The 57,671-nt window shown below is 35.5% G+C and carries 59 protein-coding genes, 1 tRNA gene, 1 other RNA gene and 1 pseudogene (2 of these 62 cut by a window edge); 33 read left to right on the top strand and 29 right to left on the bottom strand.

Features of this window, described 5'->3' with window-relative positions; all coding sequences use genetic code 11:
• The 4 genes from NHG98_RS02040 to NHG98_RS02025 form a co-directional block, all read left to right on the top strand.
• Positions 1 to 1,087 carry the 3' portion of an aspartate aminotransferase family protein gene (locus NHG98_RS02040; protein WP_096617385.1) on the top strand. The gene continues 80 nt to the left of window position 1, outside the view, so the window shows 1,087 of its 1,167 coding nt (coding positions 81–1,167); the start codon falls outside the window, past its left edge; it ends in the stop codon at positions 1,085 to 1,087.
• Between the two features lie 6 nt (positions 1,088 to 1,093).
• On the top strand, positions 1,094 to 1,600 hold the full coding sequence (gene rimM, locus NHG98_RS02035) for a ribosome maturation factor RimM (RefSeq protein ID WP_096617383.1): 507 nt from the start codon (positions 1,094 to 1,096) through the stop codon (positions 1,598 to 1,600).
• Between the two features lie 62 nt (positions 1,601 to 1,662).
• Complete coding sequence (gene efp, locus NHG98_RS02030) at positions 1,663 to 2,229, top strand: elongation factor P (RefSeq protein ID WP_096617381.1); 567 nt, start codon at positions 1,663 to 1,665, stop codon at positions 2,227 to 2,229.
• A gap of 8 nt (positions 2,230 to 2,237) precedes the next feature.
• Entirely contained in the window at positions 2,238 to 2,933 is a 696-nt protein-coding gene (locus tag NHG98_RS02025; protein ID WP_096617379.1) for an inositol monophosphatase family protein, read from the top strand.
• Between the two features lie 118 nt (positions 2,934 to 3,051).
• Here the strand turns inward: NHG98_RS02025 and hemA are convergent, their stop codons facing one another.
• From hemA to htpG, 3 genes are all read right to left on the bottom strand, one after another.
• On the bottom strand, positions 3,052 to 4,260 hold the full coding sequence (hemA, locus tag NHG98_RS02020; RefSeq protein ID WP_096617377.1) for a 5-aminolevulinate synthase: 1,209 nt from the start codon (positions 4,258 to 4,260) through the stop codon (positions 3,052 to 3,054).
• Positions 4,261 to 4,328: 68 nt separating this feature from the next.
• Positions 4,329 to 7,868, bottom strand: a complete 3,540-nt coding sequence (locus NHG98_RS02015; protein WP_096617375.1) for a lipase family protein — start codon at positions 7,866 to 7,868, stop codon at positions 4,329 to 4,331.
• Between the two features lie 35 nt (positions 7,869 to 7,903).
• Entirely contained in the window at positions 7,904 to 9,799 is a 1,896-nt protein-coding gene (htpG, locus tag NHG98_RS02010) for a molecular chaperone HtpG (protein WP_096617401.1), read from the bottom strand.
• Positions 9,800 to 10,297: 498 nt separating this feature from the next.
• Between htpG and NHG98_RS02005 the strand changes: the two genes are divergently transcribed.
• Positions 10,298 to 10,426 (top strand): hypothetical protein, encoded by a 129-nt coding sequence (locus NHG98_RS02005; RefSeq protein WP_259245497.1) that lies wholly within the window; start codon positions 10,298 to 10,300, stop codon positions 10,424 to 10,426.
• Positions 10,427 to 10,481: 55 nt separating this feature from the next.
• Here the strand turns inward: NHG98_RS02005 and putA are convergent, their stop codons facing one another.
• Positions 10,482 to 13,622 carry a bifunctional proline dehydrogenase/L-glutamate gamma-semialdehyde dehydrogenase PutA gene (gene putA, locus NHG98_RS02000; RefSeq protein WP_096617280.1) on the bottom strand — a complete coding sequence of 1,047 codons (3,141 nt, stop codon included), beginning with the start codon at positions 13,620 to 13,622 and terminating at the stop codon, positions 10,482 to 10,484.
• A 124-nt stretch (positions 13,623 to 13,746) separates the two neighbouring features.
• On the bottom strand, positions 13,747 to 16,329 hold the full coding sequence (acnA, locus tag NHG98_RS01995; RefSeq protein ID WP_096617282.1) for an aconitate hydratase AcnA: 2,583 nt from the start codon (positions 16,327 to 16,329) through the stop codon (positions 13,747 to 13,749).
• Positions 16,330 to 16,609: 280 nt separating this feature from the next.
• On the opposite strand from acnA, the pseudogene NHG98_RS06510 reads away from it, so the two are divergent.
• A pseudogene (locus tag NHG98_RS06510) lies at positions 16,610 to 16,738 on the top strand (WPE palindromic element domain-containing protein); the annotation flags it as partial.
• 174 nt (positions 16,739 to 16,912) lie between these two features.
• On the opposite strand, the gene secB reads toward NHG98_RS06510, so the two are convergent.
• Positions 16,913 to 17,416: a protein-export chaperone SecB gene (secB, locus tag NHG98_RS01985; RefSeq protein ID WP_096617288.1), complete on the bottom strand. Its 504-nt coding sequence runs from the start codon at positions 17,414 to 17,416 to the stop codon at positions 16,913 to 16,915.
• 164 nt (positions 17,417 to 17,580) lie between these two features.
• Between secB and NHG98_RS01980 the strand changes: the two genes are divergently transcribed.
• The 4 genes from NHG98_RS01980 to gyrB all read left to right on the top strand — a co-directional run bounded on the left by NHG98_RS01980 (position 17,581) and on the right by gyrB (position 22,208).
• A complete protein-coding gene (locus tag NHG98_RS01980; protein WP_096617290.1) occupies positions 17,581 to 18,231 on the top strand; it encodes a Tim44/TimA family putative adaptor protein in 651 nt (216 codons plus the stop codon).
• Positions 18,232 to 18,255: 24 nt separating this feature from the next.
• Positions 18,256 to 18,951: a DNA polymerase III subunit epsilon gene (dnaQ, locus tag NHG98_RS01975; protein WP_096617292.1), complete on the top strand. Its 696-nt coding sequence runs from the start codon at positions 18,256 to 18,258 to the stop codon at positions 18,949 to 18,951.
• A 44-nt stretch (positions 18,952 to 18,995) separates the two neighbouring features.
• Positions 18,996 to 19,604, top strand: coding sequence for an SCO family protein (locus NHG98_RS01970; protein WP_096617294.1), 609 nt, complete (start codon positions 18,996 to 18,998; stop codon positions 19,602 to 19,604).
• Positions 19,605 to 19,820: 216 nt separating this feature from the next.
• Positions 19,821 to 22,208: a DNA topoisomerase (ATP-hydrolyzing) subunit B gene (gyrB, locus tag NHG98_RS01965; RefSeq protein WP_096617296.1), complete on the top strand. Its 2,388-nt coding sequence runs from the start codon at positions 19,821 to 19,823 to the stop codon at positions 22,206 to 22,208.
• Positions 22,209 to 22,239: 31 nt separating this feature from the next.
• Here gyrB and NHG98_RS01960 read toward each other — a convergent pair whose 3' ends face one another.
• Positions 22,240 to 22,365 (bottom strand): hypothetical protein, encoded by a 126-nt coding sequence (locus NHG98_RS01960; protein ID WP_259245495.1) that lies wholly within the window; start codon positions 22,363 to 22,365, stop codon positions 22,240 to 22,242.
• 291 nt (positions 22,366 to 22,656) lie between these two features.
• Here NHG98_RS01960 and NHG98_RS01955 point away from each other — a divergent pair, with 291 nt between their 5' ends.
• On the top strand, positions 22,657 to 24,240 hold the full coding sequence (locus NHG98_RS01955) for a WD_0033/WD_0034 family tandem repeat-containing protein (protein ID WP_096617298.1): 1,584 nt from the start codon (positions 22,657 to 22,659) through the stop codon (positions 24,238 to 24,240).
• Positions 24,241 to 24,326: 86 nt separating this feature from the next.
• Here the strand turns inward: NHG98_RS01955 and NHG98_RS01950 are convergent, their stop codons facing one another.
• Positions 24,327 to 24,533 carry a hypothetical protein gene (locus tag NHG98_RS01950; RefSeq protein WP_259245493.1) on the bottom strand — a complete coding sequence of 69 codons (207 nt, stop codon included), beginning with the start codon at positions 24,531 to 24,533 and terminating at the stop codon, positions 24,327 to 24,329.
• A gap of 734 nt (positions 24,534 to 25,267) precedes the next feature.
• On the opposite strand from NHG98_RS01950, the gene NHG98_RS01945 reads away from it, so the two are divergent.
• A tRNA-Arg gene (locus NHG98_RS01945) sits at positions 25,268 to 25,341 on the top strand.
• A gap of 8 nt (positions 25,342 to 25,349) precedes the next feature.
• Here the strand turns inward: NHG98_RS01945 and NHG98_RS01940 are convergent.
• Positions 25,350 to 26,300 carry a complex I NDUFA9 subunit family protein gene (locus NHG98_RS01940; protein ID WP_096617332.1) on the bottom strand — a complete coding sequence of 317 codons (951 nt, stop codon included), beginning with the start codon at positions 26,298 to 26,300 and terminating at the stop codon, positions 25,350 to 25,352.
• Between the two features lie 50 nt (positions 26,301 to 26,350).
• Positions 26,351 to 27,727, bottom strand: a complete 1,377-nt coding sequence (locus NHG98_RS01935) for a UDP-N-acetylmuramoyl-tripeptide--D-alanyl-D-alanine ligase (RefSeq protein ID WP_096617330.1) — start codon at positions 27,725 to 27,727, stop codon at positions 26,351 to 26,353.
• A 181-nt stretch (positions 27,728 to 27,908) separates the two neighbouring features.
• Between NHG98_RS01935 and NHG98_RS01930 the strand changes: the two genes are divergently transcribed.
• Genes NHG98_RS01930 through mdh form a run of 6 tightly spaced genes read left to right on the top strand, consistent with a single transcriptional unit; the run spans position 27,909 to position 31,646 of the window.
• Entirely contained in the window at positions 27,909 to 28,859 is a 951-nt protein-coding gene (locus tag NHG98_RS01930) for a hypothetical protein (RefSeq protein WP_259245492.1), read from the top strand.
• On the top strand, positions 28,856 to 29,224 hold the full coding sequence (locus tag NHG98_RS01925; RefSeq protein WP_096617328.1) for an HIT domain-containing protein: 369 nt from the start codon (positions 28,856 to 28,858) through the stop codon (positions 29,222 to 29,224). Before NHG98_RS01930 ends, NHG98_RS01925 begins: the two co-directional genes overlap by 4 nt.
• A gap of 18 nt (positions 29,225 to 29,242) precedes the next feature.
• Positions 29,243 to 29,596: an NADH-quinone oxidoreductase subunit A gene (locus NHG98_RS01920; protein WP_096617326.1), complete on the top strand. Its 354-nt coding sequence runs from the start codon at positions 29,243 to 29,245 to the stop codon at positions 29,594 to 29,596.
• 3 nt (positions 29,597 to 29,599) lie between these two features.
• On the top strand, positions 29,600 to 30,115 hold the full coding sequence (locus NHG98_RS01915; RefSeq protein ID WP_096617324.1) for a NuoB/complex I 20 kDa subunit family protein: 516 nt from the start codon (positions 29,600 to 29,602) through the stop codon (positions 30,113 to 30,115).
• Positions 30,108 to 30,680 (top strand): NADH-quinone oxidoreductase subunit C, encoded by a 573-nt coding sequence (locus NHG98_RS01910; RefSeq protein ID WP_096617322.1) that lies wholly within the window; start codon positions 30,108 to 30,110, stop codon positions 30,678 to 30,680. Before NHG98_RS01915 ends, NHG98_RS01910 begins: the two co-directional genes overlap by 8 nt.
• Before the next feature lie 3 nt (positions 30,681 to 30,683).
• Entirely contained in the window at positions 30,684 to 31,646 is a 963-nt protein-coding gene (gene mdh / locus NHG98_RS01905) for a malate dehydrogenase (protein WP_096617320.1), read from the top strand.
• On the opposite strand, the gene NHG98_RS01900 is transcribed toward mdh, so the two are convergent.
• Genes NHG98_RS01900 through NHG98_RS01890 form a run of 3 tightly spaced genes read right to left on the bottom strand, consistent with a single transcriptional unit; the run spans position 31,621 to position 33,525 of the window.
• Complete coding sequence (locus NHG98_RS01900; protein WP_096617318.1) at positions 31,621 to 32,430, bottom strand: TatD family hydrolase; 810 nt, start codon at positions 32,428 to 32,430, stop codon at positions 31,621 to 31,623. The genes mdh and NHG98_RS01900 overlap by 26 nt on opposite strands.
• Positions 32,427 to 32,873, bottom strand: a complete 447-nt coding sequence (locus NHG98_RS01895) for an RNA pyrophosphohydrolase (protein WP_410543657.1) — start codon at positions 32,871 to 32,873, stop codon at positions 32,427 to 32,429. The genes NHG98_RS01900 and NHG98_RS01895 overlap by 4 nt, the downstream gene beginning before the upstream one ends.
• A 34-nt stretch (positions 32,874 to 32,907) precedes the next feature.
• A complete protein-coding gene (locus tag NHG98_RS01890; protein ID WP_259245491.1) occupies positions 32,908 to 33,525 on the bottom strand; it encodes an ATP-binding protein in 618 nt (205 codons plus the stop codon).
• Positions 33,526 to 33,703: 178 nt separating this feature from the next.
• Here NHG98_RS01890 and rsfS point away from each other — a divergent pair, with 178 nt between their 5' ends.
• The 4 genes from rsfS (at position 33,704) to NHG98_RS01870 (ending at position 36,070) form a co-directional block, all read left to right on the top strand.
• Positions 33,704 to 34,030 carry a ribosome silencing factor gene (gene rsfS, locus NHG98_RS01885; RefSeq protein ID WP_096617312.1) on the top strand — a complete coding sequence of 109 codons (327 nt, stop codon included), beginning with the start codon at positions 33,704 to 33,706 and terminating at the stop codon, positions 34,028 to 34,030.
• A complete protein-coding gene (locus tag NHG98_RS01880; RefSeq protein WP_096617310.1) occupies positions 34,021 to 34,254 on the top strand; it encodes a hypothetical protein in 234 nt (77 codons plus the stop codon). Before rsfS ends, NHG98_RS01880 begins: the two co-directional genes overlap by 10 nt.
• 20 nt (positions 34,255 to 34,274) lie before the next feature.
• Complete coding sequence (tyrS, locus tag NHG98_RS01875) at positions 34,275 to 35,525, top strand: tyrosine--tRNA ligase (RefSeq protein WP_096617308.1); 1,251 nt, start codon at positions 34,275 to 34,277, stop codon at positions 35,523 to 35,525.
• Positions 35,526 to 35,593: 68 nt separating this feature from the next.
• Positions 35,594 to 36,070 carry an SWIM zinc finger family protein gene (locus NHG98_RS01870; protein ID WP_259245490.1) on the top strand — a complete coding sequence of 159 codons (477 nt, stop codon included), beginning with the start codon at positions 35,594 to 35,596 and terminating at the stop codon, positions 36,068 to 36,070.
• A 30-nt stretch (positions 36,071 to 36,100) separates the two neighbouring features.
• On the opposite strand, the gene NHG98_RS01865 is transcribed toward NHG98_RS01870, so the two are convergent.
• The 4 genes from NHG98_RS01865 to rlmB all read right to left on the bottom strand — a co-directional run bounded on the left by NHG98_RS01865 (position 36,101) and on the right by rlmB (position 38,527).
• Positions 36,101 to 36,292 carry a hypothetical protein gene (locus NHG98_RS01865; RefSeq protein ID WP_259245489.1) on the bottom strand — a complete coding sequence of 64 codons (192 nt, stop codon included), beginning with the start codon at positions 36,290 to 36,292 and terminating at the stop codon, positions 36,101 to 36,103.
• Between the two features lie 130 nt (positions 36,293 to 36,422).
• On the bottom strand, positions 36,423 to 36,959 hold the full coding sequence (locus NHG98_RS01860; protein ID WP_096617306.1) for a cytochrome c oxidase assembly protein: 537 nt from the start codon (positions 36,957 to 36,959) through the stop codon (positions 36,423 to 36,425).
• Positions 36,960 to 37,682, bottom strand: a complete 723-nt coding sequence (locus NHG98_RS01855; protein WP_096617304.1) for a Bax inhibitor-1/YccA family protein — start codon at positions 37,680 to 37,682, stop codon at positions 36,960 to 36,962.
• Positions 37,683 to 37,762: 80 nt separating this feature from the next.
• Complete coding sequence (gene rlmB, locus NHG98_RS01850) at positions 37,763 to 38,527, bottom strand: 23S rRNA (guanosine(2251)-2'-O)-methyltransferase RlmB (protein ID WP_096617302.1); 765 nt, start codon at positions 38,525 to 38,527, stop codon at positions 37,763 to 37,765.
• 92 nt (positions 38,528 to 38,619) lie between these two features.
• On the opposite strand from rlmB, the gene NHG98_RS01845 reads away from it, so the two are divergent.
• Positions 38,620 to 39,114 (top strand): Smr/MutS family protein, encoded by a 495-nt coding sequence (locus NHG98_RS01845; RefSeq protein ID WP_096617300.1) that lies wholly within the window; start codon positions 38,620 to 38,622, stop codon positions 39,112 to 39,114.
• A gap of 563 nt (positions 39,115 to 39,677) precedes the next feature.
• On the opposite strand, the gene NHG98_RS01840 is transcribed toward NHG98_RS01845, so the two are convergent.
• Positions 39,678 to 39,836 carry a hypothetical protein gene (locus NHG98_RS01840; RefSeq protein ID WP_259245488.1) on the bottom strand — a complete coding sequence of 53 codons (159 nt, stop codon included), beginning with the start codon at positions 39,834 to 39,836 and terminating at the stop codon, positions 39,678 to 39,680.
• A 71-nt stretch (positions 39,837 to 39,907) separates the two neighbouring features.
• On the opposite strand from NHG98_RS01840, the gene NHG98_RS01835 reads away from it, so the two are divergent.
• The 3 genes from NHG98_RS01835 (at position 39,908) to NHG98_RS01825 (ending at position 42,046) form a co-directional block, all read left to right on the top strand.
• Positions 39,908 to 40,066 (top strand): hypothetical protein, encoded by a 159-nt coding sequence (locus NHG98_RS01835; RefSeq protein WP_259245487.1) that lies wholly within the window; start codon positions 39,908 to 39,910, stop codon positions 40,064 to 40,066.
• Between the two features lie 98 nt (positions 40,067 to 40,164).
• On the top strand, positions 40,165 to 40,773 hold the full coding sequence (locus tag NHG98_RS01830; RefSeq protein ID WP_096616597.1) for a superoxide dismutase: 609 nt from the start codon (positions 40,165 to 40,167) through the stop codon (positions 40,771 to 40,773).
• A gap of 1 nt (position 40,774) precedes the next feature.
• Complete coding sequence (locus NHG98_RS01825; protein ID WP_096616594.1) at positions 40,775 to 42,046, top strand: M16 family metallopeptidase; 1,272 nt, start codon at positions 40,775 to 40,777, stop codon at positions 42,044 to 42,046.
• Positions 42,047 to 42,052: 6 nt separating this feature from the next.
• On the opposite strand, the gene NHG98_RS01820 is transcribed toward NHG98_RS01825, so the two are convergent.
• The 3 genes from NHG98_RS01820 to nuoE form a co-directional block, all read right to left on the bottom strand.
• Complete coding sequence (locus NHG98_RS01820; RefSeq protein ID WP_096616592.1) at positions 42,053 to 42,370, bottom strand: WD_0736 family protein; 318 nt, start codon at positions 42,368 to 42,370, stop codon at positions 42,053 to 42,055.
• A gap of 192 nt (positions 42,371 to 42,562) precedes the next feature.
• Entirely contained in the window at positions 42,563 to 43,777 is a 1,215-nt protein-coding gene (gene tgt / locus NHG98_RS01815; RefSeq protein ID WP_096616590.1) for a tRNA guanosine(34) transglycosylase Tgt, read from the bottom strand.
• The gene (gene nuoE / locus NHG98_RS01810) at positions 43,778 to 44,278 is read right to left on the bottom strand and encodes an NADH-quinone oxidoreductase subunit NuoE (RefSeq protein ID WP_096616588.1); all 501 of its coding nucleotides are present in this window, start codon (positions 44,276 to 44,278) and stop codon (positions 43,778 to 43,780) included.
• A 275-nt stretch (positions 44,279 to 44,553) separates the two neighbouring features.
• Between nuoE and NHG98_RS01805 the strand changes: the two genes are divergently transcribed.
• Entirely contained in the window at positions 44,554 to 46,689 is a 2,136-nt protein-coding gene (locus NHG98_RS01805; RefSeq protein WP_096676681.1) for a hypothetical protein, read from the top strand.
• Positions 46,690 to 46,847: 158 nt separating this feature from the next.
• An RNA gene (gene rnpB, locus NHG98_RS01800) (RNase P RNA component class A) lies at positions 46,848 to 47,194 on the top strand.
• A gap of 49 nt (positions 47,195 to 47,243) precedes the next feature.
• Here the strand turns inward: rnpB and NHG98_RS01795 are convergent.
• Positions 47,244 to 48,014: a response regulator transcription factor gene (locus NHG98_RS01795; RefSeq protein WP_096616586.1), complete on the bottom strand. Its 771-nt coding sequence runs from the start codon at positions 48,012 to 48,014 to the stop codon at positions 47,244 to 47,246.
• A 324-nt stretch (positions 48,015 to 48,338) separates the two neighbouring features.
• Here NHG98_RS01795 and NHG98_RS01790 point away from each other — a divergent pair, with 324 nt between their 5' ends.
• From NHG98_RS01790 to NHG98_RS01775, 4 genes are read left to right on the top strand one after another with little or no spacing between them, the layout of a single operon-like run.
• Positions 48,339 to 49,322, top strand: coding sequence for an NAD(P)H-dependent glycerol-3-phosphate dehydrogenase (locus tag NHG98_RS01790; protein WP_096616583.1), 984 nt, complete (start codon positions 48,339 to 48,341; stop codon positions 49,320 to 49,322).
• Between the two features lie 19 nt (positions 49,323 to 49,341).
• A complete protein-coding gene (locus NHG98_RS01785) occupies positions 49,342 to 49,824 on the top strand; it encodes a phosphatidylglycerophosphatase A family protein (RefSeq protein ID WP_096616580.1) in 483 nt (160 codons plus the stop codon).
• The gene (locus NHG98_RS01780) at positions 49,814 to 50,593 is read left to right on the top strand and encodes a GNAT family N-acetyltransferase (RefSeq protein WP_096616578.1); all 780 of its coding nucleotides are present in this window, start codon (positions 49,814 to 49,816) and stop codon (positions 50,591 to 50,593) included. Before NHG98_RS01785 ends, NHG98_RS01780 begins: the two co-directional genes overlap by 11 nt.
• A gap of 42 nt (positions 50,594 to 50,635) precedes the next feature.
• Positions 50,636 to 51,772, top strand: a complete 1,137-nt coding sequence (locus tag NHG98_RS01775; RefSeq protein WP_096616576.1) for a hypothetical protein — start codon at positions 50,636 to 50,638, stop codon at positions 51,770 to 51,772.
• 3 nt (positions 51,773 to 51,775) lie between these two features.
• Here the strand turns inward: NHG98_RS01775 and NHG98_RS01770 are convergent, their stop codons facing one another.
• The 7 genes from NHG98_RS01770 to NHG98_RS01740 form a co-directional block, all read right to left on the bottom strand.
• Positions 51,776 to 52,564 carry a succinate dehydrogenase iron-sulfur subunit gene (locus tag NHG98_RS01770; RefSeq protein WP_096616574.1) on the bottom strand — a complete coding sequence of 263 codons (789 nt, stop codon included), beginning with the start codon at positions 52,562 to 52,564 and terminating at the stop codon, positions 51,776 to 51,778.
• Between the two features lie 86 nt (positions 52,565 to 52,650).
• The gene (gene ybeY, locus NHG98_RS01765) at positions 52,651 to 53,103 is read right to left on the bottom strand and encodes an rRNA maturation RNase YbeY (protein ID WP_096616572.1); all 453 of its coding nucleotides are present in this window, start codon (positions 53,101 to 53,103) and stop codon (positions 52,651 to 52,653) included.
• Positions 53,097 to 53,348, bottom strand: coding sequence for a WPE palindromic element domain-containing protein (locus NHG98_RS01760; protein WP_096616570.1), 252 nt, complete (start codon positions 53,346 to 53,348; stop codon positions 53,097 to 53,099). The genes ybeY and NHG98_RS01760 overlap by 7 nt, the downstream gene beginning before the upstream one ends.
• A complete protein-coding gene (locus NHG98_RS01755; protein WP_096616568.1) occupies positions 53,341 to 53,739 on the bottom strand; it encodes an EVE domain-containing protein in 399 nt (132 codons plus the stop codon). Before NHG98_RS01755 ends, NHG98_RS01760 begins: the two co-directional genes overlap by 8 nt.
• Positions 53,739 to 54,935: a cell division protein FtsZ gene (gene ftsZ, locus NHG98_RS01750; protein ID WP_096616566.1), complete on the bottom strand. Its 1,197-nt coding sequence runs from the start codon at positions 54,933 to 54,935 to the stop codon at positions 53,739 to 53,741. The genes NHG98_RS01755 and ftsZ overlap by 1 nt, the downstream gene beginning before the upstream one ends.
• A gap of 246 nt (positions 54,936 to 55,181) precedes the next feature.
• On the bottom strand, positions 55,182 to 55,634 hold the full coding sequence (locus tag NHG98_RS01745) for a hypothetical protein (protein ID WP_096616563.1): 453 nt from the start codon (positions 55,632 to 55,634) through the stop codon (positions 55,182 to 55,184).
• 84 nt (positions 55,635 to 55,718) lie between these two features.
• Complete coding sequence (locus NHG98_RS01740; protein WP_096616561.1) at positions 55,719 to 57,227, bottom strand: YifB family Mg chelatase-like AAA ATPase; 1,509 nt, start codon at positions 57,225 to 57,227, stop codon at positions 55,719 to 55,721.
• A gap of 125 nt (positions 57,228 to 57,352) precedes the next feature.
• Between NHG98_RS01740 and NHG98_RS01735 the strand changes: the two genes are divergently transcribed.
• Positions 57,353 to 57,671, top strand: the 5' portion of a protein-coding gene (locus NHG98_RS01735; protein ID WP_096616559.1) for a polysaccharide deacetylase family protein. Its footprint extends 521 nt past the window's final position; the window shows 319 of its 840 coding nt (coding positions 1–319); the start codon lies at positions 57,353 to 57,355; its stop codon lies beyond the right edge, outside the window.

Here is a 57,671-nt window from a genome sequence, read left to right as displayed (position 1 = left end):
TATTGACGGTAAGCGCTACGTAGATTTTCACTCTGGAATAGCAGTTAGTAGCTTAGGTCACACCAATTTGCGATTAATTAGTACTCTAAAATTGCAAGGAGAAAAACTATGGCATATATCAAATACCTATAATATACCTGCTGCCAATAATTTTGCAGAGAAATTAATAAACAACAGTTTCGCTGACACTGTATTTTTCTCAAATTCTGGATCAGAGGCAGTAGAATGTGGGCTTAAGATTGCTAGGATCTATCAAAACGGAAAAGGCAATAAAACCCGTCACAGAATTTTAACATTCCATGGTGCATTTCATGGAAGAACCTTCCTAACTTGTGCTGCAAACGATAAACAGAGATTTTCTGAATCCTACATTGATTGGTGTGATAATATCGAGCCCAATATTGAGAGCGTAAAGAAAGCAATTTCAAGTGGTATAGGCGTTATATTAATAGAACCAATACAAGGGCAAGGTGGTATCAAAGTAATGGATGATACCTTCATGAGGGAACTAAGAAAGCTGTGTGATGAAAATGACATATTGTTATTTTTTGATTGCGTGCAATGCGGTGCTGGTAGGACAGGAAAATTATTCGCATACGAACATATAGGAGTAAAACCTGATATATGTGCTCTTGCAAAGGGAATAGGAGGAGGCTTTCCGCTGGGGGCTTGTCTTGCAACTGAAAGGGCTGCTAAGTATATGGCGGTCGGTATGCATGGTTCCACTTTTGGTGGCAATCCGCTTGCAACCTCAGTAGGCAATGTTGTGCTTGAGGAATTGCTAAGTCCTGGCTTTTTGAAAAATGTTGAAATTAGAGGTAAGTATTTAAAAAATAAATTAGAAGACTTAGCAAGTAAATTTCCAATAATAGAAGAAGTGAGAGGGAAAGGGTTAATGCTTGGAATAAAAGTGAAAGCAGACAATCAAAAGTTTGCAGAAGAGTTAAGTCATCATGGTTTACTCACTGTTGGGGTAACATCAGATAACGTTGTGAGAATTTTACCTCCACTCATTATCACTGAAAATGAGATTGATGAAGGAGTTGAGATTCTTAGACAATACTTATCTGAGAAATCTTCTGATTAGATTAATATGAGCGACAACTTAGTATATCTCGGAATGATTACTTCTCCTCACGGAATTAAAGGGGCTGTTAAAGTAAAAACCTTTACTGAAAAGCCTGAAAATATCTACTTATATGGTGAGCTAATAAGTGGTGATGAGAATTATAAAATAGACTCAGTATCTGTCATAGGTGATAATTTAGTAATAGCTACAATAAGCGGAGTAAATTCCCGTAATAAAGCAGAGCTTTTAAGGAATAAGAAGCTATATATAGAAAGAAGCAAGTTACCAGAGCCAAATGATGAGAATGAATTTTATCAAAGTGACCTTGTAGATATGGAAGTAAGGCTGGAAAGTAATGAATTATATGGCAATGTAAAATCTATATATAATTTTGGCTCAGGGGATATATTAGAAATTTTGGTTATCAGCACAAAAAAACACATTATGCTATCTTTCACTAAAGAGATATTTCCACATATAAATATAAAGGGGAGGCATATAGTATTAAATATGCCAGAATTTATTGACTAATAAAGACTTTGATATTTATATAAAGCTATTTATAATTATAAGATCAAGTTGAAAATGTAATTATGGCAGAAAGAGCTAACGATATCAGACCAGGTCAGGTGTTGGAACATAACGGCGGATTATTTTTGGTTGTAGGTATTATGCATACTCAACCTGGTAAAGGTGGTGCATACATACAAGCCGAAATGAAAAACATTAAAACCGGAGCAAAACACTATGAAAGATTTCGCTCTGATGCAACAATCAGAAGAGCAATTTTAGATGAAGAGGAGTATGTTTACCTTTTCACTGAAGGAAACATTGTAAATCTTATGCATCCAAGTAGTTATGAGCAAATCACTATAAATTTGGACTTATTGGGAGAAAAAAAGATTTATCTACAGGATAATATGAAAGTTAAAATAGTAACTTATCAAGACAAAATAATTTCTGCGCATGTGCCTGATTATGTTACACTTGCTGTGAAAGAAACAGAGTCTGTTATTAAAGGACAAACTGCTACTGCTTCTTATAAGCCTGCAATTTTAGAAAACGGAATGCGCGTTAACGTGCCTCAGTTTATAAAAGAAGAGGATAAAATTGTAGTATATACTCCAGATGACAGCTATTATGAAAGAGTGAAAGAGTAAAAGGAAGAATGTCCATCTCATCACCACGAATTAATGTGATGCTTGATTCTGTGCGTAGTGCTTCCAGGCAGCTTATGCGCGATTTTAATGAATTGCAAATTTCTAATGTTAAATCAGCAGACTTTATTAATAAAACTTATTCAAAATCCAAGCAAACCATATACGATTGCTTGCACGACTACAAACGAGACTATGGGTTTATTTCTGAAGGTGATACTGACCAAGAAATAAAAGATAACGGTTACACTTGGTTTATTATGCCTATAGAGGGCAGGGAGAATTTTTCTAGTTGTATGGTTTATTTTGCAGTATCAGTCTGTCTCATTCATGAAAATAAAGTTGTGGCAGCTGTAATTGATGCTCCGGCTCTTAGAGAAACTTTTTGGGCAGAAGAAAAGAAAGGTGCTTTTCTTGAGGATTTTAGATCTCGTCATATAAAAATGCGGGTGAAAAGCCGTGAAGGGGGTCTAATAGATGTAAGTGGTAATTTATTAAATAAATTGCTGCCTGGCAATAGTAATGTACGCTCCATCGGTTCAACAATTTTAGGCTTTGCGTACCTTGCAGCAGGAAGGCACAGAGGAGCAGTTTACTCTGGAGTTAACAAATACAAAACTTCGCTCGGTAGGCTTTTTCTGCAAGAAAGCGGTGGAAGGCTAACGGAAGACAACGGGCTAATCATTGCTGGAGATATAAAACTATAGCTAAAGTAATTTATGTTTACCTACAATTTGATAAGCGTAAAACTCGTCATTCCGCTACTTGTTAGCGGAATCCATGCTGAGATACCGCGAATAAATCGCGGTATGACGTAGGGCTGTACTAGCTATAGCATAAACAGGCTACAGAGATAGACAACTTTTCGAAAACTTTTACAAGAGATTCTGTTAAATGTTTTATCATTTCATCAGTATGATAAGGTGTAGGGGTAATACGGAAACGCTCAGTTCCTCTTGGCACTGTTGGATAATTTATATGTTGAACATATATTCCATGCTCATCAAATAATAATTTTGATGCTCCTTTGGATAACTCTGGGTCGCCAATTATTATTGGAATTATATGAGTTTCTGTTGGAATGAAGTTAATTCCTGTATTTCTCAGTGAGTTTTTTACTTTTTCAACGACTTGCTTTTGCTTTTCCCTTTCAATGTTGCTCGATTTTAGGTGTTCAACGCTTGCCTTTGCTGCCGCTGCTAAAACAGGCGACATAGCAGTGGTGAAAATAAATCCTGGAGCGGAACTTCTTATTACATCTACCAAGCTCTTTGAAGACGCTATATACCCACCCATCACTCCAAAAGCCTTTGATAGTGTACCTTGAATGACGGTTATTCTATCCATCAGGCCTTCTCTTTCTGCAATTCCGCCACCATGTGAACCATACATGCCAACTGCATGCACCTCATCCAAATAGGTGATTGCATTATGTTGATCTGCAAGATCGCATATCGCTTCAAGCGGCGCTATATCGCCATCCATTGAATATACGGATTCAAGTGCTATTATCTTTGGTGTTTTTGTGTCTACGGACTTTAACAACTGCTCTAAGTGATCAACATCATTGTGTTTAAATATATGTTTTGGTCTTTTTCCTGATTTTATGCCTTCTATCATTGAAGAATGGTTCTTCTCGTCTGAAAAAATTACTACATTTGGGATAATAGACGATAAAGTGCTAAGTGTAGTCTGGTTAGCAAGGTAGCCACAAGCAAAAGTTAAAGCAGCCTCTTTTTTATGCAAACAAGCTAAGGATTTTTCAAGTTCGACAACCTCTTTTGTTGTACCAGATATATTTCTTGTTCCTCCAGCACCAACAGATGAATTTTGAATAGCAGCAATAACACTCTCATTCTGTGACATTCCCAAATAGTTATTACTGCACCAAACAATTACTTCCCTATTTCTTTCGTAGTCCATAATGTGGGGGAGCCTACCTGGCAATGACGCAAAGTGCGTAAATTCACGGTAGCGCCCCTCATCTTTTATATCTTTGATTTTGTTTAAGAATATTTCTTCGTAGTTTACCAAGTTTTTATTCGCTAATAATTAATACAATTATAACAAATTATTAAATGGTAAACTACAATATTTATTCTTCAACTTACTGTTGCAGCAAGCTCTTTATCAGCTATAAGTTCAACATTACTACCCTTAAATGAACTTGAAGGTCTGTTACAGCAATATATGATTACAGCAGCAACTAAACAACAAGCTCCAACTGCTACTCCCACTGCTAACATCTCTAAGTAAACTGCGATAGCTATCCCTGCAGCAATCCCAGTTACTGCTAATGCAGAAGCAGCTACAATAGGCAGCTTACTACTTTTTGTACTGTTGCTACTTTTTAGCGTAGAATCTTCTTTATTTGTTTTCTCTGGTTCATCAGTTACATCTTCAATTAAAGAGTCTTTACTAACAATTGAAGAGTCTTCACTATCCTCAATATCTTCCATTGAAAAAGTGCTAGGTGATGGTACTGAAATTTCTGGTTGTATGCCTTGCAAACTACCACTACCTTTGGGAGTAAGGTCCTCCTTAGTCATATTCTCAGGAGAAACTTTAACATATTTATCATTGTTATTGTCAGTATCACCTTCATCACTCTTAGGCAATTTAGTGAAGCTTGAAGGACCGCTACTGCACTCATCACCACTCACAGAACTCTGTGGTGAAAGTGGTGGTGAATCTTGTTGATCACCTTTACTTTCAGACTCTACCGGTTGAACAGGAATTCGTTCCTTCTCATCACCATCAATTGATAACACGGTAGTACTGTCACTTTGAAAAACAAGATCGTCCTGTGTACTTAAACTTTCAGTATCATCCATTTGTCCTAGAACTGGAGTCTCAGGAACTTCTTGTTGCTCTTGAGTATTAGAAGGCTGTGCCTTAAGTCCTACACTTTCTCCTGGTACATGCACAGTAGGTAGAACAGGTGGAGAAATTGACTCTTCTAGCTGCTTGCCGTCGATTTGCACATTATCCGCTTGTCCAGGATTTTCGTTAGCTACTAAAGGTATTGGCACTGATTCTGGTTGTGGCTCTTGTTTATTACTATCACTTTCAAGCGTAGAACCATCCCTACTATTTGTTGTACCTAACATAGATTCTTCTGCATCATAAGAAACTTCGTCACTTAGAGAAGCTTGTTTTCCCTTATTACCATCAATTGATGACACGGTAGCACTTTTACTTTGAAGATTAAGATCACCCTGCGCACTGAAAGAAGCTTCTTTATTTTGAGTACCATCTGTTCGTTCAGAGATTTCGTTAGTTGATGTAGGTCCTAGAAGACTATTGCCATCATCAATTGAAAAATCTGTATCTTGGTACTCTTCAGACACGGTTTTATCGTGCTCACTATCATTTGGCTGTCTTGTTGTAGTTACTACAAGCTCTTCTTCGTTAACTATATCCTGAATTGAAGAATTGCTACCAGAACCTGAAGGACTGTCACCACGCTTATCATCACTCACAAGACTACCTGCTTCTTCAGGCGTGGTTACTGCTGCATTAGCAGAGGCTTCTGTATCTTTAACTCCTGCAGCTACCATTGCAACATAACTGTCTTTGCCACTTTCTTCAGAACTTTCAGAGTCAGAATCACTTTCACTATTCAACACAGTGTTGTTTTTGCCCTGATCACTCGATTGTTTACTGTCGTCTTGGGCATTATTCACTTGTCCAGAGTTTTTGCTAGCTACCATATTGTCATTAATATTTTTAGCCGTAGACACGTTGCCGACATCTGGAGAAACGCTAGATGATGGTACTAAAATTTCTGATTGTATATCTTGTGAAACATCCTCACTAACATCTTTTACTGATGATGCAGCAGCCTCAGCATCTCCAATGCTGTTGATCCTTTCTATAAGCAAATCTCTAGTTTTTAAGAGTCTTTCTTTCTGAGCAATGCTTTTTTTCTTCTTAGTAGAACCTAGACTGTTAGTATTCTCTTGAATTTTAGTATCTACTACCTTTAGGATACTCTCCAAAGTAGGTTCATCTATATCATTCTTTTCTAGGAAACTCAGCATCTGCTCAGGAATGTAGATAGCATTCAACAATCGCTCATCTAATTTCTGCTTTCCATCTTTTGTATTTTTAGGCATTTTACTCCTCCTATAATCATTACCTATAGCTTCTTTTATTGAAGACTCTTCATTATTCATGATATTTTCTCGTTTGTCCACAATGTTTTCTTGTGGTTGTTGACTCAATTCACTATTACTGCAGGTAGATCTCATTGCTAAACTACCACCTGCTACTAGATTATCACCAATTGAACTAAGAAATCTAACAGATATATTTTCAGTTCCACACAACTGCCTTAACTCCATACTGTTTCCATTATTGTTAATATAAAGAGGCACTTCGCCTCTTCCATTAATGTTACACTCTATATGAGATATTATTAAAGGATCTTCACCGACCATGGCATTTTTATGGCTTATTAAATCAGCAAACTTCATTTCTTTTTCAAAATAATGTTGTTCCGTGTTTGAAATAGCACTTAGAAAAAGATAATAAGGTGTAGTTAGAATTGTAGTGGTTATACAATAAGGCGCTGCAACTACATAAGAAAAGTAATAATATCTAGATACATTATTATCTGGTTGAAAATCTTCAGGTTTTATATCTTGAATACAATTATAATAGGTATCTGTTTTATGATAGTATCCTCCCACTACACAGAAGCTCATTCCAAAGCAGCTTATTACGAAATTACCTGTTTTTATTTTTAGTGGTTTACCTACGTGCTTAAAGCCCATAGAACCAGATGGAAACATTGGTATTGGGTCTGACGAATTAGTTACTCTAATGGTATTTTCTCCAAGAAGTTTTTCATAAATTTCAGCACCGTGGAAATCGAAAACTCTCGGAGAACCAAAAGTTGCAACACGAACGTATTCAGCATCTTTTACCTTCTTAAGATATAAAGCAGTTATAGTAGCAAGAGCGGCTCCCATACTATGACCCGTACAATTAATTTTAAAATCTTTGATTTCCGATCCTTGCTCTTTAGCATAACTGTCTAATATTTTACTAAGACTAGGCAACGAATCATAAAATGCATTGCAAAAACCATTATGCATTTTCCCACCTTCAGGTAAAATTTCTGATGTAAGCGCTGTGCTTACATCAGTTATCACATCATCAAAGTCTTGAGTACCACGATAGGCTATAGTTATTTCTTTATCTTTTGTAAAAACAAAACCAGCACACCTTATATTTCTCTCATTATAATAAAATGGAATGATACCGTAACCTTCATTAATGAGTTCAGCTTTAGTTTTATACCTACTATCTAACTTTTTATCGTTATTACCGCAGCCGATTTTACAGAAATTACACAATTCCAATAATTCTTGTTTACTAAATCCTGCAATTCGCATTCCATTTAGGTCACTAACCTCGATAATTTCATAATCATCCCCAAAGCTACTGCATTGAAGTTTATTCTCGGGTTGACTTCTATCATCTGAAATTTCAGACTCTTTTTCCCCTTCAATACCAGAACCTCCGGAATGGCAAGGACCTCCAGTTGTTTCGTGTGTGCCCAAATCAATCCAGCTTGAATTGTCACTTGGCAAGCTTGCAGTACTTGAACCTAGAGAATCAGTTTGATTAGTCATACCTTACTTCTATTAATAACTAATCAAGTATAATACTAAATGATAACTTTGCCAAGCAAGTTGTTTAATTTTTTAGCAAATAGGCTTGCATTGTCCATATCTTCACCTTCCACTATACAAGCTTGGTAAAATAATAAATGAATCATGTCTTCCAATGTTGGGTTTTCACCATTTTCAGCGTGAGATTTCATTATATTTTTTATTACAGGATGTTTAGTGTTGATTTCCAGCACCTTTGGCGTGCGGTAATTTAACTGCTTTTGTTCACGCAAAAAACGCTCCATGCGAAGATCCATAGTACCTTCATCAACCGCTAAACACACAGGACTGTCAGTCAACTTTTTAGAGATCTTTACGCTTTTTACTGAATCTCCGAGCACTATAGTAAAATATTGCAATATAGTTTCCTCAGTTTTTTCTTCATTCGATTTATTTTCTTCATTTTTCTTATCTTCTTCTGAAGAGAATTTTTCCAAATCAACATCAGCGCGAGTCACAGACTTAAACTTTTGATCTTTATATTCATGAATTACACTGGTCCAGAAATCATCCACTGGATCAACGAACAGAAGAACCTCCAGCCCTTTACTGACGAACCCCTCAAGTTGCGGACTGTTTTTCACTGAATCGAGGCTATTTCCGGTAAGATAATAGATATGCTCCTGCTCAGGCTTCATTCTGCTTATATAGTCATCAATGCTGACTAATTTCTCATCACCAGCGCTATGAAATCTGCAAATTGAGAGCAGCGCTTCTCTCTCATCAGTTGGCATAGCTTCACAAAGACCTTCCTTTAAAACTGCACCAAAATTGGTCCAGAATTTTGTATATTCCTCTAAATTCTCTTTTGCTTTTTTACCGAGCTCTGATATCACACGCTTAGTGAGAGATTTTCTGATCTGCTCAACAACACGATTATTCTGCAGCGTTTCTCTGCTGATATTAAGAGGCAAATCCGGTGAATCAACCACACCTTTCAGAAAACGCAAGTATTGTGGTATGATCTGTACGTTATCTTCAGTAATAAATACCTTGTTTACATATAACTTCACAGAGCAACGTCTATCTGGATGAAATAAATCAAAAGGTTTAATAGAGGGAACATAAAGCAAATTCGTATATTCTATTGCACCTTCATTTTTATTATGCAATATCATCCAAGGTTCACCACCAACATGCGCAACACTGCGGAAAAAATCGTTGTGCTCCTCCTGAGTAACGTCATTTTTTGGCTTAGTCCAAATTGCAGCCTTACTGTTTAACTTTTCACTTTTTCCTTCTTCGTCTATGAATTCAACAGGAAAATTTATATGATCAGAGTAAGTAGTGACAATGTTTTCAACACGAAATTTATCTAAAAACTCATTTTCTTCAGGATGCATAATGAGTGTAATTTTGGTTCCGCGAGGGACTTGATTATCTGATTTACTTATTGAATATTCTCCATCTCCCTTGGATTTCCAGACCCAAGACTCCTCCTCTCCAGCTTTTCTTGATTCTACTATTACTTCCGATGCAACCATAAAGCTTGAATAAAAACCAACACCAAACTTCCCAATCAGCTCCACAGCTTGGCTTGAATCCTTGCTATTTTTAATCGCATCTAAGAACTTTTGCGTACCAGAGCTTGCAATTGTACCAAGGTTATCTATTAAATCTTGTCTGTTCATTCCGATGCCATTATCAGTGATATATAGCTCGTTCTTATCTTTATTGGAGCTAATAGTGATTTTTAATTCATCACTCAAATCTAGCAAATTAGGATTTAGTTGAGATTCATAACGCAATTTATCACATGCATCCGATGCATTTGATATTAATTCACGCAGAAAAATATCTTTATTAGTATAAAGTGAATGAATCACTATATTCAGTACTTTCCCTACTTCAGCATCAAATTTTAAATTTTCAGTTTCTTGTACATTGTGCATTTTGAGCTCCATTATTTGCCTACTAACCTAATAATTTAAGTATTGAATCACGATCTTTCAAGGTTACGTACACCAAAATTAATGTGGGTGTAGTTATTATGACACCCAATTTATGAGATCTCTTGCATAACAAACTTTTGGCAGCGCGTTGGATGAAACGAAAAAACTTACTTGACAAGCCTCACCAGGTCCCTTATTGTAGTGTTAAGGGTATTTATGACTCAAAACTTGTTTTTGACCTGCAGGCTCAATGACAAAATTCAGTAAAAAACTCAGAGTATTTATTGGCGGATTACATAAAATTATAGCGGCTGCATGTCTTTTTTATTTTTTCTACATTCAGCCAAATCGCGCTTATTTTAAGCGTTAGCACATTATTACAGCGCCACTTACAGTAATATAGAGTCAAAACTCGCACCACGGGGCTTCTTTTGCCTTTTTTTTCGTTTGGTAAATTTCTTAATGTTTGTAGCTAAACGACAACCGTCATCCCGCTACTTGTTAGCGGCTAAGAGATACCGCGGCGGCATGACGGTTCGTGACGGTATAACGGTTTGCGGTGGAATGACGGTTAAGCAATTCGTCATCCCGCAGCGGGATCTCTTGTTAGCGGATGAGATACCGTGAATAAATCACGGTATGACGGTGTAGGTAAGATAGGAGAAAAATTATGGCCCGCAAATTAATCCAAACACATAAGTGTTGTGTTACCACCGAATGCTGTAGTGTTAACACTTACAACTTTTTCTGTAGAAAAACGCTGTAAATAATGAGGACCACCAGCTTTTGGCCCAGTGCCAGATAGTCCTCTACCACCAAATGGTTGTATCCCAACTGCTGCACCTATCTGGTTACGGTTGATGTAGACATTTCCAACTGATATTTTTTTGCTTATTAAATCGATCTGATTTTGTATACGGCTCTGCAAAGAAAATGTAAGCCCATATCCTGTATTGTTTATATCACTTATAACTTCATTTAATTGTGACTTGTTAAAACGTATGATATGCAAAATAGGCCCAAATACTTCTTGCTTTAATTGCGAAATTTTTTGTATCTCATAAATATATGGAGGAAAGAAATAACCATTATGAGAATTTGTATCCATGGGTACTTTAAATAACAGATTTGAATCTTCGTCCTCTGACATTTTTTGCGTATGTTGGATCAGCACATCGAGAGACGTTTTGTCAATTATTGGCCCAATATCGGTACTTAAGTGCATTGGATCACCAATCTTTAGCTCCTGCACTGCACCACATATCATTTTTATCTGCTTCTCTGCTATGTCCTCTTGAATAAACAGCACTCTAAGTGCAGAACAGCGTTGGCCGGCACTGCGAAACGCAGAAAGTACAACATCTGTAGTCACTTGCTCTAAGAGAGCGGAGCTATCAACAATCATAGCATTGAGCCCTCCTGTTTCAGCAATAAGCGGCACAATAGGCCCATCCCTATCTGCAAGCATTTTATTAATTATTTGAGCAGTTTGTGTTGAGCCAGTAAAAGCTACTCCAGCAATTCTATTGTCTGGAACTAATATTTTGCCTAAATATCTACCATTCCCAGGAATGAGGTGTAACACATTTTTTGGTATCCCAGCTTCATGTAGTATCTTAACAGCTTCGTAGGCAATAATCGGCGTTTGCTCTGCCGGTTTTGCCAGCACTGCATTACCTGATGCAAGTGCAGCTGAAACCTGCCCAATGAAGATAGCAAGTGGAAAATTCCACGGTGATATACACAGGAAAACTCCCCTACCTTCAAAAAAGATGAAGTTATCTTCACCTGTTGGCCCTGGCAATTTTTTCCAGTCGCTCAGTTCATTTTTTGCTATCGTTGCGTAGTAACGTAAGAAATCTACTGCCTCTCTTACTTCCGCTATTGCATCAGATAAAATTTTTCCTGCTTCTACGATCAGAATGTAAATCAACTCTTTCATCCTTTCTTCAAGCAAATCTGCAGCTTTTTCAAGGCATTTAGCGCGCTTTTCTGCTGAAACATTCTGCCATTCAGTAAAAGCATTATGTGCTATTTCAAGAGCGTTTAAAGCTTGAACACTTGTTGTATTTGACACTTCTCCAATTACATTTTCTAAATGTGCAGGATTCACCACTTCAGTAAATTTGGCATCATCAAAAAGTGACTGTCCGTCAATTATTGGCCCAACTTGCCATTTTTTTTCACTAAAGCTCTTTATATCATCTGCAAATTGTGAGACTATCACCGAGTCACTAATATCCATTCCCAAAGAATTTTTTCTTTCTGGTCCCAAAATATCTTGTGGTAATGGAATGCCTGGATGAGATTCATAATTGAAACTTATAGCTTTTTCCAGTGGATCTGAAATTAACTCATCAATTTTAATGTTAGAATCATTTATTTGATTAACAAACGAACTATTAGCTCCATTTTCAAGAAGGCGTCTTATAAGATAAGGCAACAAGTCACTATGTTTACCAACTGGTGCGTAGACACGACAGCTAACATTTGTTGCAAGCTCTGACATTGCATAATCATATAAGTCTTTTGCCATGCCATGTAAACGTTGAAATTCAAATCCAGGATGATTTTTATCAGCAAGCTCCATGATAGAAGCAAAAGTATAGGCGTTATGAGTTCCAAAGCATGGGTAAAAGCTGTTTGGTTTACTCAAAAGTTTCTGTGCGCACGCGAGGTAAGATACGTCAGTATAGCTTTTTCTTGTAAATACTGAGTAATCATTTAATCCGAATTCTTGCGTACGCTTGATTTCTGAATCCCAATATGCACCTTTTACAAGTCGGACCATAATTTTATGATTTGATCGAATAGCAACATCCTCTACAAAGTCAAGAACAGACAAAGCACGTTTTTGATATGCTTGTACAGCCAAGCCAAGCCCTTCCCACTCAGAAAGTGATTCATCAAGCCGTAATTGTTCAAACAAGATTAAGGACATTTCAAGCCTTTCTGTTTCTTCTGCATCTATGCATAATGAAATGTTGTATTTTTTTGCTTCATGACAAAGCTCTAGCAGTTTAGCTCTCAACTCTTCAGCTATATTATCGAATTGACCAAATTCATAACGTGGATGTAACGCAGACAATTTGATTGAAATTCCATGCGATTTAAAACAATCATTTATTTCAGCGGATTCACCTATAGCCTTTATTGAGTACATGTATGAATTAAAATACTCTTCTGCATCTTCAGCTGTGTGAGCAGCTTCGCCAAGCATATCAAAAGAGTATAAAAACTTACTATTGTCATCTAGTTTTGCATACCTTAAAGCTTCTTCTATGGTTTCTCCAACAACAAAATGATTACCAAGCATAGACATTGCTTGTTTTACTGCTTTGCGAATGATCGGTTCTCCTAAATTCTTAAGTAACTTAGAAATTGCGTAATAGAACTTCGAATCGCCTTCATTATCTCTTAATATGCTGCTACCTATCATCAAGCTCCATGTGGAAGCATTGACAAACAACGAAGAAGAGTGCCCTAAATATTTATTCCATTCCTGATTGGCAATTTTATCTTTGATTATTTCGTCTATTGTATAATCATCTGGTATTCTAAGTAGCGATTCAGCAAGGCACATCAATGCTATTCCTTCATCATTGGAAAGCGAGTATTGCTGCATAAAGGAATCTACAATACTTAATTTATTGTGTTTGATTTTTTCAATAACTTGTTTTGCAATATTATAAATTCTACTTTTTGAATCGGCTGAAAGCTCTGCTTTTTCTACAAGATAACGTATATAACTCTTTTCATCAGTACGATAAAATCCTTGTAAACGTTTTCTCAATTCGTTAGGTTCTTGTATAGAGGTAATCATAATTATCTATAAAACACCCTTACTATATGTAAGGTAAAATTATATCATAACTTCGCGTAGAATAAATTATTATTTATAAAAGGTTAGGGCTGGCTAAAAGAAGTCTAGTACTTACTTAACTTTACTAAGTCAAGAAAAGTATGTAGCTCAATACTCCACCATCCATCAAGTATTTAACCTCAGTTGCAGTTTGTACACAGCATTTGAGTTGAATTGATTGTTCAGAACTATCCTTTCTTTTGATGATACATTCTAAATTTCTACTTGGCACTATTTCACCTTTTATGCTTATTATCTCACTACCATCAAATATCTTTCTGGTTATTCCATTTTGGAATATAAGTGGAAGAACACCCATACCGACTAAGTTAGACCTATGTATACGCTCAAAGCTTTCTGCAATCACAACTTTAATCCCCAACAATAAAGTACCTTTTGCTGCCCAATCCCTACTTGAACCTGTGCCATACTCCTTTCCTGCCACAATGATGAGAGGAACATTACTTTCTTTGTAGCGCATTGCTGCATCAAAAATTGACATAGTTTCTTGAGAAGGAATATATTTTGTATAGCCGCCTTCGATGCTTACCATTTCATTTTTTATTCTAATGTTAGCAAAAGTCCCACGCATCATTACATTGTGGTTACCACGACGAGACCCATACGAATTAAAGTCCTGTGGCTCAATTCCAAGATTTTTTAAATATATACCTGCAGGACTACTTGAGGCAATATTTCCAGCAGGGGAAATGTGATCAGTGGTTACGCTATCGCCAAACATTGCCAATATTTGTGCACCTTTTATATCGATTTTATTATTTTTAGGTGATAAATTATCAAAATAGGGCGGATCTTGTATGTAAGTGCTGTTTGCATCCCAATTATAGATTTCACTTTTTTCACACTTTATCTTTTGCCAATGTATATCACCAGAAAAAACATCCTTATACTTTTGTATAAACATCTCACCTGTTACCACATTTTTAACACAATCTTCGATTTCATTGTTTGTTGGCCATATATCCTTGAGGTATACGTCACTTCCATTCTTATCTTTGCATATAGGATCTTTTGTCAGGTCAATTCGTACAGTGCCTGCAAGTGCATAAACAACAACAAGCGGCGGAGAGGCTAAGTAATTAGCTTTGACTGAAGGATGAATTCTCCCCTCGAAATTACGATTACCAGATAAAACTGCAGCAACAGTTAAATTTTTGTTTTTAATGCCATCTTCTATATCTTTATTAAGTGGACCAGAATTCCCAATGCAAGTTGTGCAACCATATCCAACTAGATTAAAACCCAAAGCATTTAGATCTACCTGCAATCCAGACTTTTCTAAATATTCTGTTACAACTTGTGACCCTGGAGCAAGAGAAGTTTTGACCCAAGGCTTTGATTTTAATCCAAGTTTAATTGCATTACGAGCTACAAGACCTGCAGCAATCATTACACTTGGATTTGAGGTGTTAGTGCAGCTTGTTATTGCTGCAATAACTACACTTCCATCTTGAAGCTTATCACTTTCCTTTGATTCGTTAACTGAAAATGATTTAGAAAAAGACTCTGCCACTTGTGAAAGAAAAACCTTATCTTGTGGTCTTTTGGGACCAGCCATTACTGGCTTCACGCTTGATAAATCAAGCTCTAGTGTGTCAAAAAATGCTAACTCATTATTGCCACGCCACAATCCTTGCTCTTTCGCATAAGCCTCAACTAGCTTTTCTGGCCTTCCGGTTAAGCTTAAATAATCTAGCGTTTTCTGATCAATTGGAAAAAATCCACAAGTTGCGCCATACTCTGGGGCCATGTTTGCTATAGTTGCCCTATCTGCCAAAGATAAATAATCTAAACCATCACCATAAAATTCTACAAACTTACCAACAACACCCTTTGTTCTGAGGATATTGGTAACTGTCAGCACTAAATCAGTCGCAGTTACTCCTTCCGGCAGTCTGCCAATCAATTTAAATCCAACTACTTCTGGAATCACCATACTAATTGGTTGACCAAGCATCACAGACTCAGCTTCTATGCCTCCAACACCCCAACCAAGGACTGATAACCCGTTAATCATCGTAGTATGGCTATCCGTACCAACCAAAGTATCAGGATACAAAACCCCATCCTTATTACATACAACTTGCGCTAAATACTCAAGATTCACTTGGTGGCAAATTCCAGTACCTGGCGGTACTACTCTAAAATTTGTGAAGGATGATTCTCCCCACTTTAAGAATTGATATCTCTCCAAATTTCTTTTTACTTCTAGCTCAACATTCTTACTGAATGCGGAAACACTTCCATAACTATCTACTTGAACAGAATGGTCGATCACAAGATCAACGGGCACAGACGGATTTATGCTGCTTGGATCGCCTCCATTTTTCTTGACATAACTCCGCATAGAAGCTAAATCGACGACAGCAGGAACCCCTGTAAAATCTTGCATCAACACCCTTGCTGGCTTGTAGCTAATTTCATGATTAGCGTGTTTATTAACGCAACTTGCTAGTATTTTTATATCATCCAGCTTTACGTTTACTCCATCTTCATTGCGCAATAAATTTTCAAGCAGAAGCTTAAGTGAGCAGGGCAATTTAGTTACATCTATTCCTAAAAATTCACTAGCACTACTTAGGCTAAAATAGTTGTATGACTTCCCGTCAATGTTTAAAGTCGTTTTTGCGTTTAAAGAATTATTCATCCTGCATAACCATTTTTAAGTGAAAAATCAACTAATGATGTCATTCCAGCGCGTGACACACAACTGTACGAACGTCCCGTGTTGCAGTAGAGTAAGCATAACTACCAATGTCATCCCAGTGCCCAGACACTGGGATCCAGAAAATTTGATTGCAAATAAGCACGCTATACAACACTTTTGATGAAATTGAACAACGAAACTGGATCCACAACTGTACGAACATTGTGATTTTAGAATAATCTCCGCCAGGAAGGGTGTCATCCCAGTGCTTTGGCACTGAGATCCAGAAAACTTAATTTTAAATAAGTACACCAGATAGCTGTATAATAAGAACTGGATTCCAGTATCACGCACTGGAATGACATCATTTATTATGCAACATCGTGTCACATTGCAACGTTCGTACAGTTGTGAACTAGATCCCAGTGTCACGCACTGGGATGACAAGAATAATTTGCACCTGGATGACAACTGAATATATAGATCACATTCAAAATTATTACGCATATTCTGCTTCATTTCAGATACTTCCTCCTTTGGTACCTCAGTAGCACAGCTATCTTCAGCTATATATTACACTATATTAGTTAAAATTGGAATTACTACCGTTACTTCTTTTTTGTTGACTTTGCTGCTCGTACATAGTTTCAAAATCTATAGGATCTAGCATTAGTGGGGGAAATCCACCACTACTTGTAACTCTTGCAATTATTTCTCTTGCAAAAGGGAAAAGAAAAGTAGGTCCGCCAATAAACAAAGCTTGTCTTATCTCTTCCTCACTCAACTCTTTAAAATTTTCTATTGAAAAAATGCCACAATACTTTACCTCGCAAATGAAAGCAACGCTATCGTTCATGTTCTCGTCTTTTACCGTTGCCTTGGCTTCTATATGCAAGGTAATTTCATGAAAAGGCTTTTCTTCATTTACTCTTTCTTTGTTTTCCATTCCTTCTAATTTCGCTGAATTGATATTAACCATTACATTGATATCGGGAGCTTTATTTGAAGAAAGGAATGGCGAATTCGGATTCTCAAACGATAGATCTTTAACATATTGACCGTGAATTCTCATTTTTTGTTGTGGCATTTCTTATGTCTCCTTTAATTAAGTTGAGATATTTAATACTTTCTTATATAATATATTCATTTAGAAACGAATAGCAAACCTGATTATAAGTTGATATGAAAAACATATTTTCATTAATAATTAATAATGTTCGGATACTTTATATGCCAAGGAGTTGAGTTACTATGATAGAGCTTGTAATATATACTTTATTAGCGGCGTTCATTTTTTCACGTTTGTATAATTCTTTAGGAAGGTCAGCCAATCTCAATCTAAAAAAGCTAACTAGTGTATTGGATGTAAGCCGAAGTAAAGAAGATGTAGTAGAAAACATTGAGGGTTACATTGATAGCAATGATGAAAATTCAATAAAAGTTACTTATGAACAAATATTAAAAAAAAACAAAGATTTTTCTATTTCCCACTTTATAGAAGGTTCAAGCATAGCTTTTGAATTAATAATAAAATATTTCAATCAAGGAAATCTGTTCCAGTTAAAATCTCTCTTGGATAAAGATTTATACAACAACTTCGTAGAGAAGATTAAACATCGTAAAGAGGTGCACGAGTCTATAATTGTTTCTATCGTTTCACAAAAGATTTTAGAAATAAAGCTAGTAAAAAACACAGTGTTTATTGCAGTATATTTCCTTTCAGAGCAAATTAACTTCGTCAAGAACAATGAAGGGGATATCATATCAGGTAGTACATCCACCATTAATAAAGTTGGGGATGTATGGCAATTCAAAAAAAATGTTAATTCATCAGACCCAAGCTGGTTGCTTGTTTCTATTAACTATAAAAAGACAAATGATGATAAGACAAATAATAAGTAAAATTAGTTTTATTTAGAGTTAATCATGGAAAGCAAGCTACGCGAAATAGTACTTGACACTGAAACGACAGGTCTTGACATTGTATCTGGTCATCGAATTATTGAAATAGGGTGTGTGGAATTAATTAACCGCATTCCAACAGGTAAAGTATTCCATCGGTACCTTAACCCAGAAAGAGATATACCTTATCACTCGTTTAAGATTCACGGTATTAGTGAAGAATTTTTAGAAGATAAACCATTATTTTCAGATGTTGCACTTGAATTCCTTGACTTCATATCTAACGATATTTTGATAATTCACAACGCTGAATTTGACGTTAAGTTCCTTAATATGGAGTTAAGCAAGCTGAATGCTAGGTTAATTTCCTCAGATAGAGTGCTAGATACATTACCTCTTGCGAGGAAAAAATTCGTAGGATCACCTGCTTCTTTGAATGCATTATGTAAGCGTTTTGATATATCGCTAGAGAATAGAGAATTGCACGGAGCACTAGTTGATGCTCAATTGCTTGCAAAGGTATATGTTGAACTTACAGGAGGGTTACAAACCTTTCTGTTTGATAATGAATGCAATCAGGACAGTAACTCTACATTCGTTCAGCATAAAGTGCGTAATCTAACTCCCAGAGAACATTCACCAAATAGTGAAGAAATTGATGAACATAAGAAACTGTTAGACAAAATTAACAATACACTTTGGGATAAATATATTGAATAGGTTAACCAATAAAGATACAATTTGATTTTACTGAGAGCATTCTAATGGTAAGGTTTATAAGATTGTTATCTAATGTGCTAGCAGCATTAGCAGTTGTTTTTTTAGGTTATTGTTATTTCACTAAAAAAGGCATATTTGCCCCAGCAGCGATTCACAACGCGGAAGTTAAGATAGGCGGAGATTTTTCTTTAATTAATCAGGACGGACAGATCCTGCGCAGTAGTGATTTTAAAGATAAATACATGATGATTTTCTTTGGATTTTCCTCATGTAAAAGAATTTGTCCTATGAACCTTGGGATAATTTCAGAAACACTTGCAAAGTTAGATGAGAAAACTAACAACAAGCTACAAACATTCTTCATCACAGTTGATCCTGAGCGCGATAGCACGGAAAGACTTAAAGAATTTCAGCAGCAATTTGACCATAGAATACAAATGTTAACTGGTGAAAGAGAAAAAATAGACGAAGTAGTTGCGAAATATAAAGTATATGCAAGCAAAGTAGACGGAGAAGAAGAAATCAACCATTCTTCGATAATATATCTTATTGGCCATGGAGGAAAATATGTTACACACTTTGCAGCTGATTTAAATTCAGACGAAAGTCAATCTGATAAGATTTTGGCTGAGATAAGAAAATACGTAAACTGAATTATAGATTTTTCTGTTAATTAGTCGAGCATGCAACTGCATGAGCATTATAATTTAATCTCCACCGGGAAGACGCGTTGGAATGACACTATTTGCTGTCTTTAAAAATAAACATTCGTAAAGTTGTGCTTTTAACATGGGTTATCAGTTTAAAAATGTTGCTAACTAGTATATCTGAATGTAACATCAATTAACGTGTATAAATGAAGCAATCTAATGGAAAATAGTTATAATGCCGATGCAATAAAAATTTTAAGGGGTCTTGATGCTGTAAGGAAACGTCCAGGTATGTACATTGGTGACACTGATGATGGATCTGGCTTGCACCACATGGTATATGAGGTTGTTGATAACGCAATAGATGAATCTTTAGCTGGATATTGTGATAAAATTGAAGTTAGCATAAATAAAGATGGTTCAGTATCTGTAACTGATAATGGTCGTGGCATTCCAACTGACCTTCATGAAGAAGAAGGAATATCAGCAGCAGAGGTAATAATGACTCAACTCCATGCTGGTGGTAAATTTGACAGTAATACCTATAAAGTTTCTGGGGGATTACATGGTGTTGGAATCTCAGTTGTGAATGCATTATCAAGCTGGTTGGAATTAACTATTTGGCGCAATAAGAAAGAACACTTTATGCGTTTTGAAGATGGTGAGTCTATTGAACCTTTAAAGGTAGTCAACGAAAATACAAACAAAAGAGGAACTAAAGTCACGTTCATGCCATCAACAGAGACTTTTAATGGCATTGATTTCAGTTACTCAACGCTTGAAAATCGTATAAGAGAATTAGCATTTTTAAATTCAAATATCAACATTACTTTACGTGATCTGCGCAATGAGCCATATACAGAATCTCATTTCAATCAGAGCAATCAATCTAAAGACAATTTTGGTACAGCGAATTTTGTGTGGTACTTAGATAAGAATAAGACACATGTAACTAAAATTGCCAGTATGAAAGGAGATGCAGAAGATCTTGGCATCAGCTTGGAAATATCGATGGAATGGAATGATTCCTACTATGAACATATGTTATGCTTCACGAATAATATAAGGCAACGAGATGGTGGTACGCATTTGGCAGGATTTAGATCTGCACTAACTAGATGTATCAATAACTACGCAACTAATGAAGGGTTTTTAAAGAAAGCAAAAGTAAATTTAACTGGAGAGGATGTTAGAGAAGGTTTAACTTGTGTTTTATCTCTCAAGATGCCTGATCCTAAGTTTTCTTCACAAACAAAAGATAAACTAGTTAGTTCTGAAGCGCGTACAGTTGTGGAGAGCATAGTTTCTGATAAATTGAGCACAATCCTTGAAACTGATCCAAAATTGGCAGCAAGTATAGTAGAAAGAGCAATCAGATCAGCAAAAGGAAGAGAAGCTGCAAGAAAAGCACGAGAGTTAGTTAAAAGCAAAAACAATATTGATATTGCAACTCTGCCAGGAAAGCTTGCTGATTGCCAGGAAAAAGCCCCTGAGTTATCGGAATTATTTATAGTAGAGGGTAATTCAGCAGGTGGTACTGCAAAGCAGGGGCGTAATCGTAAAACACAGGCAGTGCTTGCCTTAAGAGGAAAAATTCTAAACGTAGAACGTGTAAGTTTAGATCGTATTTTTTCATCTGCAGAAATAGGCTCTTTAATTACTGCAATTGGCGCTGGAATAGGGAGTGAACACTTCGATATTGAAAAAGCTAGATATCATAAAATTATCATCATGACAGATGCAGATGTTGATGGTTCACATATCAGAACTTTGATTCTAACTTTCTTTTTTAGACACATGCGTGAAGTTATTGAGAAAGGCTACTTATACATAGCACAGCCACCCCTCTATAAAGTTACAAAGAATGCTAAAGACACTTATATTAAAGACGACGAAACTTTTGAAGAGTATATAATAAACTCAGCAGTTAAAAGATTAACACTAAGTGGTACAGCTACAGAATTTAACAACTTGCGCCTTATTTTGAATAAATGCGTTAGCATTTCTAATATTAGCAAAAATTATGATAGAGAAATACCACAAAATCTCTTAGAGTCATTGCTAATTTTAAGCAAAAAGAATGCACTGTTATCTGCTAATGAAATATTAAAATATTTGAAGTTAATGTACAGCGAATATACTTGGGAAGTAGAAATAAAAGATGAAGAAAAAGAAATTCACATCTCTAAATTATTTCAAGGATTGGCAGACAAATATATATTTGCACTTAGTATGCTTGAAGGCAAAGATATGCAAAACATATTAAGTTTGCTTGATGGTATAAGTAATTTATTTAATGGTGATTCATTTTTAAAGTCACAAGAAACTGAAATAAGAATCATTTCTCCAAGTACGCTTGCAAAAATAATAATGGACTATGGTAAAAAGGGTTTAACTCTGCAGAGATTTAAAGGTCTTGGTGAAATGAATGCTGATCAGCTATGGGATACTACGTTAAATCCTGAGGCTAGAACTTTATTGAAGGTTGAAATAAAAGATTGTGAAGAAGCTGATTCCATATTTTCAATACTAATGGGTGATATAGTTGAACCACGCCGTGATTTTATTAATAGCAATGCGCTCAACGTGCATGATGTTGATATTTGAACTTTTAGCAAAATGTACGAACGTTACGGGTTCAAGCAAAAACTGTGTCACTCAAATAGCTGACACTGGAACCTATCGTCATGCCACCGCGGTGTCTCTTAGCCGCTAACAAGCAGCGGGATGACAGTAATCCTACGTCATACCGTGATTTATTCACGGTATCTCATCCGCTAACAAGAGATCCCGCTAACAAGCAGTGGGATGACGAATTTGTCATTTTTCAAATTGTCGGTAAATCTGATTCACGTTAGCTACAAGTTTCGTTCTTCCCTTATAAATGACTTTACTGTGTCTTTTTTTCTGATTTAGAATTAGCAAGAAACGTTCTTGTAAGGTGGTCTACTAAAATTTTACTTTATAAAACAATGTCTGAACTATGCAATTAATACATTATCAACACAACTGATTCATAAAAGCAAATATTATAACCACGAAGAGAGTAAATGTTATGTTGAGTACAATAAAAAAGATCTTGAGAAAAAAAACGACTTATCAGGTGAATGATTCGAAATTGAAAGAGAAAGATGAAAAAAGTATTTTAAAATTAGCATCAAAAATAAAAGGCAAAAAAAGTAGCATTGCTGAAGAACTAGAAAAAATATCTAAAGAGAAAAAACAAAGGATTCTTACTACGGAAGTAAGCAAACATCGGAGTAAAGAATCAACTGTTACACCACTTGCTTATGCTATACATAGAAATAGTATAGTTGTTGAGAAAATGTTAAGAGTAGCTAAAGAAACCGATACTCTGAAAGACATTCTTGACGCAACAACAATTATAAAATGTCCAGATGGTCAGGAAGAAATTTACACACCACTTACTTATGCCATATTATATAAAAATAGCAAGGCTATTGAAGAAATTTTAAAAGTCTCTAAAGAAAACGGTATTCTGAAAGATATTCTTGACGCAACAACAATTATAAAATGTCCAGAGGGTTGGAGAGCAGCTTTTACACCACTTACTTATGCCATATTATGTGAAAATAGCAAAGCTATTGAAGAAATTTTAAAAGTCTCTAAAGAAAACAATATTCTGAAAGATATTCTTGACGCAACAACAACTATAAAATATCCAAATGGTAGGAGAGTAACTTTTACACCACTTGCTTATGCTATACATAAAGATAGTATAGCTGTTGAGAAATTGTTAAGAGTGGCTAAAGAAAACGGTATTCTGAAAGACATTCTTGACGCAACAACAACTATAAAACATTCAGATAGCCGAGAAGTGACTTACACACCACTTGCTTTTGCTATACTACGTAAAGATAGTATAGCTGTTGAGAAAATGTTAAGAGTAGCTAAAGAAAACAGTATTCTGAAAGATATTCTTAGTGCAACAATAACCATAAAACATCAAAATAATCAAAAAGCAACTGATAAGTTACTTGCCGCATTACGTGATCGCAAAGTTATTCAAAAAATTTTAGACATAGCTAGAGAAAACGATATTCTGGAAGACATTCTTAACGCAACAATAACCATAAAATATCAAGATGGTGAAGAGAAAATCTGCGCACCACTTATTTATACAATATCATGTCAAAGCAACGAAGTTTTCAATATAACAAGAGCTATAAATCAAGATGGTCAGGAAAAAACTCACATTCCATTTCCTACCCCTGATAAAAGAGAAACTGAATTAAAATTAAAATTAAGAGAAAAAAGACAAAAAAGACAAAGTAGAAGAGACGAGGGATTAAATTTTAACAATGGTAGTAGTGACAAAAATGTTGAAATAAAAGTTAATGGGGATATCTTGTTGCAGAATAGTAGTGGAACTGAAAATGAAATAAATCATACTGCTGTACGTAATGATGTAGGGGTGGTAAAGCTTCCAATAGAAAGTAGAGTAAATGTTAAAGCACAGAATATAAATGCAACGATTGTAACTTCTGTGATACTTAAAACGGTTGTAGCTTCTGTGGTATTTAAGATAGCTAGTGAAAGGGCATGTGTACTGTCAAAACCCACCACTAAATTGAAAGAAGTAGCTATAGCATGTCAAGGTTTAGCACTATATTTGTGAAACTTAATTTGTATGTGCTAAACAAGATGCTGATTAGTTTTATAGCTAACCCAAGAGAGGGTTCCCTACGTCATACTGCCGCGGCGCTAACAAGAGATCCCGCTAACACGTAGCGGGATGACGAATTGCTTAACCGTCATTCCACCGCGAGCCGTCATACCGCGATTCATTCGCGGTATCTCCCAGCATAGATCCCGCTGCGGGATGACGAATTGCTTAACCGTCATACCGCCACGAACCGTCATACCGCCGCAAACTGTTATGCCGTCACGAACCGTCATACCGCGATTCATTCGCGGTATCTCTTAGTCGCTAACACGTAGCGGGATGATGAATTGCTTAACCGTCATTCCGCCACGAACCGTCGTTCCGCCGCGGCGCTAACAAGAGATCCCGCTGCGGGATGACAGCAATCCTACGTCATACCGCGATTCATTCGCGGTATCTCTTAGTCGCTAACACGTAGCGGGATGACGAATTGCTTAACCCTCATTCCGCCACGAACCGTCATTCCGCCGCGGCGCTAACAAGAGATCCCGCTGCGGGATGACGGTTGTCGTTTAGCTATAAATATTTAAGAAATTTACTAAACAGAAAAAAAGGCAAAAGAAGCCCCGTGGTGCGAGTTTTGACTCTATATTACTGTAAGTGGCGCTGTAATAATGTGCTGACGCTTAGTTTAAGCGCGATTTGGCTGAATGTAGAAAAAATAAAAAAGACATGCAGCCGCTATAATTTTATGTAATCCGCCAATAAATACTCTGAGTTTTTACTGAATTTTGTCATTGAGCCTGCAGGTCAAAAACAAGTTTTGAGTCATAAATACCCTTAACACTACAATAAAGGACCTGGCGGAGTTTGTCAAGCAACTTTCTATATAATATTTTCTAAAATAAATGGACTTCTCGCATCCAATTTCGGCAGCGCGTGACACACAACTGCAATGACAAGGTGTTGTAAGATAAACATCATATTCACACGAAATGCTTGACTTCACTTGTACTAAGAAGCATTTTATATATGTCGTGTGCCCGTAGCTCAGCTGGATAGAGCATCAGCCTTCTAAGCTGAGGGCCGTAGGTTCGAATCCTACCGGGCACACTCTTCTATCAATACTTTCTATAAATCTTCAAGTATTCTGGCACCACATTTTCAATTGCTAATGGTCGAACCTTCATTGTTTCAAGGTCAGCTGACTTTTCGATTGAGCTATTCATCATAACTTTCACCTGATCTTGAGTAAGCACAGGGTTCGTATCTCCGGTTATTGGTTTTAGCAACATAGAAATAATTTTATTTTCTAAAAAGAAAGCTATTAACTTTGCCATTGGAAAAGATACATTGATCAACAAACACTTTCTGTTAGTAACATTCAGAATAAACTTCAATAAGCTTTTGAAAGAGTAAACCTTTGGTCCACCCATGTTATAAATTTTCTTGTCTTGCTTACTAAAACTGATAATACGATATACCACTTCAGCTAAGTCTGTTACACATATTGGCTGAAATTTAGTCGTTCCATTGCCAATTAGTGGTAAGCAAGGAAGAATAGTTGCTAGTCTTGCAAATTTATTAAAGAAGTTATCTTCCTTACCAAATACAAGGCTTGGCCTAATTATTATTGCTTCTTGAAATGCTGAAGTTACAGCTTTTTCACCTTCCAATTTACTTTGAGCATATTTTGACAACTTGCTACTTTCTATTCCCATAGCAGAAAAATGTATCATCATAGGTACATTTTTCATTTTTGCAGCTTTTGCTATCCTTTCAGCTATTTTAACGTGAACAGCGTAAAAATCGTGCTTTTTTGCTTCATATAATATTCCCACTAAGTTTATGGCTACATCACATTCTTCCATACCCTCTAGAACTGATTTTTCATCAAAAAAATCGCCTTTAAATATTGATATTTGTCCCAAATTGCCACACAATTTTAAACAAGCAGCTTTTTCCTGATTACGAGTGAATATCTTTATTAAATATCCTTCTGCTGCCAAGCGTCTTACGATGTGTTTCCCTATAAACCCCGTTCCACCAAAAATAATTACACGTTTTGTCACGATTAAAGTTCCTAATAATTTGTTACTGTAAATTAATACAATGATTTTGCTTAATATTCTATTATGAATTCCCGTACAATAAGATCCATTTTCATTCCTCGTGAGCCTTTAACTAGAATTGCGTCATTATTCTGAATAATGTTAGCTAAATCACTTTTCAATTGATTAGAATCATCAAAATGCGTGCCTCTTATACTATCTGGCAAAAGCTCATGCAATTTTAACATAAATTTACCAGCTGTATAAATTTTATCTATATTATTTTCTGTGACAATCTTAACCAAATCTGTATGAAATTCTATGCTTTTATCACCAAGTTCCAACATATCACCAAGCAAAGCTACTTTTCTCTGATTAGAATATGTACTCAAAGTTTTTATTGCAGTTTTCATCGAAGTAGGGCTGGCGTTATAGGAGTCATCAATTAAATGTATATATTTTCTATTGTATTTGACCTTATGAATATTGCCTCTACCTTTCGTTACACTAAAATTCTTAAGTGCAAGTGGTAATTTTGATAAATCAAGTCTGAGGCTTTGCATAACTGCTGCAACAGCAAGTAGCGAATAAGCAAAATGCTCACCTTGCACACGTAAATTACAGTTTATAGTTTGATTATTATTTAGTCTTATTTTTAAATTTAACCCGTCATCGTTTCTTATTATGTCTAATAAGCAAACTTCAGCATTTTTATCTTTACCGAAGCTTATTATATTTCTATTGGCATGTGATGAGAGATAATCATAATATTTATTATCTCTGTTCAAGACCAAAGTACCGTTATTTTTCGTACCATACAGAATTTCTAACTTCGCTTGTGCAACGTCAAATAGTGATGAAAAATTTTTAGTATGTGCAGGTTCGATGTTGGTAATAACTGCAATATTTGGATTACTAATCTTTGATAATTCTTTTATTTCACCAACTTTATTCATTCCCATTTCAAGGATTAAGTACTGGCAGTTTTTTGGAGCTTTTAGAATTGTCAAAGGCAATCCTATATTGTTATTTAAGTTACCTTCGTTTGCATGGGACACTCCATATTGCGATAAAACAGTGTGCAGCATATCCTTTGTAGTAGTTTTCCCGACACTGCCTGTAATTGCAATAACTTTAGCATCAACAAGAACATTTCTAATGTAGTATGATGCCATATCATGCAAAGCTTTTAGGGTATCTTGTACAATAACGAGAGGGAAATTTTTATATTTACCCTCACTCACTATTGCAGCGGCAGCCCCTTTTAAAAACGCCTCATGCAAAAAATTATGGCCATCAAAATTCTTTCCCTTGAGGGCAATAAATAAATCACCTTTCTTTATGTTTCTTGTGTCCGTTGAAATATTTGAGCTATGTATCCAATTGCAAACATTTACATCTGTTCCGCCAGTTGCATCAATGATATTATTTGTGTTCCATTTAAACATAATAGAGTATTCTTTATAATAAATTGAACAATAAAAGTAGCGAAAATACTACATGTTTTAGATAATGTACAAATAATGGTTGCAATCCCTATAATTCTATCTTATAATGGATATAGAAGTTTAAATTTTTTCGTCTATAATTAAAATGTATTTAGTTGTAGAAAGTACCTTGGAGGTGTGTATGCCAAAAAACGACCAAAATGAAGAATCTACTTCTATACTAGCTAAAGTTGGTAATACAGCTTCGGGAGTAGGAAGTTTTCTGGGTAGAGGTGCAAAAGCTCTATTTGGAGGTATAATATATCCTATACAGCCAAAAAACTGGTTTAAGTCTTGGGGCGAAATGTGGCACGACATAAAAAATGGCGGGCGCTATGTTATTGGCAGCGAGCTTGAAAAATATGACCCACCCATAAAAACCACACAAGCTAGTAAAGATCTTGGTGTAGAAATAATAAGCTGTAAGGATGGGAAAGTAAAATTTTTAGCATCAAGGACTCTTATTGGAGATATACCTTATTTGAACGATGAACAATTAGGTCAAATAAAGAAAAACCTGCCAAATGTAACTATTTTCAGAGAAGAAAACAAAATTGTAATTGAAATTAACGTTGAGGAAATAGCTAACACTATTAAAACTAATCCTGATAATAAAGGCAAGAGCGAGAAAGAAATAAAAGAGCTTGTTCTTAAAGGAATTGCTAATAAAGTTGAAGGCGACCTCAAGAAGTTTGCAGAAATCACTGGTGGAGAATTTAAAGTTCACACAGACTTAAAATTGCTGTATGGTATTGCAGAAAAATTGTATCGAGAATATGATAATCAGAACAAACCATCAGAAACTCTAAGGTCAGCACAAACTGGAAAGTCACCAGGGCAGTCCTCAGAAACTGTTACAAGTACAGATGAATTAGTAAAATCTTTTAACATTACTAATCCTAACGAGTTTCCTTTTGGTAAAAGTAAAGAAGCTATTTCTCCTATAAAAAATATGCAGTTATCAGAACAAGATATCAAAAAGCAAGTAGAAGGATTGGAAAGTACTTTTTTGAATTTTGAAGATGCCTCTGGTGAAGTAATAAAACCACTATCTACACCTGATGTAGAAAGAAATAAAGGAAGAGGAATATGAGCAATGAAGTTTATGATAGCAATAACATCTTTGCTCAAATATTAAGAGATGAGTTACCTTGTGAGAAGGTACATGAAAATGAAAATGTACTAGCTTTTCGCGATAAGTACCCTGATGCACCAGTTCACATTTTAGCTATACCCAAAAATCAATATATTTCATACGATGATTTTATTCTAAAAGCTTCTGAAGAGGAAATAGCAAATTTCTTCAAAACTGTAAGAGAGATAGCACATAAATATAATCTAGAAAAAACAGGGTATAGGTTAGTCACTAACTACGGTGAAAATGGAGAGCAGGTTGTACCACACTTTCACGTGCATATTTTAGGTGGTAAAAAGTTAGGAAAGCATGTAAACTCATAGTGTTATGTGTTTTGTTAAATGAGCGAATATCTAACCATAGTAATCTTTATCTGCGTATCAATTGTAGTATCTTTTGCTTTAGGTATATTGCCTATGTTTCTTGCAGTGAGTAATCCAGATGGTGAAAAACTTTCCACATATGAGTGTGGCTTCAATCCATTATCCAGTGCAAGAAAAAATTTTGACATTAAATTTTACCTAGTTTCAATATTATTTATAATATTTGACTTAGAAATTGCTTTTCTTTTTCCTTGGGCTGTTTCTTTATCTAAGATAAGCTATGGTGGATTTTGGTCTATGATGGTATTTCTTGCAATACTCACTATAGGTTTTATCTATGAATGGTGTAAAGGTGCATTAGAGTGGGAGTAGTTTATGACAAATCAAATTCTATCTAATGATGACTGGGGTCGTTATAAAAAAGAAGGGTTTCTTGTTACTAAATTTGGTGATTTAACAGATTATGTAATGAATTGGGCAAGATCTGGCTCATTGTGGCCAATGACATTTGGTCTTGCATGTTGCGCAGTTGAGATGATGCATACCGCATCTAGCCGTTATGATCTTGATAGATATGGTATAATGTTCCGTGCAAGCCCACGTCAATCAGATGTGATGATTGTTGCTGGCACACTAACTAATAAAATGGCAGCAGCATTGCGCAAGGTTTATGATCAAATGGCAGACCCGAAGTATGTTATTTCTATGGGAAGTTGTGCAAATGGTGGTGGTTATTACCATTACTCTTATTCAGTAGTCCGAGGCTGTGATAGAATTGTACCGGTTGATGTGTATGTTCCTGGGTGCCCACCAACCGCTGAGGCGTTGCTATATGGAATGCTATGCCTACAAAACAAAATAAAACGAACTCAGAATATAAAGCATGGATAAAACTGCAAGGCATATACAAAAAAAGACCAAGTGTGAGTGCATTCAAAAAGATGATGGCATTATTGTAATATATTCAACTTTAGATGAAATTGAAAAGCACCTATCCTTTCTACGTGATGATGAAAAGTGTAGGTTTGAACTATTAGTTGATATTTTTGGGGTTGACTATCCAAATAGAGGGAAGCGTTTCGAGCTAATATACAATCTGCTCAGCATTGTGCATAATATTAGAGTACACATAAAGCTTCAGTTATGTGAGGGCGATATGCCTCCAAGCATAGCAAAGGTATTTAGCACAGCTTCGTGGTTTGAGCGTGAAGTGTTTGATATGTATGGAATAGAATTCTCTGATCACCCTGATTTGCGTAGGATTCTAACAGACTATGGATTCAAAGGTCACCCAATGTTAAAAGATTTCCCTCTCACTGGTTATGAGGAAGTAAGATACGATATAGAGGCAAAAAAGGTTGTATATAATCCTATAGATTTGCCGCAAGATTTTCGTATGCTTGATAGCCTATCGCCTTGGGAAGGTAAAACTATAAAAGTAAATACAAAGGAGTAGAAAATGACAGTACAAAGAAAAAAAATATCTTTAATCGGTGCAGGAAATATCGGTGGAACTCTTGCCCATATGATTGCACTAAGGGAACTCGGCAATGTTGTTTTACTTGATATTAGTGATGGAATACCGCAAGGTAAAGCTCTCGACATAGCAGAATCATCCCCTATTGATGGATTTAATTCTGGTTTAACTGGAACTAATCAATACAAAGATATAGAAAATTCTGATGCAATCATCATAACAGCGGGCATTGCTAGAAAACCTGGAATGAGCAGGGATGACCTCCTGCAAACCAATGCTAAAGTAATGAAGGAAGTTGGTGAAAATATTAAGAAGTATTCTCCAAATGCATTTGTAATAGTGGTTACCAACCCTCTGGATGCCATGGTTTCAGTGGTGCATAAATTTTCAAACCTTCCAGCTAATATGGTTGTTGGAATGGCAGGAGTGCTTGATTCCTCCCGTTTTCGTTATTTCCTTGCAAGTGAATTAAATATTTCAGTTGAAGATATATCTGCTTTTGTGCTTGGAGGACATGGTGACACTATGGTACCACTCATTAATTGCACTTCTATCGCTGGCATTCCACTTACTCAAATTATCGATATGGGTCTTATCACACAGAAAAAAGTCGATGAAATAGTTGAACGCACTCGCAATGGCGGTAAAGAAATAGTTGATCTGCTTAAGTCTGGATCTGCATACTACGCTCCTGCATCTTCAGCTATATGCATGTTAGAGTCATATTTAAAAGATAAAAGGCGTATATTACCATGTGCTGCTTACCTTAATGGTGAATATGGTGTAAAAGATTTGTTTATTGGTGTTCCTGTAATTATTGGAAAAAATGGAGTTGAAAAGGTCCTAGAAGTTAAAATGAATGATAGTGAACAAGAAATGTTTGATAAATCTGTGAATGCAGTGAAAGAACTATTTAGGCTCATAAGCAAATCAATGGTTTTATAGAATTTCCTTGTAGCTCAAGTTTCGTAAACAGCCTAAAAAAGTTGCTTGTGGTTATTTCTGCTACTTTATCGGATGACTCATTCCATAACTCTGCCAAACAATCCACAACATATTTTACCATTGCTGGTTCGTTCTTTTTTCCTCTATAAGGCTCAGGTGATAGATATGGTGCATCAGTTTCAACCAAAACAAGTTCGCGTGGTACATTTTGTGCAATTTCTCTGAGTAAGCTCGCATTTTTAAAAGTAATAATTCCAGAAAATGAAATATATAACCCTAAATCTATAGATTGATAAGCAAGCTCTTTAGAGGAAGCAAAGCAGTGCATTACTCCACCAAAAGTGCCAGTTTTCATTTCTGACCTTAACATATCGATCATCTCATTATCAGCGCTTCTTGTGTGAATAACTAAAGGTAGTCCAGTTATTCTTGACGCTTCTATATGCAATGCAAAACTTTTTTTCTGATTGTCTTTGTTGTCAGATCTATAAAAATCTAACCCGGTTTCACCGATACTAATTACCTTTTGGTTCTTGGTCAATTCAACTAATTCATCAATATGTATACACTCACCGTTTTCTATAGCAGCATCAAGCGGATGTATACCAACAGAGGAGTAGATTTGATCATAGGATGAAGAAATTTTTAATAACTTAGGGACATCGTCAATGCTTACGCATATGTTATGCAAAACCTTTACACCATTTTTCTCTGCCCTTGAAATTACTTTTGGTATTTCATCATCGGAAAAATAAATCAAGTGGCAATGAGAATCTACTATCATGAGCTTATTGTTGAGGCTTTTATTATAGAAGAAAACTCTTCTATCACTGTTTTATAAACTTCTTTTTTAAATGATATAGCACTGGCTACTAAACTATCTGTACTTTGCCAACGCCACTCTTTGAACTCTGGATGATCAGTATAATTAATATCAATATCCTTATCCTCTCCGCAAAACTTCATTAAGAACCACCTTTGCTTTTGACCAGAATATTTTCCATTCCAGCATATTGGTATAACTTCTTCAGGCAAGTTGTAGTATATCCAATCCTTGCTTTTAGTTATAACCTTTACTTTATTAGTGCCAACTTCCTCTAGCAACTCACGTAACGCTGCTTGTTCCAGTTTCTCACCATCATCAACACCTCCTTGTGGCATCTGCCAGTAAGAGTCGCTATCAAAGCGTTTTCCAATGAAGACATGTCCTTGTCTGTTAAATAGCATTATGCCAACACAAGGACGATACTTATCTTTCTGCTCAACCACGAGTACGCTCTGTTTTTAAATGATTTGTTACAGAAGTTTTAGTTAATTTTCCATTTTTTTCTTTCTTCATCTCTTCAACAATTTTCTTTGCAACTTCCTTTGCACTTAAGTTTGAGTTACCAATTTCAAGTGTAGCTTCAGGTATAAATAGCCTTTTCCCCTCAATTTTTTTCATAGCAAAATCCGAATCAGTAATTTTATTTTCCTGGTGCCTTTCTTCTGATTGAACACGTCTTACTAGTTCCTCATTATTACAATGTAATACTACAGGAAAAATTTTTACGCCCATTTTTTTACTTAAATTTACCACTGAGTTGTACAATTTTTGATCATAGGAATCACCCTCTATCAATTCATTTGTAAATATATAATGTTTTGATTTTATGTAGTGTTTTTCCAGTATTGCTAACATATTTTCTCTGACTGCAAAAATCTTTTCCCACAGATCATCTGGAACTTCAGCATCTTGTAATTTAACAATATCAAATATAATATTATCGAATAGATTATTGCTTACTATCACTGCACTAATGATTTTACACAGTTCCTTTGCAGTAGTAAATTTACCACTGCCTGGAAAGCCGATTAAGTAGATGAGAGTCTTGCCCATAATGAATATTAGTAAAAAGCTATTCTCAATTATATAAAAAGTATATACATTGTACATGCTAAAAACATGGTAATAAAATAGATGCAGGTAATACCTTTAACGAACAGTTGCGTTGAAAATATTTCATATTTAGAGATTTTGAGTGTATAATTATAAGTAAATTAAATAATTTAAGATGATGACTAATGTATCCAGTGATACAGAATCAATAAAAAGCATGATTGTAAATATAATAGATCAAAATAAAGGTCACGATATAGTTACTTTCGATGTGCAGAATAGAACCATTATTGCAAAATATATGATTATTACATCTGGTGATTCAAGTCGCCATGTGAAAGCGTTAGCTGAACACGTAATAAAAAGTCTCGAGCGACATGATAAAATAGATGTAGAAGGTATGGATGAAGGCAATTGGGTGATTTTGAATTTTCAAGGCATAATGGTTCACATATTCAGGTCAGAAGTAAGGGAGTACTATAAAATAGAAGAGTTATGGAACTGATTGCCTGGGCCATTCAAGTACAACTGTATAAGTATCGCACCTTTAGGATAGCTCCCCAAGAAAAGGTGTCATCCCAGTGCTTGACACTGGGATCCAGAAAACTTAATTATAAACGAGCACACTATACAACGTTTTTGATGAAATTGCATGAAAAACTGGATTCCAGCGTCACACGCTGGAATGACATCATCATCGATATCTTCAATGACAATGTTCACATATAAAATAACATACTAAAAAGATTATGAAACACAAGTCCGAGTTTTTAAATTTTATCCAAGAAAGAGGGTACCTATACCAATGTACAAATATTGAAGGGTTAGATCAGCTATTATCCGAAAATAATCATATAGTCGCATACATTGGGTTTGATTGCACAGCACCAAGTCTTCATATTGGTCATCTAATGCATATTATGATGTTCCGCCACCTACAAAAATTTGGTTACAAGTCGATAGTTTTACTTGGAGGTGGCACAACGAAAATCGGCGACCCATCCGGTAAGGATAAAGCAAGAAGCTTCTTATCTATCAAGGATATTAGCGAAAATATATCTAGTATAAAGAAAACATTGAAGAAAATGATATCTTTCGATGATGGAAAGACTGGTGCAGTTATAGTAAATAACGCAGACTGGCTGGATAGTATAAAATATATAGACTTTTTGCGTGATATAGGAATACATCTTTCAGTAAATCGCATGCTAAGTTTTGATAGTGTGAAAACTAGGCTGGATAGAGAGCAAACCTTAAGCTTCTTAGAATTTAATTACATGCTATTGCAGGCTTATGATTTTGTTGAGTTGAATAAAAAGCATGGCTGTCGTCTGCAGATTGGAGGGTCAGACCAATGGGGAAATATAGTAAATGGAATTGAGCTTGGAAAAAAGTTGAATTTACCTGAGCTGTTTGGCCTTACCACCCCTCTTTTATTGAATGCTCAAGGGGTAAAAATGGGCAAAACTGAAAGTGGAGCAGTGTGGCTTGATGATAATATGCTAAAGCCTTACGACTACTGGCAATATTTTCGCAACGTTGATGATCAAGATGTTGGACGTTTTTTGAGATTGCTCACTGATGTGTCAATTGATGAGATCAAAAAGTTAGAATCCTTAAAAGATCAGGAAATAAATGAAGCAAAAAAGGTCTTGGCAACAGAAGTGACAAAAATATGTCATGGTGACAAAGAAGCGGCACTCGCACTATCTGCTGCAGTCTCTGCTTTTGAGAATGAAGATAGCTCACTACTTCCTGATTACATCATAAAAAAAGAACAAGTTGCAAGCGGCATATCCTTAGTAGACCTACTGCATGACACCGATTTTGAACCTTCAAAAGGCGCTGCAAAGCGTTTAATACAGGGCAATGGGTGCAAAGTTAATGATAATATTATAAACAATGTTAACTACATAATAAATTCTGAGAGCTTTAAAGGTCAGTCATTTATAAAATTATCTGCAGGAAAGAAGCGCCATATTAAAGTCGTGGTGGGTTAATAAATTTTTATGGAAGAAAGGGTATATTAGAAAATTGAGGGCTTTATATATGAAATAAGGAGGCTAAAATGAGATTATATTATAAAGATATCAAAAATCTTCTTAAAGAATCTTACCTCTCTAGTGGAAGAGATTATTTCAACAAAGGAAAAGTACGAAACGTATCTATCAACAAATCTCACGCTAAATCAGAGGTAGTTGGATCAAGTGTATATCGGGTAAAACTAGAATGCGATGGTCCATTCTTTAGTGGAAAGTGTTCCTGTCCTGCATTTGTGTATTATGGTCCGTGCAAGCATATGGCTGCAACGGGTTTTGCTTTGATTGATCTTGACAGAAAGGAGTATCGATCATCTATGTGCCCGGGATATGTTGATGAACAAACTCTCCTTGAAAGGTTTTTACTTAAAAAAACAGACAAAGAGCTCATTTCAATAATTGTTCGTCTAGGTGACCAACATCCAGAGATTTTTGAAGAACTAGAGGATAGAGAATATGAGCAATTTATTCAAAGTGAACTTTCAAAATCCGAGAATTATATATAAAACAACTGGAAAGATGGTGAATCAGGTAATCTATACTAAGACGTCATACCGCCGCGGCACTAACAAGAGATCCCGCTGCGGGATGACGAATTGCTTAACCGTCATTCCGCCGCAAACCGTTATACCGCCACGAACCGTCATTCCGCCGCGGTATCTCAAAGCATAGATCCCGCTAACAAGTAGCGGGATGACTAGGTTTACCTTATCGGATTGTTTCAACACGTCATACCGCCGCGGTATCCCATGGATCCCGCTAACGGGTAGCGGAATGACAGTTTTTCAAATTGTCGGTAAATCTAAGTCAGTTTAGCTATAGCTCACGCTGCTTGAGTGGACAATAGGAAAAAGTTTGTTATTTAAGCTTAAAAAATGTGTATGATAGTGTTATTTCGCTCAAATCTTTTGTGTTGTTATCAAGCATTATCTCAGGATCTATATAGAAAGATAAGGGCATAGCTGCTTTTTGTTTTGGTAGCAACATTTGTTCTTCAAAACAAAAGCATGCAATTTTATTGAAATACTTACCTGCTTTGAAAGGCGTAACATTATACACCGCCATTCCAAATGAAGGCTGATCAGATAGATTTTTTGCGTAATAAAATGCTAAACTTTGTTCTCCTATGTTTACATCAACGTAGTTAGTTTCTGATTTAAATTCCCAAGGTAGATCGGACATTATATCAGCATTGAAGTGGACCCTGATTTTTTGGTCAGTTGCACTTATTGTTGCATTAGTTACTTTTCTTGTTGTGCCACCATACCCGGTAGCTTTACAGAAAATGCTATATAGTGGCACCGATGCATATGCAAGACATAGCATCAACATGACTAAAGATATTAAAAAGAAAACTATAGAATTCTTACTACCTTTCCTTAAAAAGGAAAACATCTAGTCCCTATTATTGAACAAGTTAAGTAACCTGAGTAGATTGAGAAATATGTTAATAAAGTTAAAATAAAGATCAGTTGCACCCAGTATTGACAATTTAGTAGTGGCAACTTCTGAGCCATCATTATATCTATAATAAACGTCTTTGATTCTCTGAGAATCATATGCAGTCAGCAAAGTAAATACTATTACTGATATGAACGATATTGCAAAGTAGAGAGGACTACTTCCAAGGAATAAATTTACTATGGATGCTATAATTATCCCCAAGACTCCCATAATCAAGAAAGAGCCCATACTTGTAAGATCTCTCTTTGTGGTATTACCATATAAAGCCATAGAGCCAAACATAATTGATGTAATGAAAAACGCTCTTGCTATATTTTCTGCAGTATAAACTATAAAAATATAAGATAAGGAAAGCCCCATTAACACTGAGAACGAGAAAAATATAGTAACGGCAGACTGAGCACTTAGGTGTTGAATTCTATACCGCATATAGATCACCAATGCAGCTGGAGAGAATATTATCACAAGCGACAGAACAGGATTAGAGTGAATTACCTGAAAAAGACCAGAAAATACCGTTAGAAACGCAACAAGCCCTGTAACGCCTAAAGCTAAAGCCATGTAGTTATATACTTTAGTTAGGTAACTTCTGAGCCCAGCGCTATAATAAACGCCCTGAGAGCGGATATCCTGTTCATTTCTCATGTAAGACATAAATATAACTCCTTTTGTCCATTATTTAACACATTATAATATAAAACCACATTTTTATCAAGTATTTTTATTATAAACAGCTATGCGCTGGCATTTGTTTTAATATAAATAGAATATAGACCTATTGCTGCTGCATTTGAGACATTTAAGCTGTCAATTACGTTTGACATTGGGATTTTTAAAAGATAATCACAATTTTCTTTAACTAACCTCCGCATTCCTTTCTCTTCAGAACCAAAAATAATTACTCTTTTTTTCTCAAAGCTCTTTATTTCATCTATATTTTCTTTAGCATTGCAATCAAACCCGTAACACCAGTAGCCGACCTTTTTTAAATACTGCATAGTTTTTACTATATTTGTAACGTATATTAGCGGAACAATATCCAATGCTCCACTTGCTGCTTTTGCAATAGATGCATTTTCGCCAGGTGAATGATTATGTGGTAAAACCAATGCGTCGACATTAAAACAAGCTGAAGTTCTTAAAATTGATCCAATATTGTGCGTGTCAGTGACTTGATCTAAAATGACTATAGTAGAGCTGTCGTTTGAGCTTTCAGCTACTTCTTCGATGCTTAAGTTATAAAGAATAGGGGCAACATTTAAAGCAATTCCTTGATGGTTAGCACCTTTAGATAAAACGTCATTAAGTATTTTGTTTTCTACTAATCGAACTTTAATGCCCTTACTATTTGCACATTGCCTAATTTCTTTTTCATGTTCTCTATAGAAATTTTCTGTTACTAACAGTTCTACACACCGCCTATTTTTATTCTTCAGTGCTGACATGCAGGTGTGCTTTCCATACAGCCAAAAATTCTCATTAGTTTTTGACGATTTCATCGTATTATCGAAAATCGGGTTTTTATAGAATAAGCAATATTTTACTATGTTTGGATATTGTTGTAAAATTATACAATTCGATTAATGCGTTTATGTCGGACGATGAGTTGGATTGGCAAAAAAATGTTAAGCCAATAGAATGTGGAAAAGTTACTTTGAAAGTTGATCATAAAGTAAATATAAAGTCTATGGTTGATAAAGGTACCTCCGACTTACAAAGGAATTTTCTTAATACCAATAATGGTCACTCATCATTTTGTCTTGACCAAAACACAAAATCAAAAATTGATAGGGGTAAATATTTTATAAGCGATAAGCTCGATTTGCACGGCTATAGTATAGAGGATGCTTACTGTAAATTGATAGATTTTATTATCAAAAATTATCGAGCAGGAAATAGATGTTTATTGGTAATTACGGGATACGGCAGTGCAACAAATAAAACAGACACTATAAAGAATAACTTAAATAAGTGGTTAAATGATACTAAAATCCAGCATATGGTTCTATACTACCAGCAAGCTACGAAAAAACATGGTGGTAAAGGGGCTTTTTATGTTTTATTAAGAAGGCTTAGGCCCTATTAGCTGCTTAAGTTTCCTTTTAAGCCTTAATTTTTCTTGTATAGCCGTATAAAAACCAGTGTTCGGCAGCGCATGACGCACAATTGTACAAACATTGTAGCCGTTATTCAAGTAGCCCGCAGAAGCGAAAAAACTTACTTGACAAGCTTCACCAGCCCCTTTATTATGATAGCAAGGGTATTTATGACTCAAAACTTGTTTTTGACCTGCAGGCTCAATGACAAAATTCAGTAAAAAACTCAGAGTATTTATTGGCGGATTACATAAAATTATAGCGGCTGCATGTCTTTTTTATTTTTTCTACATTCAGCCAAACCGCGCTTATTTTAAGCGTTAGCACATTATTACAGCGCCACTTACAGTAATATAGAGTCAAAACTCGCACCACGGGGTTTCTTTTGCCTTTTTTTTCGTTTGGTAAATTTCTTAAACATTTATAGCTAAACGACAACCGTCATCCCGCTACGTGTTAGCGGCTAAGAGATACCGCGGCGGTATGACGGTCTGCGGCGGAATGACGGTTCGTGGCGGAATGACGGTTAAGCAATTCGTCATCCCGCTGCGTGTTAGCGGGATCTCTTGTTAGCGGATGGGATACCGCGAATGAATCGAGGTATGACGGTTAAGTAGGGCATCATTCCAGTCTGGGATCTAGTTCTTATTGTACATTTACTTGATGTAGAGTTAAGTTTTCTGGATCCCAGTGTCAAGCACTGGGATGACACCCTTTTGGATGGAAAGCTACTTTCATGACATCATCATAAAGTAAAATGAGATCCCAGTGTCACGCACTGGGATGACATGGCTAAAAGAGCCCAAGAGAGGTGTCATTCCAGTCTGGAATCTAGAAAAAAAGAAGCTGGATCCCAGTGTCACGCACTGGGATGACAAAAAAGGGGCTACTCGGATGACGAGAAAGGAGCACTGGGATCCAGGTTGCTCACAAGCAAACTAGCATAGAAAGTGGTTACAAGTGTTTAGCTATTAATTATATGTTGCACAAGAGCACATATTACAATACCATCCAAGTAGGTCAAAAATAAGGAGATTGTCATGAGTTTTACTTTACCTGAATTACCATATGATAAAACAGCTTTAGAGCCTTACATATCTGCAAAAACCTTAGATTTTCATTATGATAAGCACCATAAAGGATATTTAAATAAACTCAATGAGCTGGTTGAAAATACAGATTATCAACATGTGAGAATTGAGGAAATAATAACAAAAGTGCATGGTAATAGCGATAAAGTTCCCATATTTAATAACGCAGCGCAAGTTTGGAACCACACTTTTTATTGGAATTCAATGAAGAAGAATGGTGGTGGTAAACCTAAAGACGATGGTTTTCTGGCAAAAAAAATTCAAGATGATATCGGTGGTTTTGATAAGTTTTGTGGGGAATTTGCCAATCATGGAGTAAGCCAATTTGGTAGTGGATGGGTATGGTTAGTGCTCGAAAAAGGAAAGCTCAAAATCACCAAAACTCCAAATGCAGATTTGCCATTAATTTATGGCCAAGTGCCACTACTCACTATGGATGTCTGGGAGCACGCCTATTATTTAGATTGTCAAAACCGTAGAATTGACTACATAAAAGTTTTCCTTGATCATTTGATTAATTGGGATTTTGCAGAAGAAAATTTAAAAAAGAATACATAAGATGAATACACCTCAGGTAACAAAATTAGATAATGGTTTGCGCATAATAACTGAGCAGGTGCGTGATGTTGATTCCGTAGCTTTAAGCATACGAGTTGGTGTTGGCAGTAGAGCGGAAAGTGCAAATCAAAATGGAATATCCCATTTTCTAGAACACATGGCTTTCAAAGGAACGAAGACAAGAACTGCATTTGAAATTGCAAAAGCTTTTGATGACATAGGTGGAGTTTTCAACGCCAGCACCGGTAGGGAAAGCACCACCTATTATGCAAAAGTCCTCAAGAAAGACATCAAAACTGGTATTGATATACTAATAGATATATTGATGAATTCTACGTTTCCAGAAGATGAATTGGAACGTGAGAAGGGCGTTGTAATACAAGAGATTTTTCACACTAATGATTCACCAAGTGACGTTGTTTTCGATAAATATTTTGAGGCAGCTTATAAAGATCAACCTTTTGGCAGGTCAATCTTAGGCACGCAAGGTACTGTAAAATCTTTTACTCGAGGAGATCTAGATAATTACATAAATGAACATTACTTTGGCGAGAATATGCTATTTACCGTTGCAGGAAATGTTGAACATGAAGAAGTTGTTGCATTAACCAAAGATTTTCTCTCAAAGATTCATTCTAAAAAGCTGAAAAAAAGCCAAAATGCGAGCTGTACTGGTGGTGAGTATTTAGAACATCGTAAATTAGATCAGGTACACTTGCTAATTGGTCTACCTAGTGTTTCTCGTTATGACGATAAATATCACACGTTTCAAGTGCTTGATTCTATATTAGGGAGCGGAATGTCATCACGCCTGTTCCAGGAAGTAAGGGAAAAGCAGGGATTAGCTTACTCTGTTTATTCATTTAATTCCAGCTACACTGATACAGGGATGTTTTCCATTTTTGCTGGCACAGATAGTAGTAACTTAGATAAGCTTTTAAAATCTATGACGACAGAGTTGAAGAAGCTGTCTACAGATAATCTGAGGGAAGAAGAAGTAAATAGAGTGAAAGAGCGAATAAAATCCCAAATTTTAATGTCACGCGAAAGTGTTAGCTCACGTGCTGAAACATTGGGGCACTACTATGGTAACTATAATAGGTACATCAGTAAAAATGAATTAATAGAAAAAATTAGTGCAGTTACCACTGCTAACGTAAAAAAAGCAGCAAAAAAATTGTTATCTCAGCATGAAAAAACCACTCTAGCTGCAATTGGAGAAATTAAATCATTGCCAAGTTACGATAAAGTGGTTTCTATGCTTAAAGCTTAGTGTACTTTAATTATGTTGCTTAGGCTCACTAAGAAGTTCAATGAACGGTTGCAAAATCCTTTCTATAAAAAGTTTGCTTTCTGATTCATTGCGTATATTACTCATCAGTTTATTCAAAGTTTTCTCGCTGTTTCGTAAAAATAAATAGCTTTCTACTGCTTGCACACCAGACAAGACAGTCAAAATTCCTCCTATCACTAGACAAGCAGCTATAGCAGGTACGGTACCCACTGCAATTGCAGTTGCGATTAATGATAACCCAGCTAAGAATGCAACGGCTGAAATGCAAAACGCTATTTGATGCTTTTCTTTATTGCTAACCATAAATACCTCACAAAAACTATATTTCTAACATACCAGTGTTGTCATGTATTGTCAAGTTTTTAAAGAAGATTAAAAAATGCAACGCACATGTGCAAAAGACGCTAACTATGGATTAGCCAAGGAAGAAAGAGTAGGAAGAGGAAGGCTTTTTCTGTTTTAGGGAATATAAAATAAGCGTAGAAAAAATATGAACTAGGTGTATAATTCACAGTGTAATGGTATCTCACTAATCCAATTATTTTTCTCCTGATCTAGCCTATCATCCAATATTGCCTGCCTTATAGATGCCATTAACTTATTCATGAAGAAAACATTATGAATGGTAACGAGCGTGTGAGCCAGAAGCTCTTTAGCTTTCAGCAAATGGTGTATATAAGCTCTTGAATGTTTTCTGCAGGTAAAACATAGACAGTCACTTTCAATTGGGTTATCATCTAATTCAAATTGTTGATTTCGCAAATTAATATGTTCTTTGCACTTTGAAGAAATAGAATCTCTATTTTTTACTTTGATAAGCGCGCCACCATGTCTTGCTAAACGAGTTGGATGTACGCAATCAAACGTGTCAATTCCAAGTTCTACTCCGCGAAAGATGTCCACAATTCCACCAATACCAAGCAAATGAGTAGGCCTATCTTTTTTCAGATGGTCCATAATGAAAGAAACTACATCGTACATCTGCTCTTTACTTTGACCAAGTGATCCACCTATTGCTTGACCAAAAAATGGCAAATCGTTAATAAAATTACAACTTTCTCTACGTAAATCTTGATATACTCCGCCTTGACTAATTCCATACAGTGCCTGCTTGCCATTATTGTTTTTTTCAAATTCATTTAAAGAACGTTCAGCCCATCTGTGGCTCATGAGCATTGATTTTGCTGTATATTCTTTGCTTACGTGAAATGGAGTGCATTCATCTAAAACCAGGATTAAATCTGCACCTAATTTTTGTTGAATTTTTATAGATTTTTCAGGAGTTAAGCAATAAGTTTTACCATTAATGTAAGAACGAAAAATTGCCCCATCCTCATTAATTTTGATCAAAGTTTTTTGTTTTTTTCTTATTCCTTTTATCTCTTCCGAAACTGATCCGTGCCCTAAGCTAAATATCTGATATCCACCTGAGTCAGTTAGCATTGGCCCATTCCATCCCATCATCTTGTGCAAACCACCAAGTTTTGCAACAGTATTCTCTCCTGGTTGAAGCATTAGGTGATAGGTGTTGGAAAGTATTATCTGAGTACCTGCTTCACTAATTCTCTCGATATCTGCAGCTTTAATTGCAGCTTTTGTTGCACAGAATATAAAAGCTGGTGTTTCTACGCTTCCATTTTGAGTTTTAATTGTTCCAACTTTTGCAGAACCTGATTGCTTGATTATCTTGAATGCAAATTCTTCTTTCATCTATTTGCCTGAAAGTTCTGTTATGATGTTTTCTACTTTTTCAGGAGTAAGATTTTCATAGAAGTCATTATTGATCTGCACAACGGGAGCATTAACGCATGCACCTAGGCATTCGACTTCTTTTAAAGTGAACAAATTATCTTTAGTAGTCTCACCGATATTGATTCCAAGTTTTTTTTTAAAGGTATTTAAAACTTCTTCACTATTGCACAACCAGCAAGGAGTTGTTCTACAAATTTGTATTAGATATTTGCCTACTGGTTTTAAATTATACATGGTGTAAAAATTTGCCACTTCATATACACGAATGTGTGGAATATGCAGCATATCAGCAACATAACGCATAGCAGGTTCAGAAACCCATCCACATTGCTCTTGAACCAGATATAGTAAAGGCATGACAGCACTACCTTCTCTGCCTTTAGGATACATCTCTATAAACTTTCCTACTTTCTTGAGGTTTTCTGATGTAAAACTAAACTGCTCTTCTTTTTCTATCATTCATAAGACTCGTGTAAAATTTAACAGATTATACCTGTAGAACCAATGATTGCAATTGTTGGTTTTTTGAGAAATAGCGTTTTGCAGTATCATACTATCTATGGAGTGGTATTGCTTATCCACCCAGTTTGCGAATTCTTTACTGCTACTCATTTCTCATATTTCGCTTTGCAGATTATAAAGGTATTAATTTTTTAATTTTAGTTAAAATTTTCATTGACATTAACACCAGGGGTAATCATAATAGCGTTTTTATTAATATTTTAAATAAAATTATGTCTATATTAAGAAGATTACTCGGGATCAACTCAAATACACCGGAAGTGAAAGAAGCGATAGGTTTTAATCCAACAAACATAGAATTAATTGAGGGGAATGGAGTTGCTTACGGACTCAGCTATCAAGATAATGGTAATGGGAGCAGTAAAGTAAAATTACTTATTAGTCCATTATATCAATCAAAAACATACGAATGTAGTACAAATATCAGCGTAGCAAATGAATTCAAAGATCAATTATCTCTCACATTAATAGAAGATTCAGCTGAAATAGATAAAGTTGGAGTTATCTTTCCTGAAGAAGGAATTAGCGAAGAAGGAGAAAAATGCGTTAAAGGCTTATCTTTTAACACTTACGGAATTAAACAATCAGTTAATACTCCTTCAGTTGAACATTTAGATAAAAGAAAATTACAAAAAAATATTAATAATGGTAGTCTTGCAAATGTGGGCAATAGTTACTTTCAACCAAGAGCAGCAAAGGTTGATAATGGTGATGTAATTGTAATCGCCCATAACTTAAAGGATCAAACTTTGGTTTCTTGGTACTTAAAGTCAAGCGAGAGCGGAAAATTTAAGTTATTGACTGGAGAAAAAGGTGTTACAGAAAGAAAATTGTTCAATTTTGATAATCAGGGGCAATTGGCATTAAATGGAAACACGATGCTTTATTCGCAAGTGAGCAGAAAAATTATTGGGGATCAAGAGGTGAGAAAAACACATATTTTCAAATTTGATATGACTAAAGTGGTTGAGGATCTAAAAAGTGGAAAGAAAGATGAATGTTTGCTTGGTAAGAAAAATTGTCAAATAAATACAGCGTCATCTATTACTTCTAATCCAGGTGAAATAAATTTTCTACAGTATGTTGAAGGTGGTAATCTAGTTGCTTTTCTTGCAGAAGGCCGGTCGCCTAATAAACAAACATTACATTTAACAAGTCTTGTTAAGAATGGATCAAAATCGAACTTTACTGTTTGTGAATTTGCAGATTCTATAAAGCAATTGTATGTTAAAAACAATGGTCAAGACAGTTTTATTGTAACTGCAATAAATGAAGGAAACATCACAATTTGCAATCATCAAAGATTTGAAAAACCTTCCAAGGTAACAATAATACCAGCAAATAGCGTCAAAACTTTCAGTGATTTTGTTAATATCATTAACGGTCGATTAACGCCAGATATTATTTCTAGTAGTACCGTGGCTCCTGTAACTATTACAGAAACGGTTGTGACTTCTAAGCAAGCGTCGACTGCTGCAATTGCTAGTACAGCAGAAACCGACACTGTGAAGACTACTAAATTGACAACAGAAGCCATTGCACCTACTTCTACAATGAGTAAACCTTCAACGACTCAAACAAGTACAGTAACAGTGGAGCCAACAACAGTAGCAAAAACAACTACTACTTTACAAGCGACCATGGTTGCTACAACGTCAACTAGTGCGCCGATAGTAACTTCGGAAACTGGGACAAGTACTGTAAAACCTACAGCAGCGACTGTTGCGTCGACTTCTACAACGAGTAAACCTTCAACGGCTCAAACAAGCACAATAACAGTGGAGCCAACAACAGAAGCCGTTGCGTCGACTTCTACGATGAATAAACCTTCAACAGAGTCAACGACTCAAACAAGTACAGTAACAGTGAAGCCAACTGTGCCAACAACAAGCTTAGAGAAAACTACACAAACAGTATTTATTATACCAAGTACTAGAACAAGAGAGTCAACAACTCCTATATTTACCACAACTTTACTTCCTCAAACTACTTTTTCACCACAGCCTACTCAACTTGCTATAGGGTCTAATAGGGCAGGAATGATAGGAGGATCTTTGATTGGAACAATAGGTATTGCTGGAATTATAGGGTTTATAGCATATAAATGTATTAAGAAATATCACGGTTATTATAATACTGCTCATGTGTTAGAATTAGCTGATTTGGAATCGCATTCAAATAGCAGCAATGAAGAAATTTTTTTCACCCATAGCAGAACAAGCAGTGATAATAACATATCTATACAAACTACGTATCAATCTGAAACAATGCTAAACAGTATATCAGTAGAAAGTAGTAGTCGAGCAAGAAGTAGCTCGTCGTCTTCAAGCGGCGGACCAGGCTCTTGACTAACTGAAGCGGAGTCTAAAAGTGAAAAAAGCTTATCTTGGGATAGCAATGATGTGCCGGAATATCACCTTTAGCTATTTGTCTGAATGTTTTTAATATGTAGGCTGTTAGGAAATTGTCTTTTGCTTTTGTGATTTTCATGTTAAAGTATAATTCCTGGGTGAAATAAGTAGCTGCTGTTGTGTGATAAACATAGCAGAGGAAAGTCCGGGCTCCAAGGAAAAATAGTGACGGGTAACGCCCGCCGGAGGTAACTCCAGTTATAGGGCTACAGAAAATTACCGCCTAAAATATTTTAGGTAAGGGTGAAAAGGTGTGGTAAGAGCACACCATGGCAATGGCAACATTGGTAGTCAAGTAACCAACACTAGGAGCAAGATTAAATAGAAGTAGATTTTATGTTTTTCTCATATCTACTCGGGTAAATCGCATGAGGTAAATGGTAACATTTACTCCAGATAAATAGCTACATAAACAGAACTCGGCTTATATTTCACCTAGGCGTCACATGATACGTGCGATATAAGCCATGCTATATTTAAGTGTAGGCATTTCATGCGTTGTCCTTCACTTGTTCTGCTTGATAGCCATCACTACTTTCGCCTACATTAACATTAGAATATTCTTCATCATCAATATACTCTTTCAGAACATACCCTCTGCCCCAAACGGTTTCTATGTGGCTTTTTCCATCATTTGCACTTTCAAGTTTCTTACGTAATTTGCACATAAAAACATCAACTATCTTGTTATCTGAAGGTTCATCCAAGCCATTGTAAAGATGATTTAAGAACATTTCTTTTGTTAGTACTGTTCCTTTACGCAATGCTAGCAATTCTATCATAGAATACTCTTTATTAGTAAGGTGAACCGTTTTACCTTTCACCTCAACAATCCTGTGATCAAAATTGATATTTATATTACCAATCTTTATCACCGATTCAGGATGGCCTTTAGTACGACGCACTATGGCCTTAATTCGAGCTAATAACTCGCTTTTATGAAATGGCTTGGTTAAGTAATCATCGGCACCATACCCAAGCCCTTTAGCTTTGTGATTGACAGCGGATATACATGAAAGTATTAAGACAGGAACTTTGATTTTTGCACTTCTTAGTCTTAACAATATATCATATCCATCAATATCACCAGGCAAGTGTATATCTAAAATAACTAGGTCATAGTAATCTCCATTTGAGGAAACCATATTATTGTTATAATCTTGTGCAGAAGTAACAACGTCACAGAAGTGTCCATCAGAAGTTAAGGCATTAACCACAGTCTTTGCACTTACTTGATCATCCTCAATTAATAATATACGCATATTTTACACCCCATAAATAATTTATAATTTTAGTAATATATATAACTAAGGAAAGTAATAAATCAAATTTTTATTAACAAATGATCAAAATTACACTTATTAATTAATAGTAAATATATTGTTCCAAAGTTATATAAATAGATCTAAAATATAATAGATATACATGGTAGTAATAATATTTTTAGTAAATATTGAATTAAAGTTACTATTATTAAAAGAATACTTCGTTTAATAAATATTTAACTATTCTATATGTCTGTGTTATATTTTTAATTTACTTACCCTACTGTTTTAAAGTATAAGTAATACTTTCAGGAATATTGTGTGGCAATATCAATTTTAGGTGCTGGTGCATGGGGTACAGCAATCGCAATTTCATTAGGTAGTAAGAAAGATGTGATTTTGTGGACTCGCAATGAAACTACATTTGAATCAATCAACGGGAAAAGAGAAAGTGACAAGCTACCCGGTTGTCGAATTTCTGATAATGTGTCAGTAAAATTGGCTATTGAAGACACAATTAATGCTTCAGTAACAATCCTCGCTGTTCCCACTCAATCTCTGAGGGAGGTATGTCAGCAATTGCATAATTGTAATCTGAAAAAAGATGTAGCAATAATTTTAGCTTGTAAGGGAATAGAAAAGTCTACATTAAAATTACCTAGTGAAATAGTAAATGAAGTTTTACCTAACAATCCTATTGCTATTTTTTCAGGCCCTAGTTTTGCTGTAGAAGTTGCAAGAAAATTACCCTATTCAATGGTTCTTGCATGCCGAAATAACATATTGGGTTCAAAGCTAGTATCAGAACTACAGCAAGAAAATGTTAAATTACGCCTTAGTAGCGATGTTATAGGGATACAGGTTTGTGCAGCGTTAAAGAACGTTTTTGCTATAGCGTGTGGGATTGTTCTAGGTAGTAAACTTGGGTTTAATGCTCATGCAGCATTGATTACGAAAAGTGTAAGCGAAATTAAGGCTTTATACTCAGCAAAAGTTGGTAACGGTAATGTGGATATAAATACACTACTTGGACCGGCATGTCTGGGTGACCTAATTATGACATGCACATCCTTGAATTCAAGAAACCTATCTTTTGGGTTTAAAATAGGTAATAGTGACAATGGCTTTAATGTTCAGCAGATTTTGTCAGAAGGCAAGTCAGTGATTGAAGGTTTTAGCACTGCTGAACCCATATTTAATTTAGCAAGAAAGCTAAAGATAAAAATGCCTATATGTGAAGCGGTCTATAGATTATTGTATGAAAGCGCCTCTATAGAGGATACTATTTCTGTTCTTGTAAATTAGTTTTGTACTTTGGTGTATTGTGAAATTTTTATATAAATTGATATCAACATGGTGGCTGTCTGGCACAGTAAAAAAAATGCCAGGTACCTTAGGCAGCTTAGCTTCTTATCCAATTGCTCCTGTGATACTGAGTGACAGAATGTTAGGTGCAGCAATTATTTTTTTTTTATTTTTGATTGGACTATGGTCTATAGGCAATTATATAAAACACTACAAGACTTCATGTGATCCAAAAGAGGTAGTAATTGACGAAGTAGTTGGTCAATTGCTGACAATACTTTTAGTTTCGATATTGTTAAGCCAGGAAATGAATTGCTCTTTATTGTTGTTGTGCTTTTTTTCTTTTAGGTTTTTTGATATAATAAAAACGTGGCCTATAAATTTGATCGATAAAAATACCAAAGGTCCTTTCGGTGTTATGCTAGATGACATTATAGCTGCAATTTTAGCCTGTGTTCTTATAGGAGCCTTTTATTGTTTATTGTTGATGTATGCAGGATAAAAAAATTTATTATTCAAGCTTAATTGTTCAAAATTTAAAGGATTATATACTGTACACAGCGAATTTATCTGAGTGGGAAGTACACGATGAATTTGATAACGTTACATTTACAATAAATGGTACTAGGGAGTCATTATTTAATTTTGTGTTCTGTGGAGATCAATGTACCGAGCTTTCTATACAAAAAACTCTAGATTATCTTAGAACAAGAGATATAGAAGCAACATGGGTAATAAATTCACATATGAAAATAAGAGATATTTTAGAAAAGTGTGAAATAAAACACGTTAGCACACCAAAAAAAGCTTTACTTAATATGAAAAATTACTTTTTACCTGCTGATGTTATTCCAAACTTAAGGTTAAATGCTGTAAATGGTAGCGACCTCTTAGAACAGTTAGATTTACACACTTCTAAAATTTTTTATCATGGCGTTGGAATTGTCAGCACATTTTTTCGCGGATTATCAAATTATGATGATGAAAACCCAAGATTAAGATTTTTTCTTGTAACACTAAATAGTGAAATTATTGGGACATGCGGTCTTTATGTTCAAGACAGTGTAGCTGGTTTTTATAGTGATGGAGTTTTACCAATTTACAGGAATCGTGGAATAGGTACCCAAATGGTTTTAGAAAGAATAAAGATAGCTAAACAGCTTGAATGCAAATATATAGTAGCACATTGTATGAAACCTTCTGTAAACCTTTATAAGAGATTGGGCTTTCAAATGTTAGGCAATCTTTACTTATATAACTCTTCAGCATAATTCTGAGCGGTTACAAGTTTTTACATCTGTTTTAGAAGTGCTATGTTTTTTTTGTATGAAGTGGTTTTAATATTGATTCTAATATTATTCTTTCTCTCTTATTCTAAATTAAAAATTAGTAATAAGATTAAGAACTTACAACATCGAAATGTTATCATAAATAATTTAATTGATACTGTGAATGATGGGTTTTATATTTGGGATGCAAAAAAGCGTATAGAAAAGTTCTCTCCCAACTTACTAACTTTGCTTAATACTGTTTTTTACTCATTTAATGAGTTTGTGAATTTTTTTGAGCAATCAGAAAGTTTAATTAAAAATTTTGCTGAGGCAAAGGAAATAAATAAATCTTTTACTCTAGATTTAAAGTCAAAAGACAGTGAGGTTTATTGCATATGTTATGGCAGAAGTATAATAGATGATTCTAACAATGTGATTGGTGTGCTGTTATGGATAAGGAATGTTTCAGACTGTAAAATAAAAGCTCACGGACTTGAGCTAGAAAATAGTAAGCTTACACAAGAAGTGGAGAGCTATAAAAATGTTTTCAACTCTTTACCATTTCCAATACTAAAATATAACAAGAATAGAAAGGTAGAATTTTATAATTTGTTTTATGATAAATATGTAGATGGCTCTAAGAAATTTGCTATTACCAGTAGCGCTCATAGCACAAAACCAGGAAGGCATGTCGTAACTTACAAGAACGAACCTAAGGTTTTCGATTTTGTTAAAATTCCAATACAAGGTTCTGGTAGCATAGTAATGTATGGGAAAGATGTTAGTGATGCAGAGAAATTATATACTGAATTAAACAGTTATTTAGCTACACAGAAAAATTTGCTTGAGAGGTTGCCGGTTGCTATAGTAATATATAGTAAGAATCAAAAGCTAAAATTTTATAATAATGCTTTCATAAAAACTTTTCAATTTGACCCAAAATTTTTGGCATCTTATCCAACTTATCATGAAGTTATGCTTTACCTCTTCGAATCTAAAAAGCTTTTAAAAAAAGAGGATTTTCAAACTATTAGTAACCAAAGACATGAGTTATTCAAAAAATTATTTGCATCGTATGATGATACGATGCATTTCACGAATGGAAAAGCGTTCAGGGTATTAACAATACCCTACGCTTCGGAAGGTTTGCTGTTCTCTTACGAAGAATGCAAAAGATGATACTTAAACTCCTTCTTTCTCTACCATGAGCTGTTTTACTTTCGCTATTGCTCTTGCTGGATTAAGTCCTTTAGGACAAGTTTTTGTGCAATTCATTATTGTATGACAACGATACAACTTGAATGGGTCGTTTAAAACATCAAGTCTTTCACCTGTCTTATTATCACGGCTGTCAGCAATCCATCTGTAGGCTTGTAATAGTATTGCTGGTCCTAAAAATTTATCACTATTCCACCAGTAGCTTGGGCAACCAGTCGAACAGCAAGCACATAATATACAGTCGGACAAGCCATCTAATTTTTTTCTATCTTTAGGAGATTGAGAGTATTCTTTATTTGGTAGGGCAGGCTTATCTGCTTGTAACCAAGGTTTAATTGATTTGTATTGCTCATAAAATTGGCTCAAGTCCGAGACTAGGTCCTTTATCACATACATGTGAGGTAATGGATATATTTTTACGTCACCTTTTATATCGTGTATAGATCTAGTACATGCAAGAGTATTGGTTCCATCAATATTCATGGCACAAGATCCACATATGCCTTCTCTACAAGAACGTCTGAAAGTTAAAGTCGAATCTATTTCATCCTTTATTTTTATTAATGCATCAAGTACCATAGGGCCACAACTATCCATATCAATAAAAAATATGTCTATTCTAGGGTTTTTCTCGTCATCAGCAGACCAACGGTAAATTTGAAATCTTCTGATGTTTTTTGCTCTAGCAGGAATAGGATAAATTTTGCCCTTTTGATTAATTTTAGAATTCTTTGGCAAAGAAAACTGAACCATATCACTTACCTTTTATTGTTTATAGCTAAAACCCTTTGTAGATAACATATTTTATTATCATCTACTATATTTTTATTAAATTCCTTTTAAATCGCACACATATTGTAGCCAAGCGAAGCTAAAATCTCTCTTTCTAGATTTTGCATTATAATTTCTTCATCTTTTTTTTGGTGATCATAACCAAGTAAATGCAGTAATCCATGCACTAACATGTGTGCAATGTGAGCAAGAATGGGTATACAATACTCATGCGATTCTCTTTTTATTGTGTCTATTGAAATTGCTATGTCTCCTAAATCGCACTCATTAGACAATTGTTCACACGGAAATGATAGCACGTTAGTTGGCTTATCCATTTCTCTAAATTTTAAGTTAAGTTGATGTAGCAAGTCATCATCAGCCAGAGCTATTGATATATTTGGTTTATAGTGGTCTATTTTTAATTCTTTTAGAGAAGTGTTTATAATATTTAATACAAAACCCTCTGGATCATCTGTAATGCTGCGCCATCTCTCATCAAGAACATTTACTTCTAACATGAGTAACGCACCAGTAAGGGTGTCATGCAAGTAGCTGACACTGGAATCCAGTTTTTATTATACAACCATCTGGTGCACTCATTTAAAATCAAAATTCCTGGATCCCAGTGTCTGGGCACTGGGATGACATCCTTCCTAGCAGAGACTACTTTCAAATCGCAACATTTGTACAGTTGTGTGCGTGACCATAAAAGGAGAACTATAGATTCCAGTGTCAAGCACTGGGATGACAGGGTGTTACACATCACTCATGCTTATTATTTCATTCCATTCAATTTCCGAAACTGGGGCAATTGATAAACGTGGTTGTTTTAATATAGCCATATTTTTCAAAAGTGGGTTTTGTTTTATATTATTTAACGTTACTTGGTTATTTAAAGGTTTCAAAAACTTTACATTCACTAATCCGAACTTGTGATCATTAACATGATAATACTCTTTAAATACTTCAACGATTCCAAGTATTGCTTTCTCTTTACCTGTATGATAAAAAAACGCAAGATCACTTACTTTCATAATTTTCATGTAATTTTGAGCTTGATAATTGCGCACGCCATCCCACTCAACTACCTGCTCCTTTTCCATTTTTTGCCATGAATATTCACTTGGCTCTGACTTGAGTAGCCAAAGTTGCATTATTTTTTTCTTCTTAAATAAGCCGGTATATCATAAACATTGCTGCCCCATTTAGCTCCTTCGCTTACCTGTTCAGTTGGTTTTGTTTCCAGTGTTTTGTCTTGCATACTTTCACTGTGACTATAGGGCCACTTAAATTTCTCTTTCTCTGAGTCTTCACTCTGACTTATAGGTGAAGTTTCTGATTTATTATTGCGACCATCAATGCCAGTTGCAAGAACAGAAACTCTAACTCTTCCCTCTATCGCTTGATCAAAAGTAGCACCAAATATTATATTTGCATTTTCATCTACTTCTTCACGCACTCTATTGGCTGCAGCATCAACTTCAAACAGAGTCATATCTCCGCCACCAGTAATGTTAATTAATATTCCTTGAGCACCTTTCATTGATACATTGTCAAGCAATGGATTGGATATTGCAGCTTCTGCAGCACTAATTGCTCTATCTTCTCCTTCTGCCTCTCCAGTGCCGATCATCGCTTTGCCCATCTCGCTCATTACTGTTTCTATATCAGCGAAGTCAAGATTAATAAGCCCTGGCATGACCATCAAGTCAGTTACTCCTCTGATGCCAATATGCAGAACATTATCAGCAAGTTTAAATGCATCAGAAAATGTAGTTTTTTCATTTGCAATTCTAAATAAATTCTGATTTGGAATGACAATAAGTGTATCCACGTATTTTTGCAGTTCTTCAAGTCCAAGCTCTGCAATGCGCATGCGGCGCACACCTTCAAAACCGAACGGTTTAGTTACAACTCCAACAGTCAATATCTTTTTTTCTTTTGGCGCCCTATCCTTAACTGCGGCTCTTGCTTCTCTGGCTGCTTTTGCAATTACCGGTCCTGCACCGGTTCCAGTACCACCGCCCATTCCTGCTGTGATGAAAAGCATATGACTATCTTTTATATGCTCCATAATTTCATCGATTGATTCTTCTGCTGCACCTTTGCCAACATCAGGCAAGGCACCAGCACCAAGACCCTTGGTTAAGTTAATACCCAGTTGAATTTTTTTATCGCATAACGACTTTTCCAGCGCTTGAGCATCAGTGTTTGCGACAACAAAATTTACTCCTTGCAAATTGGATTGGATCATGTTATTCACAGCATTTCCACCAGCACCACCCACTCCCACAACGGTAATCCTTGGGTGTAATATAGGTAACTCCGGCAGACTAAGATCAATAGACATTTAAATTACTCAAATTTAGCGAATTCACTTGATAGTAAGTTACCGCTTTTTTAATAATATGCAAATACTTTTCACTTCTATAGGCGTAAACAGTAAACGGGATTTACTTATTCTTAATATTTATACTAATAAGTGTCGTTAATTATAATAACTAGATTCTTAAACGACACCACTTAACCGATGCAAAAAATAGAAAATGTTTATAAAAAGGGACAGAGACTATCCCTTTTTGTTTTGTTGAAGTTATTATGCAGTTTTTTCTTTTCCTGCATATGCTTCAACCGCAACATCTTTTAATTTTGAGGCAACTTGATATGTTCCATAAAGAACAGCAGCTGCAGCAATTGCCATTATGGCACCCGCAACTATCTGACCAGCAACACCTGTTCCGATAAATCCAGGTAATGAAGCAGCTATTGCTTGATTTGTCCCAACAAAGTAACTGGCAGTCTTAGCAAGAAACCCAGAAGCTTCTGCTGCACTAACAAAGCCTGCTTTCATATGCATTGCTGTAAAGACAATACTTGCAACTGCAAGCGGAAATAATGCTGTTCTTAACTTATTATCCTTAATATACTGACCAAACCCACCAGCAGCACCTGTAACTCCCCAGTGTTCATTACCAGCTTGTTTATATCCTTCTGAAGTAGCATGAAAAATGCTATCCCCTTCTTTATACTCATAATTTGTTAATGCCATAACTCTACTCCTTAAATAGAATGTTAAAATTTCATTAAGGGCAGTATATAGTGAAATAAATTATCTGTCAAGTAAACTAATGTTTTAATATATCCTTATTCTGTAATTCAGCGCTTCAGCAATGTGTGCTCTTTTTACTTCTTCACTTTTTGCAAGATCTGCAATAGTTCTTGCAACTTTTAATACGCGTGTGTAGCCTCGATTGGAAATGTAATTTTCTTTCAGTACGTATTTTAGCAATTCTAACCCTGCCTGATCTGGTTCAGTAAATTTATTAAATGCTTCACCGCTTACTTCTGAATTGCAACGAATATTTAATTCACTATAGCGCTCAGTTTGAACTTTTCTTGCTGCTATCACTCTTTCTCTTATGATTTTAGTACTTTCTCCCTCCACAGAGATTTCAGGAGAGAGTATGCTAACGTTTGGCATTTCAATGCATATGTCTATTCTATCAAGCAATGGGCCTGATATTTTGTTTTTGTAATCTGTGCCACACTTTGGAGCTTTGTTGCACGATCTGCTTGCATCACCTAAATAACCGCACCTGCAAGGGTTCATTGCAGCAATCAGTTGAAAATTTGCAGGGTAGGTTATGTGAGCATTTGCCCTTGCAACGGTAACTTTTCTATCTTCAAGTGGTTGGCGCAGAGAATCAAGCACAAGTCTTGGAAATTCTGGCAACTCATCAAGGAATAACACGCCGTTGTGAGCCATGGTAATTTCTCCAGGTTTTGCATTCTTTCCTCCTCCTATCATTGCTGGCATGGAACATGAGTGATGAGGTTCACGAAAGGGGCGAGTTACTTTGAATATTTCATTACCAGTTTTTGTTATGCTGGAAATAATATTAACATCAATCATCTCCTGTTCGGTCAAATCAGGCAGCAACCCTATAAAGCGCTTAGCAAGCATTGATTTTCCAGTACCAGGAGGGCCAACAAGAAGCATATTATGCCCACCTGCTGCTGCAATTTCAGCTGCTCTTTTTGCAACAACTTGGCCTTTGATATCCTTCATATCGGGAATCAATCTTTTTTCTTGGGGTGCATCACTATAATTAAAAATTACTGGCTGAATTAATTGCTCACCCTTAAAGTGTCTGATAATATCAGTTAATTTCTCTATAGCCAGAATTGAAACATTCTTCACCCATACAGCTTCTACACCATTTCCTCTCGGACAAATTACTCCTTTATTGTCCTTTTTTGCATTAATTGCTGTTGGCAGCACACCTGAAACTGGAATAACTCTGCTATCAAGAGCCAGTTCACCCATGATTATATAAGACTGAACTTTTTCAACTGGTATCACATTCATTACAACAAGTAGTCCAATAGCAATAGCCAAGTCATAATGACTACCTTCTTTCAGTAAATCCGCAGGGGAGAGATTAACTGTAATTCTTTTTGGAGGTAGTAGTAGATTGATTGAATTTAATGCTGCTCTGATGCGCTCTTTGGATTCCGCAACAGTTTTATCCGGCAATCCAACAATATTAAAAGCTGGAATACCATTTGCCATATGAATTTGTGCATTGACATTTACTGTGCTAATTCCCTGAAGCGCAACGGTATTTATATTTGCAATCATGATATATTATATAAAATTGTTAATACAATATATTAAAGAAGTGATGAGGTAAAGGCTACAGCAATTAAAGATGGCTTAATTTAGCAAAAAAGTGCATAGTATCCTATCACTTTGCTGATTATGAAATGTTTATAAGGATAATAACTTTTCTTTTGCTATACTCAAGCGCGGTTTTCTGTGGTGATTGTAATTTTAATTTACCATACTGTGGGCTCAGTTGTAATCTGGATCTATCATATAGAAATTTAAGTAATGTAAAAAAATTGTTGAATAACGACGATAAGTTTGTTGCGCTTACGTTTGATGATGGGCCTTCCAACAATAGAGTAAACGATATTATTAATGTTCTGGAAAGCTATGAAGCAAAAGCAACATTTTTTGTGCTTGGTGAACATATAAATAAAAAAACATATGAGATAGTAAAGAAAATCCATGAAGCAGGTC

The organism is Wolbachia endosymbiont of Aedes albopictus, from assembly GCF_024804185.1.
In the GTDB taxonomy this organism is placed as follows: Bacteria; Pseudomonadota; Alphaproteobacteria; order Rickettsiales; family Anaplasmataceae; genus Wolbachia; species Wolbachia pipientis_B.
Note: the sequence above shows the minus strand (reverse complement) of the source record. Positions and strands in the feature narration are given on the sequence as shown.

What these genes read in the sequence shown, in the direction of transcription:
- acnA (WP_096617282.1), bottom strand. Translation starts at nt 16,329, where the DNA reads ATGAATAATTCTTTAAACGCAAAAACGACTTTAAACATTGACGGGAAG.
- rimM (WP_096617383.1), top strand. Translation starts at nt 1,094, where the DNA reads ATGAGCGACAACTTAGTATATCTCGGAATGATTACTTCTCCTCACGGA.
- rlmB (WP_096617302.1), bottom strand. Translation starts at nt 38,527, where the DNA reads ATGAAATCGTCAAAAACTAATGAGAATTTTTGGCTGTATGGAAAGCAC.
- gyrB (WP_096617296.1), top strand. Translation starts at nt 19,821, where the DNA reads ATGGAAAATAGTTATAATGCCGATGCAATAAAAATTTTAAGGGGTCTT.
- NHG98_RS01910 (WP_096617322.1), top strand. Translation starts at nt 30,108, where the DNA reads ATGGATAAAACTGCAAGGCATATACAAAAAAAGACCAAGTGTGAGTGC.
- NHG98_RS01805 (WP_096676681.1), top strand. Translation starts at nt 44,554, where the DNA reads ATGTCTATATTAAGAAGATTACTCGGGATCAACTCAAATACACCGGAA.
- nuoE (WP_096616588.1), bottom strand. Translation starts at nt 44,278, where the DNA reads ATGATAGAAAAAGAAGAGCAGTTTAGTTTTACATCAGAAAACCTCAAG.
- NHG98_RS01915 (WP_096617324.1), top strand. Translation starts at nt 29,600, where the DNA reads ATGACAAATCAAATTCTATCTAATGATGACTGGGGTCGTTATAAAAAA.
- NHG98_RS01925 (WP_096617328.1), top strand. Translation starts at nt 28,856, where the DNA reads ATGAGCAATGAAGTTTATGATAGCAATAACATCTTTGCTCAAATATTA.
- NHG98_RS01920 (WP_096617326.1), top strand. Translation starts at nt 29,243, where the DNA reads ATGAGCGAATATCTAACCATAGTAATCTTTATCTGCGTATCAATTGTA.
- secB (WP_096617288.1), bottom strand. Translation starts at nt 17,416, where the DNA reads ATGCCACAACAAAAAATGAGAATTCACGGTCAATATGTTAAAGATCTA.
- NHG98_RS01970 (WP_096617294.1), top strand. Translation starts at nt 18,996, where the DNA reads ATGGTAAGGTTTATAAGATTGTTATCTAATGTGCTAGCAGCATTAGCA.
- tyrS (WP_096617308.1), top strand. Translation starts at nt 34,275, where the DNA reads ATGAAACACAAGTCCGAGTTTTTAAATTTTATCCAAGAAAGAGGGTAC.
- NHG98_RS01860 (WP_096617306.1), bottom strand. Translation starts at nt 36,959, where the DNA reads ATGTTTTCCTTTTTAAGGAAAGGTAGTAAGAATTCTATAGTTTTCTTT.
- NHG98_RS01740 (WP_096616561.1), bottom strand. Translation starts at nt 57,227, where the DNA reads ATGATTGCAAATATAAATACCGTTGCGCTTCAGGGAATTAGCACAGTA.
- NHG98_RS01980 (WP_096617290.1), top strand. Translation starts at nt 17,581, where the DNA reads ATGATAGAGCTTGTAATATATACTTTATTAGCGGCGTTCATTTTTTCA.
- NHG98_RS01930 (WP_259245492.1), top strand. Translation starts at nt 27,909, where the DNA reads ATGCCAAAAAACGACCAAAATGAAGAATCTACTTCTATACTAGCTAAA.
- NHG98_RS01775 (WP_096616576.1), top strand. Translation starts at nt 50,636, where the DNA reads ATGTTTTTTTTGTATGAAGTGGTTTTAATATTGATTCTAATATTATTC.
- NHG98_RS02025 (WP_096617379.1), top strand. Translation starts at nt 2,238, where the DNA reads ATGTCCATCTCATCACCACGAATTAATGTGATGCTTGATTCTGTGCGT.
- htpG (WP_096617401.1), bottom strand. Translation starts at nt 9,799, where the DNA reads ATGCACAATGTACAAGAAACTGAAAATTTAAAATTTGATGCTGAAGTA.
- NHG98_RS01880 (WP_096617310.1), top strand. Translation starts at nt 34,021, where the DNA reads ATGGAACTGATTGCCTGGGCCATTCAAGTACAACTGTATAAGTATCGC.
- putA (WP_096617280.1), bottom strand. Translation starts at nt 13,622, where the DNA reads ATGATTACCTCTATACAAGAACCTAACGAATTGAGAAAACGTTTACAA.
- NHG98_RS01895 (WP_410543657.1), bottom strand. Translation starts at nt 32,873, where the DNA reads ATGCTATTTAACAGACAAGGACATGTCTTCATTGGAAAACGCTTTGAT.
- NHG98_RS01935 (WP_096617330.1), bottom strand. Translation starts at nt 27,727, where the DNA reads ATGTTTAAATGGAACACAAATAATATCATTGATGCAACTGGCGGAACA.
- NHG98_RS01780 (WP_096616578.1), top strand. Translation starts at nt 49,814, where the DNA reads ATGCAGGATAAAAAAATTTATTATTCAAGCTTAATTGTTCAAAATTTA.
- NHG98_RS01795 (WP_096616586.1), bottom strand. Translation starts at nt 48,014, where the DNA reads ATGCGTATATTATTAATTGAGGATGATCAAGTAAGTGCAAAGACTGTG.
- ftsZ (WP_096616566.1), bottom strand. Translation starts at nt 54,935, where the DNA reads ATGTCTATTGATCTTAGTCTGCCGGAGTTACCTATATTACACCCAAGG.
- NHG98_RS01870 (WP_259245490.1), top strand. Translation starts at nt 35,594, where the DNA reads ATGAGATTATATTATAAAGATATCAAAAATCTTCTTAAAGAATCTTAC.
- NHG98_RS01835 (WP_259245487.1), top strand. Translation starts at nt 39,908, where the DNA reads ATGACATGGCTAAAAGAGCCCAAGAGAGGTGTCATTCCAGTCTGGAAT.
- efp (WP_096617381.1), top strand. Translation starts at nt 1,663, where the DNA reads ATGGCAGAAAGAGCTAACGATATCAGACCAGGTCAGGTGTTGGAACAT.
- mdh (WP_096617320.1), top strand. Translation starts at nt 30,684, where the DNA reads ATGACAGTACAAAGAAAAAAAATATCTTTAATCGGTGCAGGAAATATC.
- NHG98_RS01755 (WP_096616568.1), bottom strand. Translation starts at nt 53,739, where the DNA reads ATGCAACTTTGGCTACTCAAGTCAGAGCCAAGTGAATATTCATGGCAA.
- NHG98_RS01955 (WP_096617298.1), top strand. Translation starts at nt 22,657, where the DNA reads ATGTTGAGTACAATAAAAAAGATCTTGAGAAAAAAAACGACTTATCAG.
- dnaQ (WP_096617292.1), top strand. Translation starts at nt 18,256, where the DNA reads ATGGAAAGCAAGCTACGCGAAATAGTACTTGACACTGAAACGACAGGT.
- NHG98_RS02015 (WP_096617375.1), bottom strand. Translation starts at nt 7,868, where the DNA reads ATGACTAATCAAACTGATTCTCTAGGTTCAAGTACTGCAAGCTTGCCA.
- NHG98_RS01830 (WP_096616597.1), top strand. Translation starts at nt 40,165, where the DNA reads ATGAGTTTTACTTTACCTGAATTACCATATGATAAAACAGCTTTAGAG.
- tgt (WP_096616590.1), bottom strand. Translation starts at nt 43,777, where the DNA reads ATGAAAGAAGAATTTGCATTCAAGATAATCAAGCAATCAGGTTCTGCA.
- NHG98_RS01825 (WP_096616594.1), top strand. Translation starts at nt 40,775, where the DNA reads ATGAATACACCTCAGGTAACAAAATTAGATAATGGTTTGCGCATAATA.
- NHG98_RS01890 (WP_259245491.1), bottom strand. Translation starts at nt 33,525, where the DNA reads ATGGGCAAGACTCTCATCTACTTAATCGGCTTTCCAGGCAGTGGTAAA.
- NHG98_RS01745 (WP_096616563.1), bottom strand. Translation starts at nt 55,634, where the DNA reads ATGGCATTAACAAATTATGAGTATAAAGAAGGGGATAGCATTTTTCAT.
- NHG98_RS01770 (WP_096616574.1), bottom strand. Translation starts at nt 52,564, where the DNA reads ATGGTTCAGTTTTCTTTGCCAAAGAATTCTAAAATTAATCAAAAGGGC.
- NHG98_RS01950 (WP_259245493.1), bottom strand. Translation starts at nt 24,533, where the DNA reads ATGAATCGCGGTATGACGGTTCGTGACGGCATAACAGTTTGCGGCGGT.
- NHG98_RS01820 (WP_096616592.1), bottom strand. Translation starts at nt 42,370, where the DNA reads ATGGTTAGCAATAAAGAAAAGCATCAAATAGCGTTTTGCATTTCAGCC.
- rsfS (WP_096617312.1), top strand. Translation starts at nt 33,704, where the DNA reads ATGACTAATGTATCCAGTGATACAGAATCAATAAAAAGCATGATTGTA.
- NHG98_RS01845 (WP_096617300.1), top strand. Translation starts at nt 38,620, where the DNA reads ATGTCGGACGATGAGTTGGATTGGCAAAAAAATGTTAAGCCAATAGAA.
- NHG98_RS01760 (WP_096616570.1), bottom strand. Translation starts at nt 53,348, where the DNA reads ATGTGTAACACCCTGTCATCCCAGTGCTTGACACTGGAATCTATAGTT.
- NHG98_RS01900 (WP_096617318.1), bottom strand. Translation starts at nt 32,430, where the DNA reads ATGATAGTAGATTCTCATTGCCACTTGATTTATTTTTCCGATGATGAA.
- ybeY (WP_096616572.1), bottom strand. Translation starts at nt 53,103, where the DNA reads ATGTTAGAAGTAAATGTTCTTGATGAGAGATGGCGCAGCATTACAGAT.
- NHG98_RS01855 (WP_096617304.1), bottom strand. Translation starts at nt 37,682, where the DNA reads ATGTCTTACATGAGAAATGAACAGGATATCCGCTCTCAGGGCGTTTAT.